Consider the following 57,671-nt stretch of genomic DNA (forward strand, 5'->3'; position numbering starts at 1 on the left):
GGCACCTCACGGGTGGCCATGCCCGCGATCTTGGCCACCACACCGTCCGCGATGGAGGTCCTGCCCCGGGTCTCCGCCGGAGCCCCGGCTCCGGTACGGCCCTTCAGCGTGCTCACGCCCGTACCCGGCCGGTCGCCCGAGCCGGTGCTGCTCGCTTGCTTGCTGGTGATGTTGTCTGTCATGACGATCGCCTCGGCCCTGTCCGATGTGCTGTGCGGCCCCCGAGTACCCGCGCCTCCCGAGCCACGAACGGGATCGGCATGATCGAAGGGACCGGTGGTCCTCCGTCGGCCCGATATCGGCCGACGGACCCGGGGACGCCGCCGACGGTGGCGCGAGACAGGCCCCGGCCCGAGGTGCCGGAGCGGGCCGCGTCACGGACCCGTGTCGACCCCCGTCCTTCCGGGGCGCGGGGGAGTAGCTTGGGGGAGCGAGGATCCTCCGTACACCGGCGTTCAGGCCGGTCTCGTCCTCCTGGTTCGACCACACCGGGTGCTTCGCGCTCGAGGCAGGTTCCGCCTTATGGCCGCCGAAGCCGCACACCTGTCCGATCGTTCCTCGGCCGCGCCGAGGGTGTCGTCGTACCCGGCAGTCGCCCGGCAGGCCGCCGACGCGCTTCGCTGGTTCTTCGCCTGTGACGAAACCGGCGGCTCTCCCCCCAGGCGCGAAGGCGGCGGCTCGCGCGGACAGCCGACCGCGGACGGCAGGAGCAGCTGACCGCTCCGCCCCCGCGACGACACTTCCGTCCCCACGCAGGGTCGACGTGTCCTGCGGGCCGCACCCTCGGCAGCCGACAGGAGCAGATATGACCACCGCACTTCAGCCCCCGCTCCCCTCCCACCCCCTCCTCCGCCTGAGCCTGGCGCCCCGCGGCACCATGCCACGCCCCATCGACGGCGCCTGGTGGCCCCGCTCCTACGACCTGCTCGCCGAGCTCCCCCGTCTCCTGGGCGGACTGCCGCCCGAGTGGGGCCAGATCACCAGCGTCACCTTCAGCGGGTCGAAGTGGTCCGCGACGCCCGGCCGGACACTCGTCTGCAACCAGGTCGTACGACTGCGCAGAACCGTGACGGCATCCGACCCGGACACCGTCGTCCTGCTCGCGCCCGGCCAAGGGCGCTGGGATCTGCTGGTCGTCCCTCCGGACACCACCGAGCATGCCGCACAGGTGTTCATGGCAGCTGCGGCAGACGATCACTCCTGACAGCGACCCGCGGACGGGCCGCGTGGGCACGCGGCGGAGGGCCGTGCGGCCGCACGGTCCGTTCGGCCGCACGGTCCGTTCGGCTTGACCGAGGAGTAGCCTGAAATCACCGAGGATATTTCGCGCACCGGCTTTCACGCTCGTGTCGTTTTCGGCGATTCACTATGCCGGGCCGGTCATCACCGGCCCGGGGCAGGGTTCGCGTCATGACTGCGACCATTACCCTCTCGCCGACACTCGAAGCCGAAGACCGGTCCTCCTCGTCCTCCCTCCGTCTGTCGCTCGCTCCCTCCGGTCCCGCGCCGGCTCTCCTGGACGGCGCCTGGTGGCCCCGTTCCCGCGATCTGGTGGCGGAACTCCCGTCTCTGACAGCCGCGCTGGAGCCGTTGTGGGGGCGGATCACCCGGGTCACGGTGAATCCCACCCACTGGCCGGCCGTGCCGCGCAAGGTGCCCGTCGCCGGGCATGTGGTGAAGGTGGGCTGGTTCCTGGCCGAGCAGGATCCGCACGAACTGCTGCTGCTCTCCTACCGCATGGGCCGCTGGAACCTCCTGGTGGTCCCGCCGCGCACGGATCCCGCCTCGGCCGCCTGGCTGATGGCCGCCGCGAGCGACCCCCTGGGCACCTCGACCGCGAGCCGGCTGATGGAGCAGGCCGCGCGTCTGCGGACGGTGTCCGAGTCCGACCGGGCCGTGGAAGCGGTCTGGGACTCCGAAGGGGGACATGAGGCCCGCGCCCGGGCCGCACGTCCACGCATCCCGGCCGTCACCGCCGCGCTGCCGTACCGACCGATGGCGAGGTGAGGACCATGCAGACGTTCGTGACCGTGATCGTGGTCCTGGCGATGATCGCCTTCGGGGTGCTCCTGATCCACCTGCTCAACTCGCAGCACAGCGACCGCATCGCGGCCTTCCACTACGGCCGCTCCGGGACGCCCGTCGAGGGACCGTCTCCACCGACTCCGCGCAAGACGCGCGGTCGGCCGGAGCCGAGCGCCACCGGCGGCCGCACGCGACGGTCACGACGGCGGACGCCGACGGCTCCACCCCCGGCGCCGCACCCCTGAGGTGTCGTCCCCGGAGGTGTGAGCGCGGACAGGCCGGGCCGCCCGTGTCGCTGGTGAGGCAGGGGTGACGCAGTGTGGTCAGTCCGCGGCCGCTGCCTCCGACCGTGGGCCGGAGCCCGGCAGAAGACGTGATCGGCTCACCGTGAAGCCGACCGCGGCGCCACCGCCGGGCCGCGTACCCGCCGACACGGATCCGCCGTGGGCCTCCGCGACGTCGTGGACGATGGCGAGGCCGAGTCCGGAGCCGGGCAGACCGCGTGCGCTGTCGGCCCGGTAGAAGCGGTCGAACACCCTGCTGGTGTCGGCGGCGGCGATGCCGGGCCCCCGGTCGTGGACGGTGACCGCTCCCTGGCGGATGCGCACCTCGATGGGCTCGCTGCCGTCGGCGTCGAACTTTGCGGCGTTCTCCAGCAGATTGCCCACCGCGCGTTCGAGGCCCTGGGAGCTGCCGCGCACCACGGAGTCGTCGGCGTCGACATGGACCAGGCGTCCGGTGCGCCGGTACACGCGTCGCGCCGCCCGGCGCGCCACCTCGGCCAGGGCCACGGGTTCTTCGGTCTCCCCGCGGCGGCCTGCCAGTGCCAGTTCGACGAGTTCGTCGACGAGGTGACCGAGTTCGCGCGTCTCGTGCTGGATGTCGTCGAGGAGCCGGTCGCGGGAGTCGGGGGACAGCTCGCTGACGCGGTGCAGCACGGTGGCGTTGGCCAGCAGGCTGGTCAGCGGGGTCCGCAGCTCGTGGGCGGCGTCGTGCACCAGCCGTTCCTGGGCCTCCCGGGCGGCGACCATGCGGCCGAGCATCCTGCTGAAGGACGCGGACAGCCGCCCGACCTCGTCGCGTCCGCCCACCGGTTCCGTGGCGTCGTGCGCGACCCGGCCGTCCGTGCTGACCTCCTCGGCGACTTCGGCCAGCCGGGCCAGCCGTCGGGTGACGCGTCCGGCGAGCAGCCGGCCCGCGGCCGCCGCGACGAGCATGACCGCCAGACTGACCGCCGCGATCTGTCGCGCCATGCCGGCCAGCACCTGGCGGGTCTGGTCGACCTGGACGGCCACCTGAAGGGCGCCGCGGCTCTCGCCGAGAGCGGTCGTCAGCAGGCGGTAGCTGTGGCCGCCCGCGTCGATCTCGGTGGTGTCCGACTGCCCGGCCTCGCCGGAGGCGGCGAGGGCGCGCGCGGCGTCGGACACCGGCAGCTTCTCCAGCGGGCCGCTCAGGCGGATGGGCGTACCGTCCCGGCCCACGGCCTGGAGGACCGGCTGCGGTGCCGCTTCACCCCCCGGGGCGGGCAGGTCCAGTCCGGGAAAGGGAGCGGGGCTCCGGCTGACGGGGCTCTGACTGACGGCGCTTTGGCCGGCGGGGCTCTGACCGACCGGGCCCTGGCCGGCGGGGCCTTGGCCGACCGTGTCGGCCGGAGTCTGCTCCTTGCGTTTCTCCATGCCACGGGTCAGGGCCACGGTGGTCGACCGCAGCGTCCGGTCGACCTCCGCGAACACGCGGTCGGAGGCGGCGAGGTAGCTCAGCGCACCGACCGTCACCGCCACCGCGGCCCCGACGGCGGCGAAGGCGAGCGCGAACCGCGAGCGCAGGCTCATGGCCGCCGCGCCGCGTAACCCACGCCGCGTACCGTGCGGATCAGGTCGGGTGCTCCGGCATCGGTGAGCTTGCGCCGCAGATAGCCGATGTATCCGGCGAGGTTCTTCGCGTCCACACCGGCGTCAGGACCCCAGACGCTTCGGTAGATCGCCGCATGGTCCAGTACGAGGCCCTCGTCGCGCACCAGAAGCTCCAGCAGGTCGAACTCGGTTCTGGTCAGCCGTAGTTCCGCCGCGCCCCACCATGCACGTCGCATGCCGGGGGAGACGCGCAACGACGCCATCCGCAGCACGTCACCGGGGCGCTCGCCCTCCCCGCCCTCCTCGGCCCCCTCGCTCTCCTCGGCCGGTGAGGCGGGCGATGCCGTCAGCACGGCCCGACGCAGAAGTGCCCTCAGCCGCGCGAGCAGTTCGGGCACCTCGAAGGGTTTGGGCAGGTAGTCGTCGGCGCCGGCGTCCAGACCGTTCGCCCGGTCCGGGATCCCGGCCCGTGCGGTGAGCAACAGCACGGGGACGCGGTCCCCGTCGGCGCGCAGCACACGGCACACGGCCACACCGTCGATGTGCGGCATCATCACATCGAGGACGAGCGCGCTGAAGGACTCCCTGCGGGCCAGGACCAGGGCCTCCACACCGTCACCTGCGGTGACGACGTCGTACCCCTCCAGCTCCAGCGCCCGCTCGACGGCTTCGCGGACGGCACGATCGTCGTCGGCGACGAGGACACGCTCCGGCATGCGCGCATGGTCGCACAGCGTTCTGTGAGCCGCTTCTCATCCAATTCCGGACTGGCTCCGGCCGCGCTCTGAGACCGCACTCCCACGATGGAGGCCCCCACCACCTCACGCCACAGGAGCCCCATGTCCTCCCACACCCGCCCCGTTCTGCGCCGGCCCGTGGTGCTCGCCGCGTGCCTCAGCGTCGCCCTCGGCACCGTCGGCTATCTCGCGTTCGACCCGGGGTCCGCCTCGGCGACCACGGTCGCCAAGCAGGCGGTCCCGGCCTCCGCGGCCCGCACCGGCGCCGGCGGCGCCAACACCGCCCAGGTCGTGAAGGCCGCCAACGCCTTCCTCGCGACGCTGTCCGACGAACAGAAGGACGCCGTCCTCTACGACTTCGACGACGCGGCGAAGAAGACCGGCTGGTCGAACTTCCCGACGCCCGTCGTCGAGCGCAACGGCCTCAAGCTGGGGGACCTCACCGACGCACAGGACGCGGCGGCCATGAAGGTCATGGAGGCGGCGCTCAGCAAGCAGGGTTACGAGGAGCTCGTCGAGATCCGCAAGGCGGACGACTACCTCGGCTCGCTGTCCGACACGGGGGACGGGTCGACGGCCACGCCCACCGCCACACCCACCGCCACGCGCACGCCGCCCTCCGGCGCACCGACCGACGGGACCGGCGGCGGGCCGGGCGGGCCGGGCGGTGGCGGCGGTGCCAACTTCGGCGCGGAGTGGTACTACATCTCCTTCTTCGGACAGCCCAGCAAGACCGGCGAGTTCACCGTCCAGTACGGCGGCCACCACGCGGCGTACAACATCACCTACGCCGGGAACAACGTGACCATGTCACCCACCCTGACCGCGGTCGAGCCGGAGGAGTTCGTCCTCGACGACAAGGCCTACGCCCCGCTCGCCGACAAGCGGGCCGCCACCATCGGCGCCGTCCAGGCGCTCACCGCCGACGAACTGGCCGCCGCCGAGATCGACGGCAGCTTCGACGACCTCTACCTCGGCCCGGGCAATGACGGCCCCTTCCCGACCGACCCCGAGGGCGTCCTCGTCAGCAGCCTCACCAAGAAGCAGCAGGCGAAGGTCACCGCGATGCTGCGCACCTGGGTCGACGACCTGGACGAGAAGGCCGCGGCACGGCTCCTGGCCAAGTACGTCTCCGAGTACGACGAGACGTACATCGGCTGGAGCGGCGGCACCACCATCGACAACGACCAGACGTACGTCCGCCTCGACGGCCCGTCCGCCTGGATCGAGTTCTCCAACCAGCCCGGCGCCTCGACCGACGAGATCCACCAGCACACGATCTTCCGGGACGAGACGTCCGACTACGGCTGGGAATGACATGACGTCCGTGCGCCGCCTCTTCTCCACTCTCCTGCTCGCGGCGTTCCTGCTGGTCGGCGGCCTCGCGTCGCCGGCCGGCGCCCACCCGATGAGCACCTCGGCCGTCCTGCTCGACATCCGTGACGACCGGGTCGAGGGAGAGATACAACTCCCCATCGACCGCCTGGCGATAGCCGTGGACCGCGACCTCACCCGCACGAGCGTGCTGGGCGAGGACCGGACCTTCCTCAAGAGCTACGCCACGCAGCACATCAGCGCCGTGGGCGAGGACGGCACCTCCTGGACCACGACGCTCGGCACCGGATCGGTCCGGACGATCGACGGGACGGCGCACCTCGTCTACCCGCTCACCATCCGTCCGCCGGACGGCCAGGTCACCGACTTCCGTCTTCGCTACGACGTCATCGTCGAGGAACTCCTCACCCACAAGGTCATCGCCACCGTCCGGTACGACTTCGACCGCGGCATCCTGAAGACGGACGACGCCGAGACACTCGGCGTCCTCGACTGGGACACCAAGAGCTTGCGGGTCCCGGCCGACGAGGGTTCCTGGCTGAAGGGCTTCGCCACCACAGCGGGGCTCGGCATCGAGCATGTCGGTGAGGGCGCCGACCACCTGCTGTTCCTGCTGATGCTGCTCATCCCCGCCCCGCTGGTGGCCGCCGGCGGCCGATGGCGCGCCGCGGACACATCGCCGCGCCGCGGTCTCGTACGCGTCGTGCACGTCGTGTCCGCGTTCGCCCTGGGCCACTCGCTCACCCTCGCCCTGGCGGCCTCGGGAGTGGTCCACGTACCGTCACGGCCGGTCGAGACGCTCATCGCCCTCTCGATCGCGGTGTCCGCGGTCCATGCGATACGGCCGCTGGTGGCACGCGGCGAAGTACTGATCGCGGCCGGTTTCGGACTGGTCCACGGCCTGGCCTTCGCCTCGCTCATCGGCGACCTCGGCCTCGACCGCGGCTCCCTCGTGACCACGCTGCTGGGCTTCAACCTGGGCATCGAACTGACCCAGTTGCTCGTCGTCGCCCTGATCATGCCGTCGCTGATCGTGCTGGCCCGCACGACCGTCTACCCCGCGTTCCGCATCGGGGTGGCCGTCATCGGGCTCGTGTTCTCGGTGTCCTGGATGCTCGAACGCGCGACGCTGACCGCAGGCGACCCGTTCGAGGGCGTTCAGACCTGGCTGGTCGGACACCCCCTGCTCGTCGCCGGCGCGGTCGCGACCCTCGCCGTCGCCGCCCGCCTCCGACACGAGGTGCCCTGGACGGCGACCGGAAAGTAGGCCCTGCCTGCGCGTTGCGTCGAAGCGCTTTGACAGCAATTCGAAGATCAGGGCCGGGCCCGGCTCGCCGCCACGCTCCACGTCAGTTCGCCGCGTCACCCTCCGCGTCACTCTCCGCGTCACTCTTCGACCCGCCCTTCGAGGTGGCAGCGTCCCAGATCCCCGCCGCCACGCTCCGTGCGAACTCTGTCGGCGAGGGCTCGTTCGGCAGCTGGGCGGGCACCGACGTGCCCTTTCTGCTGCCTGCCCGGTCGGCGAACAGCGCGACCGTCAGGGCGAGTCGGTCGTCGTACCCGGTGGTCCACACGGTCCGCCGGGTGATCCCGCCCCCCGCCCCGGCGATGGCGAAACCCTTGGCCTCCGCCGAGCCTGCGTCGACGTCGACGGCGGAGGGCGTCGGTCCGGCCCCCGATCGCACGCCCGCCACCAGCGCCTCCTTCTCGTCCAGGACCTGCCGCGCATCGGGACGCGCCCGGTAGACGGTGCGGCCCTCCCGTGTGATGCGTGCGACGGTGTACGGGGTGGCGTACCTGCCGTCCGCCGCCACCGTCGCGTACGCCGATGCCAGGTTCAGCGGGGTCGGCGCCGCCGTCTTCACCAGCTTGCCCAACGGCTCTCCCGCGTGCCCCACCTCGCTGAACGGTGCCAGGGCCGTCCCCGCCTCCACCGCCCCGCTCACCGCGTCGTTGAACGACTGCCGCGCATAGTCCGAGCCCCCGTACAGCAGCCGCACCGCTCCGTCGCCGGGCACCATGCCCACGACGGCGGTGTGCACCCGCACGCCCTTCTTGCCCCCCGGATGCTTCTGTACCAGTTGGGTGGCGCTGTCCTGTAGCGCCAGGTCGAAGGTGGTCGTCACGCTGTAGCCGCCGCTCGCGAGCCGGTCCTCGGTGATGCCGAGCCGGTCGGCGGCCTCCTTCGCGGCGACGTCGATCAGGTACTGCCGCTGCCCCTCGGTCTCGCCCGGCGGATAGAACCGGAACGCCGGGAAACGCGCCGCGGCCCGCTGTTTCGCCGTGATGCTTCCGCTCGCGGCCATCGCGTCGAGCACCCACTCCCAGCGGTTCTCCAGCTTCGCGGTCACCTTCGGATCGGAGCCCGCCTTCTCGTAGTACGAGGGGATGTTGAGGATGGACGCCAGCGCGGCGCCCTGCGCGACCGTCAGGCTCTTCGCGTCCACGCCGAAGTAGTTGCGCGCGGCGGACTGGATCCCGGCGGCACCCCGCCCGAAGTACACGGTGTCGAGATAGCCCTCGAGGATCTCGTCCTTGGAGCGGGTGCGGTCCAGCTTGATCGCGATGAGTGCCTCACGCGCCTTGCGGGCCAACGAGTGTTCCGGGCTCAGCAGCGCGTTCTTCACGTACTGCTGGGTGATGGTGGAGCCGCCCTGCGGGTCGCCGCCCGTCAGCGTCGCCAGCGTGGCCCGCGCGATGGCCCGCGGCGAGATCCCGCTGTCCGTACGGAAGGAACGGTTCTCCGCGGCGATCACCGCGTCCTGCACATGCCGGGGGACCGCGGACAACGGGATGTCCTGCCGGTCGACCGGTCCGCGCCGGCCCAGATAGGCGCCGTCCGAGTCGAGGAACACGGTGCTCTGGGTGACGGTCTCGGGGTGTGGCTTCGGAATCGACGTCAGGTGGTACGCCACGACGGCCGCCGCACACAGCGTCGCGAGCAGCGTGAGGAAGGCGTAGCACAGCCGGCGAAGCCGCCGACCCCGGTTGCGCCGGAACCGGATCCGCAACGGCGCGCGCTCACGGTGCCGGCGCCCCGACAGCATCCCCTTCCTCGGCCGCCGCGCCGCGCGCCCCGGCCGAGGCAGCCTGTCCGCCCCGTCCCCGTTTCCGTCCCCGCTTCCGTTCCCATTCCCGTCCCCGTTTCCGTTCCCATCGCCGTCCCTGTTCCCGTTTCCGTTCCCATCCCCGTCCCTGTTCCCGTCCCCGCTTCTGTTCCCATCGCCGTCCCTGTTCCCGTTCCCGTCCCTGTTCCCGATCACGTTCATATCCGCCACCACTCGCGGTCCGACCGTGCGGCGACCCTGCCCGAGGCGTCGTACACCGTGACGACCCGATCGTCCCCGCCCACGGAGAGGAGCGCCTCCGCGTTCTTCCTGGGCAGTGGCGTGCTCGCGTACCAGATGCCCCACCCCGGACTGCCCGCCAGGACGAGGACCTTCGCGGTGGTGCTGCCGCCGGCGCCGGTTCTCACCTCGACGCGGCCCGGCTCGCCGCTCAGGCCGTGGAAGAGGCCCGACAGGAAGAACCCGCCGTTCACGCTGTCCAGCCGGAGCGAGACACCCGGTTCGTCGAGCGGGCTGTCGCTGTCGTCACCGGGGAGGGGGACCGACCAGTGCCCACCGTCGGCCGTCAGCCAGATCCGTACCCCCGCCCCGGCGGTCACCCGCTCGCCCGGCGCCACGACCCGGATCGGGCTCGTGGCCTCATGACTGCCGTCCCCCGGCCGGGCTCCGGACGTCCCGTCCTGCGCACCGCCACCCCCGAGACGATCGGCGGCGAGGAGGGCGACGGGTGCGAGCAGCGCCGCGCAGGCGGCCGAGGCCACGGCAAGGCGGCGGCGTCGCCGGATACGGCCCCCTGCCCGGAGGTCGGCCAGCGGCACCTCGGACGGGACGGTGTCCCGGGCGGCACGGGTGAACACCTCGCGCAGCTGCCCGGGGTCGGTGCCGGCCTCCTTCAGACCGTGTCTGGCACGGGCACGCACCGCCCCCACCGAGCAGCCCAGCAACTGGGCGATCTCCGCGTCCGCCAGCCCCTCCCAGACCCGCAGCACCACAACGGCCCGTCGGCGCGCGGCCCGCCGTCCGCGCAGCCCGCGCAGGTGGATACGCACCAGACAGCGCCGCACATGGAAATCCACGTCGTTGCGCGGAACGCGTCGCCACCGAGCGCACATCCGCACCAGCGTTCTTCGCGCCAGTTCCTCCGCGGCACCGGGGTCGTCGGTGAGCAGCCGAGCGGTCACGACCAGCCGGGACCAGTGCGTCCGGGCGTACGTGGCGAAGTCGTGGCCGGCGGGGAGTACGGGGAGTACGGGAAGTACGTCGGGGGTCGGTGGCACGTGGGCGGTCCTTCGGCTCGGGAACTCGGTCGTGGCCGGACGCAGGGGGCCGTCCGACCTGGTCGGGCAACCGTTCGGTCGTGCAAGTAGGTTGAGCAGGCAGCGAGCCGACACCGTGAGGAAAGAGGGAGCCTGGAACCCGTGTGCGCCGTCTTCCCGGTGGGGTTGCGCTTCGCCGGCTGCGACCTACGCGACCTACGCGACCTGTACGCACGGCGGAGGTGGCCAGGTTGCAAGGAGAGGGCAGAGATTCCGGTGGGGGCATGACCGAGGACGAGTTCGACGCTTTCTACGCGACCGCGTTCCCCCGGCTGACCGGACAGCTCTACGCCTTCACCGGAGATCACTGCGAGGCCCAGGACGTCGTTCAGGAAGCGTTCGTACGGGCCTGGGACCGGCGACAGCATTTCCTGTCGGACAGCGCTCCCGAGGCGTGGATCCGTACGGTGGCCATGCGGCTGGCGGTGAGCCGCTGGCGGCGCGCGAGGCGCTGGCTGGAACTCGTACGGCGCACTCCACCGCCCGACTCCACCCCGGGACCGGGCCCTGAGCACACCGCGCTCGTGGCCGCCCTGCGCGAACTGCCCCAGGCTCAGCGGATGGCGATCGTGCTGCACCATTTGTGCGACCTGAGTGTGGAGCAGGTAGCCTCCGAGACCGGCGCGCCCGTGGGGACGGTCAAGGCGAGGCTGTTCCGGGGGCGGGCGGAGCTGGCGAAGCGACTCGCGGAGGACGAGGCCGACGGACGCGTGGACGAGGCTGACGGACGCGTGGACGAGGCCGACGGGCCGGTCCGAAAGGAGAGCCGCCGTGTCCGATGAACTGTCCGCCGCGCTACGTGAGTTGGCTGACGCCAGGGCGACCGCTCCGATCGTCGGCGGCCCCGCGACACGTGCCCGGGCGATGCGCCGCAGGCGCCGCCGCCGTGCCGCCGCGACCCTGGGTGCGGGGACCGTGGCCCTCGCGCTGCTGGGCTTCGCCCTGACCCTGCGTCTCGGCGAGGACCCGGACCACCAGGCCGGGCCCGGAACCTCCGCCGTGACACCTCCGGCTTCCGCCCCGCCGTCGGCGGTCACCCCGGTACCCGTCTCCGGCACGCTGGACCTGCCCGGGAGCGACCTCACGTTCGGCGGCCGGGTGATGCCGATCCTCTCGACTTTCGACCTCCAGCCCGGGCCCACGAGCACGACCCCGATGACGGTGGTCGCGAAGCCGGTCCGGATAGCGTTGGCCGCCGACGTGCCCCCCAAGGGCTCCACCGTGGTGAACGTCGCGTACACGGTCGAGCTGCGCGACGGGGAGGGCAGCCCGCTCTACGTCGGCACGTTCGCCCCGGACCTCGAGGCGCGGGGGGACTACGACGTCAGAGGCGGCGTGATCGCCCTCGGCGCCGAGGACGCACAGTGGTTCTACGCCCGGATCCACCTCGGCGACAGCATCGCGGTGACGACCGACACGACACCGACAACCACCCCCTCACCCGACCCCACAGCACCCGACCCCACAGCATCCCCACCCGCCCCCGCCCGCGACTCGGTGCCCGCCGGGGAAGCAGTGGGTTGAGGCAACGCCAGAGGGCCACGACCTCTTCGTCCTGAAGCAACTTGGGTGGGGGCGCTGCCTTGGGCTGGAGTGTTTCCTACCTGCGCTGATGGTTCGCAGTCGTTCGCGCTCGTCCGCCGTTGTCCGTCGGCGTTGTCACGCAGTGAGACACTCACGCATGCTGCCCGCAGCTCAGCAAGCGCAGGTCGTTCGAGACCATGACCTGAGCGAGACGTCCGGCGATGGACACGACTTCGGGCCAGGCTGATGCCTGAAGGTACTCAGCGTCGGTGTCGTGGGGTGCCTCCGCGGCGGCAGCGTTGAGCGCGACACCGAGGGCCCGCATGAGGGTTACCTCTTCCTCCGTTCTCAAGCTGATGCCGAGAAACCGCTCGGGCTCATCGGCGTCACAGAAGTCATCGAAGAGCGTGTGGAAGACGTGGTCGATGTTCTCGAACTCCGAAGGGTCGAGCCACACGTCCCGCTGCCACGGTGGATTGGCCAGAGCCAAGACCACAGGTACGACGTGGACACGGTGATTCGCCATGACTTGGACTTCTCCGCTCACGAGCCCGAGCCTATCGACCACACCTTCGGAAGGCGCTGGTGTTTTCAGGAGCACCACCTTAGGAGAGCTTCCCAAGCTGAGGGCTCAGGCACCGTCAGCACGTGCCGGCCGTGCCGGCCGTGCGGGCCGTGCCGGCCGTGCGGGCCGTGCGGGCCGTGCGGGCCGTGCGGGCCGTGCGGGCTTCTGAGGCCCGTTGCGGCGTTGACCTGGGCGAATGGCCGTGCTGTGGCCTACTCGGGCTCGGCTGCTCTCACCGTGACTCCCCGCTGTTCCCCGCTATATCTGGTGCGGTTGTGGTGCGGGGGACATGCTCGGCCGCTTGAAGTCGTGGGCCATGGTCGGCGTGAAGTTCTCACCCAGCGTCTTGTCCGGCGTTCCCGAGACCGCGTGGATCGGTGACCGGGCAAGTCGGGCGCGCACCACAGACGAAGACCAACCCGTGATCCGAGATACCCAAGACACGAGTGACGCTAGTCCGGAAGGATCGGCGTCGAGTCGGACACTTCATCGGTCCGAGGAGGGGCGACCGCGATGACAGGGACAGAGGCAAGCCCGCTGGCCGAGGGAGGCCCGCCGAAGCCACCGGGCATGTTCGACGGGTTCGCCGAGTATCGGACACCTTCCGTGGAGGACTACCAGCGGTTGTTCAGCTCCGGGCTGGTCGTCGTGGATACCAACGTGCTGCTGACCTTGTACCGGTCGAACCAGCGGACACGAGAAGACCTGCTGACTGTCCTGGACAGGTTGCGCGAGCGTCTTTGGGTGCCGCACCAGGTGCTTGCCGAGTTCTGGCGCAACCGCGAACAGACCTCCGTTCTTGGCCACCACCGCGCTCGAGCCAAGGAAGTCGGAGAGGCGTTGGCCAAGGCTGGGCGATCTGCCAGTGATGCACTCGACCGATGGTTGAAGCAGGTGCACGTCGGTGACGACGCTGAAATCAACAGCGCGATCGCCGGCCACCGAGAGCAACTTGACGAAGTGCTGCTCGCGCTTCAGTCCTTGATTGAACGTCAAGCAGACAAGGACGTGATCGCCGACGCAACCGATACGAATGCTGATCCCGTACTGGCCCGGTTGGAGCCCATCCTCGAGGGGCGAATCGGTCCGCCCTTCGCTGAGCAGGAGTACGCGGAGGCGTTGCAGGAGGCGAACCGCCGAGGGCAGGCCGAAGTGCCGCCGGGTTACGAAGACTTCAAGAGCAAGCCCGCTGAGCAGGCAGCCGGAGACTATCTGGTCTGGGAACAGACTCTGAAGGAAGCCGAGCGCGTTGGATCCGATGTGCTGTTCGTGACCGGGGACAGTAAAGAGGACTGGTGGAAGCAGAGGAACGGGGTCATCCCCGCGCGTCCCCGTCCCGAACTTGTCCGGGAGATGGTGCGTCGGACCGGGCGTCGACTCTTCATGCTTCAACCCAGTGGGCTGCTCGAACAGGCTCGACAGGTCCTGGAGCTTGAGGTGGAGACATCATCGGTTCTTGACCTGGAGCAATTGCAGACAGCGGATACCAGCGGCAAGGACGAGTGGACTTCCGAGGCACTCGAAGCACTTGTGGATCTGCTGCTCGGACAGGCGAGTGTGCAGGCGTACGCCATGCTGGATGCCGCTCAGAACGAGGGATTCGTCAGTCGCGCCACCGTGTACGAGATCGGCGGATACGACGAGACGCGCATGCTCCGCGGATTCACACGGCCGGTGAAGACCGCAGCCAGGAGACTCCAGGAGCAAGGCATTGCAACGGGGGACGCCGACACGTTGCTCGTAGCGGTCTACGATCCCGCATTCGATGCGGTTTCGGCGAGCGGCTTCCGCCTCGCCAAGGAGGCGGTTCCTTTGCTGCGCCCGATCGCCCAGCGCGTTTACGGTGAGGATGCCCGCATCACGTGAAGCGGCGCCTGAGCGGCCGCACCGCAGACGACGCACGTTGCTCGACAGGCTACCGACCGAGGCGTGGCGGGGCCCCGAACCGGTCGGACCGCCCTCGCAACGACCACGCTCCTGAGTGAGAAGCACGTCATTCCGTCGCTCGGTGCTCGCAAGCTTCGCGACCTCAGCGCGGAGGACGTTGACCGCCGGCTGGCCACCAAGGCGAAGACGCTCACCACGCGCACCCTCCAGTCGATCCACTCGTACCTGCACTGCGCGGTCAAGCGGGCCATGGCGCGGGACAAGGTGAAGCGGAACGTCGTCGAGCTGTGCTCGGTGCCCCAGGGCCAGGCCGGGCGCCCGTCCAAGGTGCTCACCCTTGCCCAGGCCGATGCCGTATTCAAGGGCGCTTACCTGGGACCACGCCTTCCTCAAGGGCAAGCCGGATGCCGACCCGCCGCAGCCTCCGCATATCGCGGTGTGGCGCTCGGTCCGAAAGAGCGGGGACACCAAGACCCGGAAGTCCCGGAAGTCCCGGAAGTCCCGGCGCACGCTCGCTCTGCCGGCGCGCTGCGTCGATGCTCTGTGGCAGCAATTCGAAGATCAGGGCTGGGATCGGCTCGCCGCTGACGAGAAGTGGGAGGAACACGGGCTCGTCTTCTCCTCTGCCGTGGGCAGGCCGCTTGACGCCGCCAACGTCCGCCGCGCCTTCCGCCAGGCGCTCAAGGACGTCGACGGGATCGACGCCGACGAGTGGACCCCGCGGGAGCTCCGGCACAGTTTCGTGTCTCTGCTCTCGGACCGGGGCGTCCCGCTGGAAGTGATTTCGCGGCTCGTCGGGCACTCTGGGACGGCTGTGACGGAGGAGGTCTACCGGAAGCAGATCCGGCCCGTCATCCAGACCGGGGCCGTCGCCATGGACGGCATCTTCGGCACCGATCCGCGGCGGCCGTAGCTGCCGAAGTCACGCAGTCGAGCACTCAGGAATCGATAGTCACGCAGTTGGACACGCAGCAACACCAGAGGGCCCTTACCGACTCGGTAAGGGCCCTCTGATCTGCTACTTCACTGTCGGGGTGGCGGGATTTGAACCCACGACCTCTTCGTCCCGAATGAGGGTCGATCAAGATCGACACCAGGTGGTTTGGTGTTTTGCCTGGTCAGGGTGTTGGCGTGCGGTGGTGTCGGGTGGTCTGGAAGGGGCTTGGGGAGCGGGTTGGCTCCCAGACGGCTCCCAGCGGGAAGCGGTCAGCGTGTGTCGTCGAGCTTGCGCATCAGCTCGGTGACCAGCACGTGATCGTGAGCGGCGTCGGAATGCGCGGACGGATCCCGCTGGATCTGGTGCTTCTGGAGCCACTTGTTCCGCTCTGCTTCCCGGAGCGCGAACACGCGCTCAGCTCTGCCGTACACGACGGCGAACTCCTGGGGCAGCTCGTCCTCGGCCCCCTGCTTCAGGAGGAAGTCCACGAGTTCCTCCAACAGTTCCAGGTAGGCGATACGTGGCTCGCGCTCGGGCTCTGCGGCGAGCCAGCGCAGCTCCGCCAAGGCGTTTCGGACCAGCCCCTCGGTCGCCTGTTCGCGGGACGCTCTGGACGGTGTCCGGCGCAGCTGGTGGTACAGCGCGATGGACCAGTACCAGTCGCCGGCCTCGACGTACTCCAGCATTTCGGCGTGGATGGCGTGGGTCACCTTTTCCCGGAACCGCTGGGCGTGTTCCTGCGGCACCAAGGGGCTGGCATCGAGAGAGTTGATCAGGCCCTCCAGGTGGGAGAAGGGTCCATAGGGGGTGAACGGGGAGAGCGTCTTCTGCATCACGTACGCGGCCAGCGTCGCCGAGTCCAGCAACTCGGCTGTCTCCAGTACCCACTCCAGGTGCGTCGACCGGCTTTCGTCCTCGTGCCACAACCTGGTCTCCACGTCGTCTCCCATCGCTTGGACGATGGTGCTGACGGTCGACTCGTGCTCCCGCAGCCGGGCCAGGATGGCCGCCCCGTCAGCTATACGAGCCGCAGCGACGAGCCGTTGCACCTGTTCTTCGTGGACGAGTGCCTTGAGCAGTTCCGAGAAGTGGGCCCGGCCGGCGTTGAGGTGGAAGCGGACGTAATCCTCGATCGATGGGTTGTGGAATGCCACCCGCCCCTGTCCGACCGAGATCATCGTGCCGTCCAGCAGCTGCAGTGCCCTCCGGAACGTTCGGCCGTCCGCCGTCCGGTCCATCTCTTTGCGGTATCGGTGCCAGGAATCCTCCAGATCGTCGAGACCGGCGGACCTAAAGGTGAACAGCACCTCCAGCATGTGGACGGCTTCGTCCGTCAGCTCGTTCTCCACGATGCGTTCCCACACGCGGCGCGGGTCGTCCAGGTTCTCGAGCATCGCCGCAGCGACGTCCTGGCCCTGGCGCGCGGACAGCCGGAGGGTCTCCTCGACCAGACGCGGATTGAAGTTCTTGTGCCGGACCACCGGACGCCACACCTTCGGATCGGCGAACCGGCGCTTGTCGTCCGGCGGCAGGGAGGAGTGGTGGACGTGGTTGTAGAGGATCTGGCCCCGCACCCGCCGATGCAGGTCGGTCAGCCGGATCACGCTGACCGCGTCCGACACGTCCGGCGCTGCCAGCCGGTCGTGTCGGAGACGGGCGTGCTCCAGCAGGTAGTCGCGGGTCGTCATCACCAGTGCCTTGCCAGGAGTCTCCTGGATCTCCCGGATCACCGACAACAGGCGGTTGTCCTCGTTCTTGTTCAGAGGTGCGTCCAGGGTCGTACGCCCCAGGAAGTCGTCGTAGAGGAACACCTGCCGAGTGCCCTCGCGCCACAGGGTGCCGATCTCGTCGACATCCTGGGTGATCTCGTGGACCTCGTAGCCGTTGCCCATCAGCCAGGCCGTGAGCATCAGTGCCACCGTCGTCTTGCCCACCCCGGGGATGCCGGCGATGACACAGACCCGCTGGGTGTCCAGGAGCTGCTGGGCTCGTTCGAAGCCCTCGTGCGGGACGAAGGTGTCGGCGACGCCCGGCAGTCGCTTCTGAAGCCACGACGAGCGCAGGTACTGGTCCTGGTTCAGCACGGTCTGAAGGACGGCGGTGCTGCTCAGCCAGAGCCGGAAGTGTCGTCGGACCAGGTCCGGGCGGCGCAGCAGCTCGGCGACGATCTCGTCCACGCCGTACAGGTCGCCAGTGCCGCGTACGTACGGGGAGAAGGCGCTGCGGAGCTCTTCCTTGCCGTCGACGGTCAGACCGACCGTCGTGGCGACGATGTAACGGTCGGGTGCCAGCGCGCGGACCTTGGGCAGTTCATCCTTGATCAGGCGTCTGATCAGAGTCTTCTGGGTCGCGCTCGGCCAGTGCTTGCACTGCACGACGGTCGTCCCGGCGGGGCCGGTGTGCCGCAGGTCGACGCCACGGTCTCGGCCGCGCGGGAAGATCTCCAGCGGTATGCCGAGGGCATCACTGAACAGATCACGGCAGACCACCTCGAAGTCATGGTCCGTCAACCGCCCCAACTCGAAAGAGTCCATGCTGTGTTCGCCCCGTGAATGCCGCCGCTGGCCTTGATTCTCCTGGTCCCCGGCAAGCTCTACTCCAGCACGGAGAGGAGTCCGCCCCACTTGCCCATATCTGGGGCGGGGAGCCCCCAGTCACGGTACGGGCACCCGTCGCCGTCGCACGTGCCCCCGAGGAGCGGTTGGACGCCAGCGGCAAGGAGATCGGCCGCCAAGCCCTGGGGCGGGAGCAGGGCCATCGGGGGTCCGGCGAGCTCCGCACGTTCCAAGACGAGCCGGTCACGGGTGAGGAAAACGTGAGCGCCAACGGCCTGAGCCTCAAGTACCAAGTCGCGGTCGGCGCCATCAGGAAGGCCGGTCACCTCACCGACGGGAGTGGGCGACGGTCCGTGCGACGGCGCAGGCACGGACCAGTTTCCTACCTGGAATGCCAAGCTGTCCGCTACCGCGTTGATCGACGGGAGCCTGCGTTCCAGGAAGCGCTCGGTGACCTTCTTGGCGTCGGCCTTTGAGCGGGGGGTCACCACGAATCGAATGTCGCGCAACAGCCACAGGTTGAGAAGGTCCACGAGGCCGGACAGCTCGTCGGCGTAGGCGACGTCCGCCGCAACTCGATCGGGCAGCGGCTCATCGTTCATGAGCGCAGCCCCATGCTGCTGGAGGTCGATCAGGACGTTCGAGTCGACGGCGACGACCAACGGACCGTGGTAGCCGGGCGGCAGCAGACCCGGAACGACGGGGTGGCAGAAGCCCAGCCCGCCATCCTCGGTGACTTCGTGGAGCACTCCCGCAGCCTACGCCGGAGTGGGGTAGCGATGTAGACCAGCCGACGCACCGACCTTGTTGGCCAGGCTCTACTACCATCTTGCGTACGCGGGGAGTTGGCCCGGGGGATAAGAGCGGAGCTGCTTAGGAGACGTCCAGAGAAACGTCTCGGTTCTCAGCTCCATGGATCGCTGGGACACCACGCGTCGGCAAGGGGTTGCAACGGGGAGCGGACTGGAACTGGGCATGAAATACGACATCGCAGCCCCTGAACCTGCAGGCATGGTCGCCTCGCTCAGCTCTCTCGGCTACTCACTGCCCGCGGCCATCGCGGATCTCGTGGACAACAGCATCTCCGCGAAGGCAGCCAACATCGACATCGAGTTCACATGGGCTGGACAGGACTCGTGGATCGCTGTTGTCGACAACGGCGAGGGGATGAGCGCGGACGAGCTCGTGACCGCCATGACCGTGGCTGCGCGCGGCCCTGCCATGCCGCGTACCGCCACGGACCTGGGGCGCTTCGGCGTCGGACTCAAGTCCGCGTCGTTCTCCCAGGCCCGCCAGCTCACCGTCGCGACCGCTGTCTCCGGAGAGTGGCACGTACGTACGTGGGATCTCGACGTCGTTGAGAAGTTCGGTGAGTGGAGGCTGTTGCACGGCGCGGACGAGGCGACGGTGGACCTGCTCGACAGGATCTGCGGTAGGGCCGACCACGGCACGGTCGTTTTGTGGCGGCGGCTCAACGGATACCACGTCGACGGCGTGACCGAGGACGACGAGCGGACCCAGAAGCAGTTCTACGCGGAGGCCGCCCACGCGGAGTCGCACTTGGGCATGGTCTTCGCCCGGTTCCTGACGGGCAGTCGACGCCGCACCATGCGTGTCTCCGGCAGCACGGTCGAGCCCTGGGACCCGTTCCTCTCGGGTCACCCTTCCGTTCAGCCCCTCCCGGTGGAGCAACTCCCGCTCGGCACTGGCTCTGTACGCGTGGAGGCGTTCGTCCTCCCCAGCGCGCAGCGGCTCACGCCCGCCGAGTACGAGAAGGCTGGCGGCCCACGCGGCTGGCTCGACCAGCAGGGGTTCTACGTGTACCGGCGGGACCGTCTGATCCTGGCCGGCGACTGGCTTGGCCAGCGCGGTGTACGCCGCGAGGAGAAGTACAACCTGGCACGGATCGCCGTGGACATCCCCGCCGAGACAGATGTTGAGTGGGGCGTCGACGTCCGGAAGTCCAGCGTTGTGCCACCCGTCGGCCTGCGTCCTCACCTTCGTCGCATCGCCCTGCAGGCTCGGAGGAGAGCCGCCGACGTGCTGCGCCACCGCGGGCAGATCGCGGCGCGAACGCATGGCGACCCGCTCCTGTACGCGTGGAACGTCCGCCGTGCGAGTGACCAGGTCACCTGCAGGATCAACCGTGGTCACCCCTTGGTGAAGGCGGCGCTACGCCCCGGCGGCGCCAGTACGGACGACGTGCGAGCGCTGATCCGCCTGTTGGAGGAGACCGTGCCGGTTACGGCCCTCCGCGTGCTGCATGAGACGGACACCAGTGACGACCCCGAGCCCTTCGGCGGTCCGGGACCTGCCGACGCCGGAGCGACGGAGGTCGCACAACGGATCTACGAGGCGATGGTCTCCGACGGTCGTTCGCCCGCTGCCGCCAGGGAGCGACTCCGGACCATGCCCCCCTTCGACCAGATGCAGGGCTTCTGGAGCGGATGAGCCCGTTGTCAGCAGTCGCCCCTACCCTGCCCGATACCGCTCCCCGTTCAGCCGGAGGTCAGCTGTGAGTTCCACCCCTGAGGACTCCTTCGAGTCCCTTGCCAAAGCCAGGCGCCTGGTTCTCGCCCTGCTGTCCCAGGACCGTCAGCCAACTCCTGAAGAGGTACAGAACGCGGTCACCGTCATCTTCGGGATGTTGGCCGGCCAAGGGGAGGTTCTCGACCGAGACCTGCTGGCCAAGGAGATCGAGGCCATAACCGCCGTGTTCCAGGAGGGTTCTTCCGGTCTGGAGAGCGACAGAGGACACGAGCCGTGGCTGCCGGAGGCGAAGAACGACCGCGAGTGGGACTTCTGGGAGCGCTACCGGCGCTACCTCGAGGACGTCCGCAGCCTGCCCCCGGTCGTCGTGCGTCGGCTGGACCAGAGCACGGACGAGGTCCTGAGCCAGTTGGAGGACCCGCGTCGCATCGGCTCCTGGCGCCGGACCGGCCTCGTGATCGGGCAGGTTCAGTCGGGCAAGACAGGGCAGTACATCGGGCTCGCCGCGAAGGCCGTGGACGCGGGATACCAGTTCGTGGTGATCCTGGCCGGAATCCACAACGACCTCCGCAGCCAGACGCAACTGCGTGTCGACGAGGGCCTTCTGGGTTTCGACACACAGCACCAGCAGCGGTCCAACCAGAACGGGAAGTCCCGTCTCATGGGTGCTGGGCGGATGCCCGGCGCCAAGAGGCTCGACATCGCGTCGCCCACCAACAGCTCCGAGAAGGGCGACTTCGGTCGTCAGGCGGCCAACGCGGTCAACTTCCCCCTCGGTCGGTTCCCGGTCGTCCTGGTAGTGAAGAAGCACTGGAAGATCCTCGAGTACCTGCGTACCTGGGTGACGGAGGTCCAAGGCACCGAGGACGAGACCGGCCGCAAGGTCGTGCGCGACATCCCGCTGTTCGTCATCGACGACGAGGCCGACAACGCCTCCATCAACACCAAGCGGGACCCTGACGCGGATCCGACGAAGACCAACGCCGCGATCCGAGACCTCATGCAGAGTTTCGAGAAGTCGGCCTACGTCGGGTACACCGCGACGCCCTACGCCAACATCTACATCGATCCCGATGTAGACCACGCCGACCTCGGCGCCGACCTCTTCCCCGACAGCTTCATCCGGACCCTGCCCTCACCGTCCAACTACCTCGGTCCGGAGCGGGTCTTCGGACTCCAGGTCGACAACGACGACGAGGACGACGTGCCCCCGTTGCCGCTCGTGCGTCCCGTGGACGACGCCGAGAGCTGGGTCCCGAGCAAGCACAAGTCCGCCTTCGTCCCGTCCGACGACCTACCCCAGTCCCTGCGTGAGGCGATCGCCTCGTTCGTGCTCTCGTGTGCCGCTCGCAGGGCGCGGGGGCAGACGAAGGTGCACAACTCCATGCTGGTGCACGTCACCCGCTTCACCGCGGTCCAGGGGATCGTTCGTGACCAAGTGGCCGACCATCTGGGCCTTCTCGTGGACTCGCTCCGTGACCGGTACGGGCAGGCTCCGGAGCGGATGGCAGAGCTCCAAGCCCTGTGGGAGCGCGACTTCGTCCCCACCACGGACCACTTCCCCGCGGACGAGGCCGAGCTCTTGACCTGGGAGGAGGTGGCCCCACAGGTCATGCCGGCCCTGCGCAAGATCGTGGTCAAGACGGTGAACGGCGCCTCACGTGACGCGCTCGACTACTACGAGCACCGTAGGACCGGTCTCTCCGTCATCGCCATCGGAGGTCAGAAACTCTCCCGAGGACTCACCCTGGAAGGGCTGACCGTCAGCTACTACCTGCGTACGTCCAACACCTACGACACCCTGCTGCAGATGGGCCGGTGGTTCGGATTCCGCCCGGGGTACGAGGACCTGTGCCGTCTCTACACGACGTCCGACCTCCAGGCCAAGTACGTCGAGGTGACCGCCGCGACCGACGAACTGCGCCGTGAGGTGGAGGAAATGGCCGCGCTCAACCTCACCCCGAGGAACTTCGGGCTGAAGGTACGTGCCTCCTCGCTCGGCCTCGCGATCACAGCCACCAACAAGATGCGCCAGGGTACGAAGGTCATGCTCAGTTACTCCGGCGAGGGCCCGGAGACCGTGATCTTCAACCTTGCTCAGAAGACCGTTGACCAAAACCTCAAGGCACTTGAGGACTTCGTCCAGCGGCTCGACGGCGTCGCGGCGGCCGAGTCGAAGGTTCCGGGCGGCAATGTTGCGTGGAAGTCGGTGCCTTCCGAGGTGATCGCCGACTTCCTCTCCAGCTATGAGACCGACCGCATGGCGCAGCGCGTCCGTCCCAGGTTCATCGCGAAGTACATCGACCAGTGCGTGGCGGTGGGCGAACTGCCTGAGTGGACGGTGCACCTGGTCGGCAAGGCCGCGGCACAGGATCCGCAGAACGTCGCCGGACACACCATCGGGCCGGTGACCCGCGCGGCGATCAACCCCGGTTTCAGGACGGAGGGGCGCTACACGATCCGCCGGGTACTCAGTCCGCCTGACGAGTACCTCGACCTCGAACCGGCCCAGGTGAAGGCCGCTCTCGACGCCACGCAGATGGCCGCGGCGATTAAGAAGAAGGAGAAGGTTCCCCAGACCCCCTCGGGCGAGCACCTGCGCTGGCAGAGGAGGCCCGACCAGGCCCTGCTGCTGATCTACCTGATCGAGCGGCCGGCGGCCTCTCCGGACGGTGAGGCAGAACCGCCTCTGGTGGGCTTCAAGGTGAGCTTCCCCCGCTCCGAGCACCAGTCCGACACGGAGTACGTCGTCAACACCATCTGGCAGCAGGAGGGCCTCGACGCCTTCGACGACGAGGAGGGCGGGGAGTGACCGTCACCGAGGCCGAGTGGCGTGACCTGGAGACCCCCCAGATCACGCCCGGTAGGTCCCGGCTTCGGCTGCACCCGAACGCTCCTCTGGACGTCTTCCTGTCCGTCACCCACCCTGGTCACCAACGCATGTTGGTCCTCAGGACCGACGCCCGCTCCGCGGACCACATCGTGCGCTCGGTGGGGCGGCTGCCGCGTGCGGCCGGACTGGAGATGAACCTGAGCGCGGTGTCGCGGCTCGAGTACGAACTCCAGGTGGTCCTGACCGCGAACGAACTGCGTGAGGTTTTCAACCCGCTCGTCACCGACGTTGCCGACACCGTCAGGGACGCCCCCGAGGCCGCTGCCGCCCTGACCGCCGCCGTGGACAGGTTTGAGCGGTGGCAGGACCTCCTACGCTCCGTAAGTAGGGACGGCCTGGCGCCCGAGGCGCGCCGCGGCCTCGTTGGCGAGCTCCTCGTACTCCGAGAGCACGTCCTGCCCGCCGTCGACCCGGCTGATGCAGTGGAGGCGTGGACTGGTCCGAGCGGAGCCAACCAGGACTTCCAGCTACCCGAGGTGGCGATCGAGGCGAAGGCCAGCACCGCCAAGCGTCCGCGGAGCATCCGTATCGCCAGCGAGCGGCAGCTGGACGGCACCGGCACGCCCGCGCTGCTGCTGGCACTGGCGATGCTCGACGAACGGCGTGGTGGATCGGGCGAGAGTCTGAACCGGCTGGTCGAACGCATACGCGAGCGGCTCACCAGCTCCGCTGACCGGGCTCAGTTCGATGGGCGTCTCGTCCAAGCCGGATACCTTCCCGGACAGCGAGACATGTACGACGAGCCCCGCTACACCCTCCGCGACCTGCACTTCTGGCATGTGCGGGGGGATTTTCCGAGAATCGTCGAAGCGGATCTCGTGGCAGGTGTCGGCGACTGCACTTACCACGTGAGTACCTCGGGGCTGGATCAGTACCGCGCCACGACCGACGAGGTGACCGAACTGATCGGGGGCTTGCATGCCTGAGCTCGACCTGTCCGAGTACTCCCGCGATCTCGTGGCAGACGTCCAGGCGACCGCCGACGCAGAGGGAACCAATCCCTCGGAGGCGTTCACCCGCCGGGTCTTCGAAGACCTGGAGCAGGCGGGCATCGCTTCCAACACCTTCACCGCTTACCACAAGGCACAAGGGCATCTGGTCCACGGATATGGCATTGGGGAGTCCGGGGAGTGCCTCGACCTGTTCGTCACGGACTTCACCCTGGACCCCTCGGAGTCCAAGCTCACGAAGAGCCAGACCGAGACGGCCTTCAAGCGGCTGCTGACGTTCGTAAAACGGTGCCGAGACGGGCTGCGTCAGCACATCGACGAGTCCTTCGACGTCTACGACATGTGCGCGGCGGTCGAGAAGGCCCTCACCGAGGTACAGAGGATCCGGCTCTTCCTCCTCAGCAACCGTGTCGGCACCAGCACCGTGGTTCCGCCCACCGACTTCGACGGTCTCCCCGTGACCCACGAGGTGTGGGACCTGGCGCGGCTGCACCGCCATGCGACGTCCGGCAGCATCAGCGAGCCCATCGTGGTCTCCTTCGAACCTCCGCTGCCGTGCGTCTCCGCGCCCAGCAGCGAGTCGGACCACTCGGTGGCCATGGCAGTCATCCCGGGGCGGAGACTGGCCGAGCTGTACGGGGAGTACGGCACCCGACTCCTCGAACTCAACGTCCGCTCGTTCCTGCAGGCCCGTGGCTCGGTGAACCGGGGAATCAGGGAGACGCTCCTGAGTGCGCCCGGCAGGTTCCTGGCGTACAACAACGGCATCACGGCGACCGCCTCGCAGGTCGACTTCGTGCACGGCCCGGACGGACAGCCGACAGGCATTTCCCGTGTTCACGGACTCCAAGTGGTGAACGGTGGCCAGACGACGGCGTCACTGCACTACGCGCAGAGCCGCGACAAGGCGGATCTCTCGCATGTGTCGGTACAGATGAAACTGACGGAGGTGTCCCCCGAGCGGCTCGCGGAGATCGTCCCGATGATCTCCGAGTACTCGAACACACAGAACCGGGTGACGCTGGTCGACTTCAGTTCGAACCACGAGTACCACGTGGCCGTCCAGCGGATCACGCGATCCCTTTGGGCGCCGGCGACCGACGGGAGCGGTCAGGAGACTCACTGGTTCTACGAGCGTGCACGCGGCCAGTACACCGACGAGGTGGCCAAGGCCCGGACCCCCGCGAAGCAGCGCACCTTCAAGAAGCTCAACCCTACGAGGCAGAAGTTCACGAAGGCGGACCTCGCCAAGTACGTCAACTCCTGGAACCACCTTCCGTTCCAGGTCAGTCGTGGAGCGCAGAAGAATTTCGCGGCGTTCATGGTCCGCATCGACGAGGCGCCCCCTCACGTCGACGTGCAGTACTGCCAACGCGTGATCGCGATGGCTGTTCTGTTCAAAGCGGTCGACCGCATCGCGGCGACCCACGAGGCAGGCAGTTACAAGAGCATGATCACGACCTACACGGTGGCACGCCTGTCCCTCGCCACGGACCGGCGCATCGACCTCGACCGGATCTGGCGTGAACAGCGGATCTCGCCGGCTCTCGAAGACGCGATCGACGACCTGTGTCCTCGGGTCATGGCGGTGGTGACCAATCCACGCGAGGGTAACCACGTCGGCGAATGGGCCAAGAAGCCCAGCTGCTGGGACGCGGTTTCCAGGGTTCGCTGGACCGTCCCCCGCGACCTGCAGTCGGAGCTCCGCGAGCACCCCTTGGACGAGGAGGCACTCGCGGGCGGCACCGATGGCGACGAGAGGGCCGGGGACGAGGTGACGATGGTCCCCGCGGAAGAGTGGTACGCGCTCGAGCGGTGGGCCAAGGAGACCCACAACCTCGAACCCGCGCAGCGTCAGCTGGCCCAGTACGTCGGAAGGCGTCTCGAACTCGACCAAGAGGTCCCCGAGCCGCAGGCGGTGCAGGCCCTGCACGCTCGCAACGAGGCCCTGTCCCTCGGGTTCACCCCGGGGGCGTAGACGACACCCCTCCGACGGTCAGAGCTGCCCCCGCTCGATCAGGTCCCTCATCGCGTCCTCGGCGCGGCGGAGCACGATCCGTCCGTCTCCGTCACTGAACGCGATGAGGGCGGCCTCCGGCGCGATGCCCGCCTCCGCTAGCAGGCTCATGGGGAGTTCGATCCGGCCCTGGCTGTCGATCCGGAGTTCAGATGGTTCCCTAAGCATGGGGAGAGTGTGGCACCCTCCGCACGCCCAGATCTGCCGACGGCGGGACAACGAGCATGGCAACGGGAGACGACACGGCGGGCACCGGTTGGGTCAGCACCGAGAAGAGCGGTCACCTGCGCGGGCGGCGCGTACGTGACACCGCTCCGGAGGTCGCTCTCCGACGCGCTGTGCACCGGCTCGGGCTGAGGTTCCGACTTCAGCGCCGGGTGGCTGCTCGCTGCAGAGCGGACTTCGTCCTGCCCAGGTACCGCGTCGCCGTCTTCGTCGACGGGTGCTTCTGGCACGGCTGCCCTGTACACGGGCCTGCGGACTTCCGGGGCCCGAACGCCCCGCTGTGGAGGGACAAGATCGAGACGAACAGAGCGCGGGACCGCCGCAACACCAAGGCGGCCGAGTCAGAGGACTGGACCGTGGTCCGCGTTTGGGAGTGCGAGATCCGCACCGATGTCGAGCAGGCCGCGCTCAGGGTGTACAAAGCTTGCACCGAGCAGCCCTCCTGATCGTCTCTTCCAGCGTGCTCCCCCTACGCCGATGTCTGCTTCCCATCTCCGCGCTTCTTGACCTCTGATTCCCCGTTGCCCTTTGTGGTCATTGAGACGTCTGAGGCGTCGGACTTCCGCTTGCAGTGTTTACTCAACGGGCATTCGGAGCAGATCGGTTCACGCGCGCTGCAGACGGTGTTGCTGATGAGACGCAACGCAGCCATGCGGAGCGGTGCGTCCTCGCCCCCGGCGCCCACGAGCCTCACCAGGTTGACCCGGCCGTCACTGAGTCTGTTCGTACGGTCTGCGTCGCTGTCGTTCAGGCGTGCGGCAACCCGTAGCGCCCCCTGGCCCACCCAGAGGAGGTCCTCGCCCACCAGCAGGCGATAGAGCGACGCTTCGGCCGGCTTGAGGGCGAGGCGCTTGGGAATCTCAAGACGCCTGTTCTCCTGCCAGGCGGCTACATCGTCGACGAGGGGAGCAAGCCGTTCCAGTCGTGTCCTGACCTTCTCGGAGGGGGCTGCTTCCAAGAGATTCTGGAAGGCTTTGGACGTGAGGGTCTTGCGCCATCTCACGTCCTTCAGGATTTCGTCCAGTTGGGCTGCCGACGGTTTGGCGCCGGAGAGAAGCGCAATCACGGCTGCCGCGAGCTGCGACATCTGCTCGCCGGGGAGGTGGCACCAGTCGTCGCCGTTCCGCCTCTCCCGGGCCCAGGCCACCAGCTCCTCCCTGACCTGCCGCCAATGCGGCTGTAGTCCTCCGAGCTGTGCCTGCACGCCTTCCATGGGTGCGAGTGCCTCGGCTGCTGCCTTGCCCAGCAGCGGTGGCACCGCATTTCCGATCTGCCGGAAGGCGTCGCTACGGGTGCCGGCGAACCGGAACCAGTCCGGGAACGTCTGCACCCGGGCCGCCTCACGCACAGTGAGTGTTCGGGGCTCGTCTGGGTGGATGTACCAGTAGCCGTCCTTGGCGATATGCGCAGTGATGGAACGGCTGCGCTCGCCCCAGGCCAGCTTCTTGTACTTGTCCGTGAAGTTCTCGGCACTGTAGCGACGGAACTCTTCCGGAATATCCGAGTACAGGGTCTTGGAGTCCATGTGCTCGGAGAAGATCTTCCAGTCGTCGTCTCGGACCCGGCGCGTCATGTGGTCCCAGACAAGCCCCTCCGGGGCGCCCTTACGCATCATCTCCACGAAGGCGGAGGGAGCCTCTGGCATGCGGTAGGGCATCTCTCGTTTGCCGACGCGTTCCGTGGGCTGCGGATTGAGGCCGGGAAGGTCGCCGATCGCCTCACGGAGGTTGGTGAAGCCGTCCTGCTTCGGCTGCCAGTCGAAGCGCTCGACGTCGTTCCTCGCGAGCAGGATCAGGCGCTTCCGGTGCTGCGGAACACCGTAGTGCCAGGCGTCGACAAGGCGGACCTGCGTGGCGTACCCAAGATCCTCCAGATGCTGCTCGATCGTGCGCACCACGAAGAAGTCGTCTCCGAGCCCCATGTCTGGCACGTTCTCCATGAGGATGGCCCGGGGCCTGACACGCGTCACAACGTCCATGTAGGCGCGCCACAGTTCCTTGCGAAGATCCTCCGGGTCCCGCTTGTGGTTCGTCACAAGATCCCGGATCTTGCTGCGTCCGGCGCGGCTGAAGGGCTGGCAGGGAGGCCCGCCTGCGATCAGGTCGATGTCAGCAGTCTTCAGGAGCTCAACCAAGCGGTCACGCTCGTCAGGGTTACCGAGGTCCATGTGGAGACTCATGCCGGGAAAGTTCGCCGCATGGGTCTCCAGAGCGCGCTCGTCGAAGTCGACGGCAGCCGCGACCGTCCAACCCGCCTGCTTCACGCCGTAGCTCAGACCACCGGCTCCGGAGAAAAGGTCGACGGCGAGCCGCTTGCCCTTACCGTGGGTCTTCAGCCATTTCCGGAAGTCCTCCGGAGAGCAGCTCTCCTCGTGCCGTTCGAGCGGAAGGTAGTCGCTCCGCTCCAGGGGTACGCCGTACTTCCCCTTCTCCACAGCACAACCTCCAACACGCACGAGACGAACGAGCACCAGGAGATCACGGACACACTCGCGGAAGCAACAATTCCGACGAGGTCGAGCCTCCCGAACACCCGGCATCCACCTGGCTCGATCCGCCAGTGGGCTTCATGATCGGTAAGGTTCGCCCACTGTGTCTTCGAGATGATGTTTCTGGCACACCCTTGAAATGATCGATCGTACGGGATGCCACCGACAGCTCGATCAGGGGCCTCGCGCACAACCGTCCCGTTCCACCCGTTACGCCCCAACGGATCCGCCCGCCAGAAGGCACGCCCGAGTGATTCATTTCCCTGGTTGGCGCCGCTCTAGAGCGGTTTTCAGCCACTCCTGAGCAAGGATGTCCTCAGCCGCACGGCTACGCACGGGCCGTCATCCGCAACGTCGATAGAATCTGCCTCCGTCCCGCCGCGCTGAGGGCTGGACCGGAACGGACCGAAAGTGGGGCCCAGTTGGATTCGGAGGGCACGGAAGCGTATCTCCGGCCGCGCGCGCGGTTGATGAGCACCTTGGGCGAGGAACTGATCAGCAACGAGCGTGTGGCGCTCACCGAACTGGTGAAGAACTCCTACGACGCTGATGCCAGCCTCGTACTGATCCGCTTCAACCCACCGCTCGAGGAGGGGCAAGGCTCGATCGAAGTGTGGGACGACGGGCACGGTATGTCCCCGGACACGGTGCGCGGTACCTGGATGGAGATCGCCACTCCGCACAGGCACCGGAACCACCGCAGCGAGTCGGGCGGGCGGCGTGTGCTCGGAGCCAAGGGCATCGGTCGGTTCGCAGCCGCCCGCTTGGCCCATGTCACTACCATCACCACGCGACGTGTCAACGAGCCAGAGGTCACCCTCCGGATCAACTGGGGCAACTTCACGCAGGGTGACGCCTACCTGGACGAGGTTCCGGTCACCTGGTCCACAGCCTCGCCGTCCGTCTTCGCCGTGGGCGGCGAGGCGGAGCGGAACTTCGCCGAGGTCGTCAGGGGGTTCCAGACAGCTTCGGCCGGCGCGTCGGTTGGTCACGGAACCGTAGCCCGACTCGAGAAGCTACGGATGCCCTGGGGGCCCGACGCCGTCGAGGCCCTCAAGCGCTCCCTGTCACGGCTCCTGCCCCCGCCGCCTCCCGCTGAGTTGTCGGTGCCGGACCAGCCGGAGTTCGCCATCTACGTAGACACCCCTGACGGTCCGCTCCGCCACCACGCCGGCTTCGTGGCCGCCAGCGAGACACTGGCCCACCCGCTCTACCGGCTCGTCGGCACTGTGGACGCCGTCGGGAACGCGCACCTGGCCGTCTACGCCAGCGGGGACGAGCCCGTGGAGGTCGTCGAGGAGAACCTCCGGAAGGACTCGGACAGGCCGTCCTGCGGACCACTGAAGCTGGACTTCCGCGTATGGGACCTGGAGAAGTCGGCGCTGGAGCCGCTCTTCCACATCGACACCGGGTCGAAGAACCTCACCGAGGTGCGGAAGCTCATCCGGGACAACAGCGGCGTGGCCCTGTACCGGGACGGGTTCCGTGTCCAGCCGTTCGGCGAACCGGGCTACGACTGGCTCGGGTTCGACCAGCGACGTGTCAACAACCCGACGATGCGACTGTCCAACAACCAGGTTGCCGGATTCGTCTACATCTCGGCGGACGAGAACCCGGGCCTCCAGGACCGGTCGCACCGGGAAGGGCTGATCGACAGTCCGGAGTACGAGGAACTGAAGACGGTCATACTGCAGGCGATCTCGAAACTCGAGATCCAGCGCTACAAGTTGCGCCGCCCGGAATCCGCGGTGAAGACGACGAGCCAACTCCTGGTCAGCCCGCCCCAAGCGGGAGGCCACGGAGTCTTCCAGAGCTTCAACTTGGATCCGCTACGGCAGGTCGCCACCGAACGGTATCCGAACGATGTCGTCCTGGGACGCGCCATCGAGGAAGCCACGGCGACGATCAACGAAGGTGTGCGCAAGGTCCAGGAGATCATCTCCCAGTTCTCCCGGCTCGCGACGCTGGGCACCCTCGTCGACGTCGTGCTCCACGACGGCCGGACCGCACTGGCCCGCATCGCATTCGACCTTCGTCGACTCAGGAAGATCACGGGGAAGGTCGAGGTCCACGACACGGACCTATCCGGCGCGCTCGGAGAGCTGCACACGGATTTCACCGCGCAGGAGAGGGCTCTCGACCGGCTGTTCACCCGCATCGAGCCCCTCAGCGGTCGGCAGCGTGGGCGTCCCCGCGAACTCTCGCTTCACCAGAGCATCTCCGAAGCTGTCTCCGTGCTGGAATCCGAGATCGCCAAGCACGGTGTGATCGTGACTATCGGCGGGGAGGACGTGACGGTCACGGCCGAGCCGGGTGACATCAGGACGCTCGTGCTCAATCTCGTGAACAACGCGGTGTATTGGCTGTCAACGACGCCCAGCGAGACGGAACGCGAGATCCTTATCGAGACCGAGCGCGCCCAAGAGGGCGAAGCCGACGTGGTGGACATCACGGTCAGCGACAGCGGGCCCGGGGTGCGCGAGGAGATCAAGGACCTGATCTTCGACACCTATTTCAGTGACAAGCCGGACGGTATCGGTCTCGGCCTCAGCATCGCGGGCAGCGTCGTGAAGGATTTCTACGACGGTGACCTGTGGCTGGTAAGCCCCGGCGCCCTCTCCGGCGCGAGTTTCCGGGCACGACTGCGAAGGAGAGTTGGGTGACGACGCCGGACGTTGCGTACCGCGTACTCATCGTCGATGACGACGCCAAGATGACCGAGGACCTCCGGGAACTCCTCGCCGACGAGCTCACGGACCTGGGGGGCATCGAGTTCGAGGTCGAGCAGGACTTCGCCAGCGCGGAGGAGCGACTGAACCACGAGGACTTCGACTTGGTCATCCTCGATGTCCGGGATGCCGCTGACGGCAGCCCGTCTGCGGATATAGAAGGACGCGGACGTGAGCTCTACAAGAAGATCGCCAGCGTCAGGTGGGTACCGGTGGTCTTCTTCACCGGCGTCCCTCAGCAGGTGCGTGCCTTGGAGGAGCCTCCTCTCATCCGTGTGGTGACGAAGAACGCTTTGGACGACATCGCCCCTGCGGTCCGAGAGGGGCTGCTTTCAGGCGTGCCGGCGTTGACGCGTCGCATCTCCGGTCTGGTCGAGCGCCAGGTCCGCGATTTCATGCGCGACGTCGTTGCACCGCACTGGAACGAGATGGCGGCCGCCGACCCGAACGAGATCGCTCCCGTCATCGTCAACCGCCTCGCGGCCTGGCTCAGGGAGAACGGTCTCCGCGAGCTGGATCGCGTCGTGGACGGCGACCTCGTCGCAATAACAGGGCGGTCCGCGGCAGCACGCGTCTATCTGATGCCTCCTGTGACCCACCACCTCACGGCGACCGACCTCCTCGTCGATCCCCAAGGCGGTTGGTGGCTGGTCATCACCCCAGCGTGTGACCTCTACGAGGACCATCCGGACGCGAAGGTTGAGAAGCCTCGCAAGGCGAAGGTCCAGTACGTACACCTGGCCAAGGCGGACCGCGTGTTCACCGACGACGGGGACGGCTCTGAGTCCCCGCCCATCACCGCCTGGCTGTCGAGCGCCAAGAGCAACAAGGATAAGGGCCCCGCTCAGCGTGCCTTCAGGGTCGATGACAACCGCTATCGTGCACTCCCTCGCTATCTCGACGTCCCGGACTTGGTGATCGACTTCGAGAACGTCAGATCGGTATCGCTTGATGAGGCACGGGATTGGAAGAGGGTCGCCACGCTGGACAGCCCCTTTTCTGAATCAATGCTGATTGCGTACAGCCGATCCGTTGGCCGCATCGGGACGCCGGACCTCAGTTTCGACGACGTACAGGTGCGGCTCGGGCTCGCGAAGCCGAAATCCGAGCCTGTTCCCATTCAACCGTCCTCCAGCCCGCCGAACGGCGCGGTGCTCAACCCCTGAGTTCCGCACCGTTTGGCCCTTAGGGCCCGGAACCGTCATCTCAGTGGTGCTGTGAGGATGGGATCGGGATTCACTCTGCCATCCACTGGTGCGCCGTCCACGGCACCCGCACAAGCACGGCTGCGCCGTCCCAGTGGCGATGTTCTGAAGCCTTAGGTGGCCGACGCGCGTCGGCTCCTCTGAACGTGCGGAGGAGTTCCTGGGGGTTCCCACTCCTGCGTGGGCGATCACCGGGTTGCTCTTCTGTGACGACGTCAACTGCGCCCCGTTGATGGTTGGTTGATGGAACCCAGGTAGCGGGCGAGAGGGAGCTGGGCTAGACCGAGCGCCCCGTTGCGACTGGCTTGGATATGTCGCCAGCTCCCGTCCGCTGTCAGTGCCGTGAGACATGATTGGAGGCATGATTCCTTCGGTCGGTTAGGAGCCTCCGTGATCCCAGTTGTGGACATAGAGATTGACCCCACGTTTCCCGCCAACGTGGCACTCGGTCTACCCCCCGAGGACGAGATCGATGAAGAGGGGTACGGTTTCTTTCGGGGCGTCTGGGACATCGGCGACGTGAGCCACGAGGAAGCCGTCATCATGGTCAAAGAGGAACGGCGCCTTGCCAGCCTGGTTGACCTTGCCGCGTCAACTCACGCTGACTTCGAGGCAATCGCCAGAGCCTTGGAGGCCAACGACCCGGACTGTCTGCCAGCAGGTTTTGCCGCCGAGCATCCCGAGAGCGAGATAGTCGAACTCGTTGGGGGCGGCTATGACGCCGAACCGCTTCTCGGCTCCTTGGAGCTTGGCGTGGCGGGTCTCTCGTACGCCCTCACATCCGTTGGTTGCTTCACTGCAGCAAGCTGCCGGAGTCACCTGTCCCATCACTCATGGTCTGAACGTCCCATCGTCTACTTCGCAGCGGAGCGCCCGACCGCCCACTGGCTGACACCGTTGGTTCGCGACACCGGGTGCGGATTCGGGGATGGCAGCGGCCACGGACGGTTGTTGTTCGTGGAAGCGCCGTCGATCGCGAACTTCATGGACTTGGCCGACCGGATAGTCGGTCAGGTGGAGCGACAGTCACCTCGTAGGTGAGTAGCTGTTGTTGTACCGGACCTGAGCTTGTTGTTTTGATCTCCGCGTACGAGCCTCGTTCGGAACGCGGAGGTCAAGAAACAAGCTAAGCCCCCCAACAAGCTCCAAGTCTTCGTCTGTGGGTGGAGGTATGCGGGAGGGGGTCTGACCTGCGGTGGGGCGGAGGCCGGTGAGCCCATTGAACGCGCCCGGATGCCCACGAACGAGACCACCGATCCGTGGGTTCTGCCTGGTTAACGGGCTCCCAGGGCCTCGGAGAAGGCTGCGATGATCGTTTCCCGTTGAATGGTGGTGCTGTGTACCCGTGCCACACGGTTGAGCGGGCAGCGTTCCCTGACTACTGTGCTGTTTCCGGCGCCGATCCGTGTTCCAGGTAGGCGGTTATGCCGTGGGCGCGGGCCTGGATCCCGGCGGTGATCCGGCGTACGAGGCGGGGGATACTGAGCTCTGGCAGTTGCTCGGCGTGGTGGAAGTCGTAGCTGCGGAGCTCGTCGGCTTGCAGCGCGATCTGCTGGCGTTGGTCCGCGCTGAGACGGCCGCCGTCGAAGAGGTAAAGGACCTTGTCTCCCTCTCCTGGATTCGGTGCCCAGTCCACGACGAGCAGGCGGCCGATGTGTGGCTTGATACCCAGCTCTTCGTGGACTTCGCGTACGCAGGCTTGTCGGGGAGACTCCCCATGCTCGACGTATCCGCCGGGGATGTCGCGGTAGTCCTTGTACGAGGGTTCGACGAGCAGGACTCGGTCGGCGTCGTCGAAGAAGAGTGCGCCGGCTGCCATGCGCGGGTGGGCCATCTTCGCTTCGTGCTCGTTCTCACTCACGGGACGGACTCTAACCGCCGACGACGCCGAGCCTGCGTGCCAGGTCTGCCACCGGCTGGGACGGGCGGCCTCGGGTACCTCGGATCCAGCCGATGACCAGTTCCCGGCTCAGGTAGTGGTGGCGCACCTGCTCGGGGGCAGCCTGTTCGGCGTCCAGCAGGGTGGCCAGGGCTTCGTCGGTCCGGTTCCAGGCGCTGAGTGCTCGGGCGACTTCCAGGTTGTGCCTCACGCGGCGTTCCACCGGCAAGCCGCTGGTGTCGATGCGTTGTCCGAGGTCCGCCGCTATCTGGATGTCTCCGAGCTCTCCGGCGGTGGCGACGCAGTGGATGGCCACGTTCGTCGGGCCGAAGGCCGTCCACAGGTGGTTGGCATCGGTGCCCAGCCGCTGTGCGGCTTCGTCGGCTTCTCGAAGGAAGGTCTGCGTCGTCGCCCGGTCCTCGGCTCGGGCGGCTGCCATGGCGCCGGCGAGGAAGAGGGTGCCGTAGACCGAGAGGTATTCGTCGTTCGCGGTGTCCAGGCCGGGCTGCATCACCGCCGCCGCATCGTTCACCAGCTGGACCGCCGGGGCGAAGCGCCCGGTGGCCAGCAGGCAGTGTGTGACCGCCCGGAAGAGCGAGCCCGTCACCGCGCTCTGGCCGCTGTGCTGCGCGGCCGCCAGGCCGCGGTCGGCGGCGATCCATGCCAGCTCCGACTCCCCGACCTTGCCCAACACCATGGCCGCGCCTTGGTAGGTCAGGGCGAGTAGGGCATGTGCCTCCTCCCTATTACGCCCCGAGTACCCGCGGGATGCGGCGAGGGCATCGGCCAGTACGAGGGGAAGTCGTCGCGTGGCGAAGCCGTAGCGAGACGCCTGATAGGCGTCGAGGATCTCCTTCACGTTGGCCCGAAGGTCCTTCAGGGCGGGCGGTTCGTCATCGGGCGGAGGTACGAGCAGCGGCGTGAGCTGCTTGTAGTCCATGAGCGCTTCGCGCAGGGCGGGGACCGTGCGGCGGCCGCTGTCGTTCGACCACTCCATGAGGGTCGGTTCGGCGAGCAGGTCTCCGAGGGAGACGTCGAGGGCCTCGGCGAGTGAGGTGATCACCGAGAGCCGGTCGAGCTCGATCCGATTGTTCTCCGCTTTGCTCAGCCAGTCCGTGGTCCGCCCGACAAGGCCGGCCAGGACTTCTTGGGAGAGGCCGCGTCGGCGCCGGTACCAAGCGACGCGCTCGCCGATGGTCAGGTTCTCTGTCATCCCTCGCATGTCCTGAGCATCACCTCGTGGCCGGAATCGACCCCGGAAGGATTTTCCGGGGTGCTGCGGGGTGCCGTACCTACTGTCGCAGTAGATCGAAAAGGCCGCCGGGCAATGTGGTCAACTCCCTTCGCTTCGGCTGGCTTTGGTGATCGGTCCTGCTTCTCACATGGGAGCAGGGCACGGCTCGCTGATACGGACTGGGGGTGTGGAGGGTGCGCAGCACGAATTCGGCGGAGCCGTGGACCGAGCAGGGTCTCGGCCCGTTCGGCCCGGCAGCTCTCAAGCCGTACTCCAGAACGCGGTTCGCCACGGACGGCAGTGCTTTGTTGAAGATCTACGTGGGCATCGACCCCGAAGGCCGGCGCCAGCGCGAGGTCGCGACGGTCGAGCGCGCTGCCCCGTTGGGTATCGCGGTCCCAGCCGTCCTGGCCACGGGAAACGATGAGGCAGGGTCTTGGACGGCATTCCGGGTGGTGGATGGGACGCCGTGCTCGGTAAGCACGCACTCAGCGATTGAGGAGTACATCGGTCACGTCGCGGCTGTGAGTCGCAGGCTGCACCGGCCTGTTGCCGACGCCACTCCCGGATCTGGCTGGGAAGCTCGACGAGCCGGTGTCGTTTCCTCGCACCAGTTCCTGCTCGATCAGTTCTCTCCTCGCTGCCGGTCGCTGCCCTGGTGGGCGGTGCTGAGTGAGGCCCTCCAACCGATCGATTCCCATCCGGTCGTTCGCCTGCATGGTGATCTCAAGCCCGAGCACCTCCTCATCGACGGTGAGCGCCTGCACGTCGTCGACTGGGAGGCGAGCGCCTGCGGACCGGCCGTACTCGACTACACCGACGTGGTCTTCCATCTCGTGCGCGACCTGCTGTACGGGGGCATGCCGCCCGCACGCGTCCCGGTCGATCTCCTGATCCGGTTGCCGTTTGGCGGGCCGGTCCTGGCCTGGCGCCTGCTCCTCTGGCTCGATCGCCGTCGGACGCAGGACATCGACCTCATCACCGCCCACGACGTCTATCGACTCGCTGCCGAGGAACAGGTGGCCTCCGCGTACCGGTCACTCGCTCAGACGGTCGCGCTTCTCCGCGCTGCCGGCGTCCCTCGCTGAATCCTCCGCTCCACCGCTCGTCCAGGCGTGCTGACGCCTGCGCTCATTCCCTTCTATCCACCCCTGAAAGGGAGTTCGTGATGCCTCGTACGAGCACGACCATCGACAACAGCCACATCGTCATCGACACCGGCATGGCCCAGCCGGACGCGACGACCATCGTGGAACGCAAGGGCCTCGGCCATCCGGACACCCTGGCCGACCATCTCGCCGAGCGGTTGTCCCGCGCCTACAGCCGTTACACCGTTCAGCACTTCGGCGCCGTACTGCACCACAACTTCGACAAGCTCGCCCTCCTCGGGGGAGCCAGCGAAGTGCGGTACGGGGCCGGCCGGATGACATCGCCGGTGCGGGTCCTGGTCAATGGGAGGGCCGCGCCGTTGTGCGGCGGCGAGCCGATTCCGGTCGAGGACATCGTGGAGGCCGAGGTCCGGGCGTTCTTCGCCGAGCGACTGCCCGAGGTCTCGGCCCACCTCGACATCGTCTTCAACATCACCAGCAATTCGAGCCCGGGCGCTGTCCTCACCGGCGACGGGGTGCCCGACCGCACCCGCTGGTTCAACCCGCGCTCCGTCGAGGATCTCCGCGAGCGGCGGGTACGGCTCTCCAACGACACGTCCCTCGGCACCGGCTGGGCGCCGGAGAACCCGTTCGAGTCGTTCGTACGGGAACTGGTGGACCACTTCTCCGGGAAGAGCGAGTTCACGCTCGCCCACGCCTGGTGCGGCTCTGACGTCAAACTCATGGGCTACTGGGACGGAGCCCAGGCCGACATCGTGTTGTGCGTCCCCCAGAAGTCGCGTCACGTCGCCAGCCGAGCGGAGTACGTCCGCAACGCGGAGACCGTCCTCGCCGAGTGCCACCGCCTCGCCGGCCTCCGGCTGCCTGGAGCGGAGGCGCGCTTCCGGCTGAATGCTCGCGACGTTCCGGAGAAGGACGAGCTGTACCTCACCTACACCGGCAGTTCGATCGAGTCCGGTGACGAAGGCATTGTGGGGCGAGGAAACCGGGTCAACGGGCTGATCACACCCTTGAGGCCGATGAACCTTGAGGGCGCCAACGGCAAGAACCCCGTCTACCACGTCGGCAAGCTGTACAACGTCGCTGCGCAGCGACTCGCCAACCGGCTCCACGAGGCGACCGAGGGGCACGCCGAGGTTCACCTGGTGAGCACGACCGGGCAGCGACTCGACCAGCCCTGGCGCATCCTCGTCCGCCTGTCCTCTCCCCACGCCGAGGTGGACAAGGTGCAGGCCCTGGTCACCGAGGCTCTCGGCGAGTTCCCGGCCCTGACGGACGAGCTGGTCTCCGACGGGATCGTGCTGAGCTGATGGCGACGCGGACGCTCGGAAAGGTTCCCGCAGGGTGCCAGCAGCGGCTACTCGCGCACTACGGGCCGGAAGCCCAGGCGTGGCTGGACACAGCACCGGACCTGCTGGAACAGGCCGCCGAACGCTGGAAGTTGTCCCTCGGCGACTACCACGACGCCGGACACGCCTCGGTGATCGCGACAGCGACCGCCCTCGACGGGCGTCCGCTACTCCTCAAGGCATGGACCGACCCCACCCGGTATCGCCACGAAGTGAGTGCACTGCGGCTGTGGGCCGGCGGACCGACGGCGGACGTCATCGAGGCCGCTGACGACCTGGCGGTGGCCGCCCTGGAGCTGGTGGGAGGGCGCCCTGGTGGCGCCGAGCGGCCCGAGCGCGAGGTTCAGATGGTGGCGGCTGCCCTTCAGGGGCTGCACACCCTCGGCCAGCGCCGAAGGCGACCGAACAGCTTCCCGCTGCTCACCGACCACCTCGGCACGGAGATGCTGCCGCGGATCCGGCGACGGATGGAGACGCTCGACCTCGACGCATGGCATCTCCTCCTCGACGCCGCCCTCCCGGCGCTCGCAGGACTGCAGGAAGACCCAGGCAGGACGACTGTCCTGCACGCGGACTTGTATCGGGAGAACGTGCCATTCGACTGGCTGGGGCACCCTCGCCTACTCGATCCGCTGCCCATGCTGGGCGACGCGGCATTCGACTGGGCCTTCTGGACCGTCTACTACAACCTTGGGCACGGGACCGACGGGCGACTGGCCGCTGCCGCCCGGATCTCGCGGATCCCCATTCCCGTACTCGCGCCGTGGTGCAGAGCGCTGGCCCTCGACGGACTCCTCTACTACCTGGAGGCCGGGGACCCGAGAGCACCGCAGATGGCGGAAGTGCTCGCCGGCCTTTCCGCGTCGACCCCGAGGAAGGGCTCGTGACCACCTACGTCCTCCGCCACGGACAGGCGAACTACAGCAAGCGGTACCTGGTCAACGGCGACCCGTCCCAACCCATCCACCTGACCGAGGAGGGTCGACAATCGCTGAGCCTGGGCTGGTCCACCCTCCCCCTCCACACCGTGCGGACGTGGCTGACCAGCGAGTTCCCGCGTGCCCAGCAGACGGCTTCTCTGCTGATGGGCGTGCCGGCGGCGGAACTGGTCATCGACCCTCGCCTGAATGAACTCGACTACGGAGAGTTCGAGGGCCGCCCGTTCCTGGAGTACGCGGTCTGGCTTGACGGCCTGGGTCCGAACGAGCGGCCTGTGGGTGGCACCGAGTCCCAGCGCGCCGGCATCCGGAGGATGCTCACCGGATTGCTCGCCACCCTGGAGCGACCCGGACCCCGCGTTCTCGTAGGCCACGGCCTTTTGGCCTCCGTGCTCCTCTGGCATCAGAATCGATCTCCGAAGGAGGCTATGCCGCTCTTCTTCCCGGAGGCGCCGTACGTCGAGCCGATCGCCATACCTGACGACGAGCTGCCGGACTGGATCACGGCGCTGATGAGTGATCTCGACAGGGACGTTCCCGGAGGTCGTGCTGACCGCGGTGGCGCGGACATATTCCGGATCGGTGAGGGCTCGGCGGTTGCTACGGTCGATTCCGTATCCCACCAGCCGGATCAAAAGGATCTTCCTCATGCATGATGCCCGCGCCCTAATCGAAATGGGTGCCGAAGCGGTTCGTCGGCTCGCTCGTCGTGGTTACTCTCTGGACCTGTCCGAGCTGGAGTCCCTCCAGTCTCGGCGCAACCAGAACATCCGCTCGGCCGACGAGCTGCGGGCTGAGTCCAAGCGGGTGGCGAGTGAGGTCCAGCAGACGGCCAAGCAGGGCGGCGACATCTCCAAGCTGAAGGAGCGCGCCCGCGAGCTGAAGGACCAGATCCGGGACATCGAGGCCGGGCAGGTGCAGGTCGAGGAGCAGCTCCGCGACCTCCTCCTCAGCATCCCGAACCTGCCGGACGACGCGGCCCCGGACGGCGACTCCGAGGACTTCGCGGTCGAGATCCGGCGGGTCGGCACTCCGCCGGCCTTCCCGTTCGAGCCGAAGGACCACGTCGACCTCGGTGAAGCCATCGGCATCCTCGACTTCGCTCGGGCGACGAAGCTGTCCGGCCCGCGCTTCGCGGTCTCGCGCGGCGCCGGAGCAGCGCTGGAGCGTGCCCTGGCCACACTCTTCCTCGACCTGCACACCCGTCGGCACGGGTACGTCGAGCACGCGGTCCCGTACCTGGTCACCCGAAAGACCATGACCGGCACGGGGCAGCTGCCGAAGTTCGAGGAGGACCTGTTCAAGACCGGCGTCGCCGACCGCGAGCTGTTCCTGATCCCGACGGCCGAGGTGCCGCTGACCAACCTCTACGCGGACGAGATCATCCCTCCGGCTGAGCTGCCGCTGGCGCTCACCGCGCACACGCCGTGCTTCCGGTCCGAAGCCGGGTCGTACGGCCGCGACACCCGGGGCCTGATCCGTCAGCACCAGTTCGCCAAGGTGGAGATCGTCCAGATGGTCGACCCGGCGGACGCGGACGCCACGCTGGAGACGATGGTCGGCCACGCCGAGGCATGCCTGAAGGAACTCGGCCTCGCCTACCGCGTCGTCAAGCTGGCCGCCGGCGACACGGGCTTCTCGGCCCAGCTCACCTACGACATCGAGGTCTGGATCCCGAGCCAGAACACGTACCGCGAGATCTCCTCGGTCTCCAACTTCGGCACATTCCAGGCCCGCCGGGCCAACATCCGGACCCGCGGCGAGGACGGCAAGCCCAAGCTCGTCGCCACGCTCAATGGCTCGGGCCTGCCCGTCGGCCGCACCCTGGCCGCCCTCCTTGAGCAGTGCCAGCAGCAGGACGGCTCCATCGTCCTGCCCGAATCGCTCGTCCCGTACCTCGGCTTCCGCCGGATCTCGGCGGACGGAACACCGGAGGCATAACGTGATCGTCGGCGTCTGCGACTTCCCTGGTAGCTACGCCTTTCCACCCGCCGGCTACGGCGGGATCGAACGATGGCTGTGGGCGGTCGCCGTAGGCGCCCGAGCCGCAGGCGCCGACGTACACCTTCTTGGGCCGGGCTGGCTCACGGACCTGGAGAACGATTGGGTTCGTCGGCCGGTCCGCCTGGAGGACATCACCGCCGGATCGCTCGCCGAGCGCGAGCTTCGCGACACTGGATACGACCTCCTGGTCGTGGGGCACGAATACCCGTCCCTGCCGGCCTGGACGCGCAAGTGGAACGAGCTGGACTGTGACGTCGCCACCTTCCAGCACTCGCCCGTCTTCCAGCACGCCGACGCGGCCTTCGATGGCAGGCGGTCACGGCTCTACTGCTATTCGCCCGAGATGATCGAGCGGTACGCGGAGCACCAGCCGATCACCGAACTCGCCGTTCACCTCGGCCTGGATGAGGAGGAGCCGTCGGCCGTTGCTGGCAGCGACCTTGTGTGGCTTGGCCGAATCGACGAGGAGAAGGCACCGCACCTTGCTGTCCGAGCAGCCCAGATCCTTGGCCGCCGGATACGGGTAGTCGGCCCCGTCTTCGACGAGGCATACGTACGACGCCATGAACGTCTCTTCGGTGCGGACCACGTGAAGTGGATCGGCGAACTCGGCGGCCCGGCCAAGACCGCCGCCATCCGTGACGCATCCGTCTTCGTCTACACCTACGCCCGTACGTACGTGGAAGCCGGCGCAGCCGTCTTCGGTGAGTCCCTCCGCGCCGGTACTCCCATAGCCGCGCTCACTTGGCGCGAAGGGACCTGCGCCGAGGCGGCCCTGTGCGATCGGACGGGCGTGGTCACGGTGGCTGATCCCGCAGAGGACGACGAGACAGCAGCGGAGCTTCTCGCCGTCGCGATCGAGCAGGCCCAGGATCTCAACCACAAAGAGGTCCAGGAGACCGGGATGCATCGCTTCGATCCAGCCCGCCACTTCACGGCGATGTCGACCCGGTCATGCTGAGTAGCCCCGGGGAACTCGTGCTCGGGACTTCGTCCCATTCGGAAGCCCGCTTACTTGCAGCCCTCCGTCAAGCCATTGGATCCCACTGGGAGTTCACTGTTTCCGAGGGGAGGGTCGCGATCGAGCATCCCCACAGGGCGTCGCCGTACTCTCCGCCTCGTCGGTCCCCGTCCTGGGAGGAACTGCTGGTGGGGCTCAAGGTGGGTTTCGCGGCCCAAGGCGCCCCACAGGAGCCCTGCCTGCCAGTTCGGTGGGGCCGTGAGACCGAGCTGACGATCTCGGCCGTCCAAGCCCTTGACCCCTTCGTCAAGGACGGGCGTCCGGTGACCTACCGCAGTGGCTTCCTGCCCCAGCCTGTTGTCCGTTTCACCGGGCAACGTGACGCAACGGGCGATCTCCGGGAAGGGTTTCTGACCTCGTTCGTCAACGTCTCCCGCGTCCAGCCGATTCAGTGCATCGACGAGTACGGGGGGATCCTGGACGGCTGGCTCAGCGTGCTGTCGCGACTGGGTTTCCACGCGCGCCACATCAGCATCAACGGCAAGCTGGCAGCATGGCGGCGCCGCCAAGTCGAAGGCATCAACCTTCGCTTCAACCACCTCGATCTGCCTCTCGGCGACATCGTCCTTCTTTGGAATGCCGACAACCCCGCGCGCATGGCCGTAGACCTCGGCACCGGGCTGGAACGGCTGGCCTGGGCGAGGACGAGGCTGAGGTGGAGGGAGCTCGTCTTCGGCCAGTTCGCGTCCCTGGCGCCCCCGCCGACCCTGGACGCCGTCCGCACGGCCACTCTCCTCCTTGCACACGGTGTCCGTCCCGCAGCGCGCGGAGCCGGCGGGATCACCCGCCGGGTGATCGGAACGATCGATCCGGGTGCGGCGAGGCTGGGCGTCAGCTCCCTGGTTCGCGCGTCGTACCGCTATTGGCGACTGTTCGGTGAACCGAAGGTCCCATGGCCAGCCGTGACCATGGCGATCGAGGAGGAACTGGGCATCTGAAGGAAGACCTCCAGTGAGTCGAGTCCGCTTACCGGGGCAAATCTGTCCTTCGCCAGTTGTTCCCGGACAGCGGTCAGTCCAGCGGAACGCCGTGACCTGCGCGGACTCACTTCACTGGCAACGCGGTTGCGTGACACCGCCCGCCTTGCGAGTGCTGCGACCTGCGGCGACTGGATTGGATGGCAAGGAGAGCCGCGGACTGAGTTCGCTGTCGACGGACACCAGTTGTCCGTTGACATCGAACCCAGTCGTTTTGCCATCGAACCGAGTCGTGCCGCATCCGGCGTGCCCAGAACCACGAAACGAACGAGGGCCGACGGCAAGCCGTCGGTCCTCTGGTCAGCTATCCCACAGCACAGCACGCCCTGCAGCTCATCAGCCGCCGAGAGTCCCCATGCACGTCATGCACCGGCTCGTCGCCCGCAGCTGCGCGTTCCCCTCAGTGGCGATGGCTGGGCTGCTTTCGCTGATACGGACCCAATCTCCGGGGGACGGATCGAGAATCCAACCCCACTTCGGAGGCCGCACCTCGTCTTCTGTCATGTGATCGCAGGCGCCTGGAACGTGCGCCTTACCATTCTGTTTGATCAAGATGGCGTTGCCGGGGAACCGCCGCCACTCCTGTCGAACACACCTTTCCTCCGGGTGCGCCTTGGGCACGCTGCCATCAGGAGGGCAGGCGCACCCCATGCCGATGATGTTGTCGCATCGCTCGCAGCGCACCTCTTTCATGTGACCAAGTGTCCCATCCGAGAGCGTGCAGCTCACGCGTAACGGCATGGCGGCGGTGTCCATTGCGGCGACACCGAGAGATCACCGCGATTCGGCTGGGTTGGATGGCAAAGCGGCTGGCTTCGTTGATGTAGGGTCTCGCCGCCCATGGCCAGCGGCGGTTCCGTGACCTGGTAGTTGTCGTCGTGTCTCACGGCTTGGCCAGCCGTCCAGTCTCACGATCGTGTCCGAATCCTCGGGGCGGCTGGCTTGCTGGCTCGTCAGCTCGCTGGCTAACCACCAGCTGACGGAGTGCAGAACGCAAGCGGGGCGCCGGCCGGAGTGGCTGGCGCCCCGCTGCCGTGCCGTCAGGCCGGTTCGGGTGTGGGCGTCTCGGTCCGGCTGCCGCTCAAGACGTCCACGATGCGGAAGTCGTCGCGCTCCAGGGCCTCGACGATCGCCACGGCCATGTCCTCAAGGCCGTCCGTGTCGGCAGGTAGGCCGCCGTGCGCCTTCCGGTAGGCGACCATGGTGTCCACGATCTTGAGCACAACATCGATGTTCTCCGCACTGCTCTGCATCACGCCTCCTGTTCGTCGTCGCTGCCGCCGTTGACCGCGCGGAGCCGCCGGTGAGCCTTGAACGCCTCCCCGGGTTCCGGCCAGTCGTCGGCGCAGATTCCGTAGCGGGGCGGCATCAGACCCCGCTCACTCATATGAGTGAAGGGCCTGACCTGCCAAATCTCAAACTCGTGTCAGATCTGCCATCGCTTGGCCATCGACCGTGAGATTTGGCCACGAAATCTGAGACCCTACAGTTGACAACAGACACCAGTTCGCCGGGGGCAGACAGGAAAGATCCCGAAAGGACTGGTGCGCTGCGGCACAGCATGCCAACGTACAACGCCTGCCGGAAGAACTGACGTCCGAGCCCACGGAGGCGCCCCTGCACCCGCACCACCCTGGTGACCCTTCTCATTCCGACTTGCCAGACCCGATGTACTGGGTTACTCCGCGCCACCTGGCCGGTGACGACGGCGCGCTCGCCGAGCGGATCGGCGACACCCTGACCGGCCTCGGCTGGCATATGTGGCCCACCTCCCGCCACACCCTGCTGTATGTGAGCCCGGACGGGCTGCGCGGCGCCGAGTGGATCCTCGCGGCCTACCCGTTCGAGCTGGGCGGACTGTCCGTAGCTTGGCAGCTGAGTGCCCGCCCGCATGCTGCCTCCGCGATGACGGAGTGGAACGCGTACTTCACTGCCGGCGTCCCGTACGAGGCGCTCGCTGATCTCGTCGTCACGCTCGACGCCCGTGAAGTGCCGGACGCTGGCTTCGAAGGGCCCGAGACGGTCCTCAACGCAGTCGGTGCCCAAGGCTGGATCCGTGACGTGGACTGCCCCCACACCACCGCCATGGACCCCGGGTTCTCCGCCACCGTCTCCCTGGGACTGCAGCCGCCGCTTGTCCAGGACGCGGATGCGCACCCTGACTTGATGGGGTGGCAGGCGTGGGCGGAACCCGTTCTCGGCGCCCCATATCTGTGGTGCGCCAGCTTCAGTGCCAGCGTCCCCCATGACCTGGTCGCGGCATTCGCCTCCTCGCTCGCCTCACCGGTCCCGGTGCCCCGCCGCACCGTGCCCAAGAGCGCAGAGGGCCGGCTCAACGTCGTCCGCCGCAGCTGACGATCCGCCCCCTGCAGTGCTTGTTGTGGTGTCGCCAATTGCCTTGAGCTGCAAGTTCGTTCCCCTGTGCCCGTCAGATGACAGAGATGGAGACCGTATGTTCCGACGACGTGCTCGCGCGGACCGCGAGTTCCGTGAGGCCCAACGTGAGGCGTTCGCGCTGCTGCAGATGCATGCACATGAGCTTCTGCCGTTCGACTCTGTCCGGGCCGACGCGTCAACGCCGACCGGATCGGCCTCGGAGACCATCGGGCCGGACTTCCCGCCAGCCGATCTGCGGGCACCGTCCCGGCAGGACGTCGAGGGAATGATGATGCGCTGGATGCATCCGCTCGTCATCGACGACGCGGTCCGCGCGTGCGCGACGTGTGGCGTGTACCGGGACTGGATCGTCTTCTGCATGCGCGACGACTCGGTGTGGCTGCGCTGCCGAGCCGGCCACCAGGTGTACGAGCCTCGTCTGGACGCTGCCTGGTACAACCGCAACTCAGGTCCGGTCGACCACTGGCACCCCACCCTTGAGGACGGGCTGCGTCACCTCGGCCACTGACCCCCGAAACCCCACTCCCTACTCCTACATACCGCCGGTGCCGGAGGCCCGGCTGGTCAGACCGTCTGTTCCGCAGCCAATTTGGGGTTCCGCATGCGCCTTCACACCACGACCGTCACCAGCCTGACTACCCTCGCCATCCTGGCCTTGGCGGGCTGCACCAGCAGCAGCACGCCCGCCGACGATCCGGTCTTCTCCGCCTCCGCGCCCACGCAGCAGGAGGGCAAGCACTCCCCGGTTCCCGAGCTGTTGTCCTCGGCCGCGCTGGGCAAGCGCCTCTTGGCCGAGAGCGATCTTGGTGAGGGCTACACCCGCAAGCCGCAGCAGCCCAGGCCGCAGGACGATGTCGTCGTTTCCGGTTGCCCGGCGCTGGAGGAGCTCGGCGGTGACGCCGCTGTCGGCGACAGCCTCGACTTCCCCCGCAAGGCGAAGGCGTCCTTCACCTATACGGGCGGCAGCGACTCGGAGGTGGCCGAGGAGCTGTACAGCGACACCGCCGCGAAGCTCTCGAGGGGCGTGAGCCGGATCTTCGACGCGATGATCTCCTGCCCCACGTACCAGGTCTTCGTCGGCAGCACTTCCGTCGACATGGGCACGGAGCAGATGGCCGCGCCGCCTCTCGGCGACGAGCAGTGGAGCCAGCTGCTCACCTACTCCGTCGGCCCGCAGCGCAGCGTTGTCCAGCAGACGGCGATCCGCATCGCCAACGTGCTGGTGATCGTTTCCGGCCCGCCGGGCCTTGTTGACGCGCACCTGGCGCAGGCCGTTGACAAAGTACAGCGCACACGGTGACTCCGGGAGACGTGAAGGGGGCCGGTGACCGGGATGTTTTCCCGGTCACCGGCCCCCTTCCTCATCTGGGGATGCGGTCGGTGCCGCCGTTTGTCAGAAGGTGTACGGGGTGAACGGACGGACGGGTTCGGCCGCCGCGTTGACCAGCCGCTGGAGCTTCAACCGCTCGTTCTTGTTCATGATGTCGATGGCGTTGCCAAAGGACTTCTCGTCGAGCTGGTCCAGGAAGGGGGTGAGGAAGCGGTCCAGGACCTCGGGGGCTTCGAGCCAGGTCTGCAGGTACTCGTGGTACCGATCTATCTGCTCCTTCGCCTCTTTGACCTCGTCGGTGGTGGGCGCGAGGGCGGCGGCCTGTTCCGCCTTGGTGAAGGGGCCTCCATCGTGGTGGGACCAGGTCTTGGTGCCGAAGTGGTACTTGAAGTACGCGCCGCACAGCTGGGCGACGACGTGCCGGCGGGGTTCGATGAGGGGGATGCGGGTGCTCCTTGTTGAGGGGTTGGGCGGTTGGGCAACACATAGGGTCCGGAGAATCCCCGGTTTCGGTAACCGGGGATGTACAGCGACGATCCGTCGCTGCGTATCGGTCCGTGGCTGCGCGTGGTGTCGTTCCTCGTCGCCTCCGCTTCAGGGGGTCCTGCTCAGCGGGACTGTCCGGGGCGGGATGTGGGCGGCGTGTAGGCGCCCGGGAGACCAGAATCGGTCTGAATGTGAAGGCGGCGGGCCTGCGCGGTTCGTGCGCCGGGGCCGGGTGCGCGCCGGTCGCCGAGGCGTTGGATGCGCCACACGAGGACTTCGGATGCTGACTTGGCGTCGTCCAAGGGGCGGTGCTGGGCTGCCTGCTGGAGGACGGTGGCCGGGTTGTGGCCAGCGGCTTCGGCGGCGGCGAGGGTGGCGGTGAGGGCGGGCCAGGCGTTTTCGGTGAGGATCTGTTCGGCATGGCGGGGCAGGATCTCGTGCAGGGTGCGGGCGTACCGGTGCACCGTGTTGTCGGAGGGACTGTGCCTGCCGAGTGCGGCGAGGCTGGTGGAGGCTATCTGGGCGTAGGCGGCTTGCAGGTGCGTGAGCGCCTGACGGGCGGCGGCCACCTGCCGGTCGTGGTGGTGCAGCGCGCTGTGGCGCTGGACTGCGAGGACGACGAGGATCGCGGCGTCCAAGAGTATGGCGAGCCCGGTGTGGTCCGCGGGCTGGTAGCGCATGGCCTTCAGCGCGCCACGCAGTGCGCGGGCGTGCTGGTGGTCGGCGCGGGCGCGGGTATGGGCGGCGTGTTCGAAGGCGGCAGCCGCACGGTGGAGTTCGGCCTGGAGTCGGACAGGAGCATGGGCGGGTAGCGCGTAGAGGACTTCGCCGAAGACGGTCAGGTGGGCCTGGACGGCGCCGTCGTCGGCGCGGGCGAGGTGGTGGGGGATGCGTTCGGCGGCAGCGGTGGCCACGTGCCACGGGCTGGGGCGGTGAGGGCGAGCTGATGAGGCTGCGGTGGGCTGTGCCTCGGCGGCGGCAAGGCGCTGTCGGACCTGGGGGAGGGACAGGTCGGTGGCGAGGCTGGAGCCGGAGAACCAGATGGGCGTGCCGTCGTCGGGCAGGGCGACCTTGTAGCCCTGAAGGTCACCGGAGGGCAGGGTGCGGGTCTCGACCTGAAGGCCCGCATCGGCGAGCAGGTTGAAGAACTCATCCAGATCCTTCGCGTGGGACAGCGCGGTACGCACGGCGTGCCGCAGCCGCTCACGCGCGGTCTTGTCGTGGCCCAGTCGCTTGGCCTTCTCCTCCTCGGCCCGGGTGGAGCGCTTCACCGCCGAGGTGCCAGCAGCAGCTTCGGGACCACGTGCAACCCGGGTGAGGCCGAAGTCTTCCTCGACGGCTGTGAGTTCGTTCATGGCGCGGCGGTAGTCGTTCCAGTTCCGCGGCGGGCGCAGATCACCGCGCACCTTGGTGGCGACGATGTGGATGTGGTCCTCCGCGTGACGCACAGCAACCCAGCGGCAGCCGTCCGGATCGCCGTCGGGCGCGATGCCGGTCGCGTGCACCATGCGCCGGGCGATGGTGGCCCACTCGGCGTCGGTGAGGATGCGGTCCTCGGGCGCAGCGCGGATCGAGCAGTGCCACACGTGCCCCTCAGGCGCCTTGTCGCCGGCTTGCTTGACTCGCAGATCCAGGGCCTGAGCGAGCTGGCCGAGCCGTTGCTTGTGGCCAGGGCTGTCCCAGGGGCCGGGGTCGGGGATGAAGTCGTCCCAGGAGGCGACGATGTGCTGGTCGGTGTGTTCGTTGGCGCGGCCTTTGTCGAAGAGGTAGGCCAGCACGCCGTAGGTCCTGTTGCCCGGCTTGACGATGTTCGCGATCACCTCACACCGCCCACTTCTGCCCGGCTGCCCGGAAGGCGGCGTCGTCGATCGCCCGGACCGTGTCGCGGGCGGTGGTGAGCAGACGGTCCGCCCGGTGGAGGATCGCGGCGTCCACAGCGTGTGGATCGCCGTCCGCATTGAGGCGGCGGGCGATCTGGTTGACGTTGTTGCCGATCCGGGCGATCTGCGCCCGCATAGCGGCGAGCTCGTCGACCGCATCGTCGTAGACCGTGCGCTCGGCAGCGACGGTGATCTCACCGCGGACGCGGGCCATGGTGGCGTCGGCAATGTAGCGGGCCATGGTCACGTGAGCGGTCTTCGCCGACGCCTGGATGTCGTGCTTCTCGTGCGGCGCGAAGCGCGCGGTGACGTGCTCGGAGCGCTGCGCATCGAGGTTCGCGCGGCGGTACGGCGCACGCTGCGTGGCCCCAGCGGAGGGATCGCGCGGCTGCTCGCCGGCGACCACTCGCTCCTGTTCCGGCACGCCCTCGTGCCGGAGCTGCTCCTCCGCCACCCCCGGGGCGGAGGGGTCCGCGATGGACCGGCCTATGGACGGTCCATCGCCATTGCTTGCTGCGCTGTCGAGGCCGGTGATCATCTCCTCCTGGGGAGTGGGGAGTTCGTTGTGCGAGTCGTGCATTGAGTGGTTTTCCTTGGGAGTTGAGGGTGGTCTCAGTGCGGGTGGTCGACGGGCGCCGTCGGCAGCTCGGCCTTGACGGTGCGGACCACCTCGCCGGCGGTGTCGCTGGCCACGCTGTAGCCGTCCTTGCGCGCGGCTTCCTCCAGCAGGTCACGGGAGAGACGGCCGTGCTCGCGGTAGAGGTCACGGGCGTACTTGTTGAGGAGGTCCTGTGTCGCGCGGGGTTTGGAGGCCGGGCGCTTCGACTCCGCCCGCCGGGCTGGGCTTTGGTCGCTGCCCGGCAGTTCATCGCCCGGTTCTCGTTCCGGGCCGACGGTGGTGTGGACGGGCTGTCGCGGGCGGTTTTCGGGCTGGGGACGGGCTGCCCGGTCGGCGGCGTCATCGCCCGCGACCTTGGAGGGCGGACGGCCCGAAATTTCTGTCCGCTCTCTTGCCGTGGCCCGCGGGCGGGCCGTCGCGGAGCCGCCCCTCGTACGCGCGGCGGGTTCGGGCCACCGCGCGGGCAATGGCTTGGAGGCCAGGGCAGAGACCTGTTGGCGGGTGGCGAGCTTGCGCAGCAGCAGCTCGTCCTGGCGTTCATCGCGGTCGACATCGGCCTGCTCCAGCGCCTGGTGCAGGCGGCGGGTGAGGCGCCGGCCTCGCCACTTGGTGCGCTTGTCGGGCGGCATGATCTCTGCCCGGAGGATCAGGGTGACGACCCGGTCGAGGGCGCGGTCGCGGATGATCCGGGCGGCATCCGCATCCCGGTCGGTAATCCCCAGACGAGCCAGCAGCCGTTCGCGTGCCTGTCGGGCGATGACGGAGGTCAGGCTGCGGGAGTCGGCGTGCGGGCTGCGGTTGCGCAGTTCGACACCCATGGCCAGGTGCCACAGCACGGCCGCTAGGACCGGGCCGACGAAGGCCCGCACGGTTCCGCCGACCAGCCCGGACTCGGCGTAGGCAGGCACGATCTGCACGCCGGTGATTACCCAGGTGAGGGTGCCGGGCGCCCCAGGTGCCTGCTTCGGGCCGTTGAGGTTCTGCCGGGCCATGAGCGCGGTGGCGAACAGGGCGAGTTCAGCGGCGGCGAACATTTCGGCGCGCTCGATGGTGCTGCCCATGTCGAGGTAGTCCGCGGCGAAGCGCCAGCTGGTGTCCGCGCTGTAGGCGGTGCAGCCGATCGCGGCGATGGCGGCGACCGGGATCGCCGCGGTGCTACGGCGCTGTCCAGCGCTCGGCTTCCGTAGGCACCGCTGCAGGGACCATGCGGCGGACAGTGCGACGACGAGCAGGGCCGCGGTGGCCGCAGGCGCAGGGAGCCAGTGCGGCAAGGCAGGTATGCCGATGCCGTTGGCGTTGATGAGTGTGGTGGTGCCAGGTGTCATGCAGAGGCTCTCCAAGGGGTCCGCGCGTTCGAGGGCATGCGGAAGCGCGGACGGGCGGGGCGGTGAGGAGGGAGCGCGCGTCGTTCAGGCGGCGGGCGCGGTGCGGCGTCGATCGGGCCCGGTGAGGATGACCCGCTCGGTCATCTCTGCGAGGCGGGAGGCGACGCGGTCGCCGAGCGCTGTGCGGAGCTCGGCGGTGGGGAGGTTGGTGGTGATGAGGGTGGGGAGCATGTGCTCATACCGGTGGTTGATGAGCCGGTAGGTCAGCTCCTCGGTCCATTCGCTGGTCTTGGCCGCGCCGAGGTCGTCCAGGAGCAGCAGTGGGCAGCGGGCCAGCGTCTGCAGTTCCCGTTCGCCGTCGTGGCCGGCGCGGGGGCGGAGCCGCGCGTGGAGGTCGGCGGAGGTGATGGCCTCCCAGCGCAGGCGGACGCCTCGGGTGAGGAGGGCGCGGACGGCACCGTATGCCTGGTGGGTCTTGCCGGTGCCGGTGGGGCCGGCGATCAGCAGCGACGGGCCCTCGGCGATGCCGGGTCCGGTCGGGCCGGGGCGTCCGGCGCGGGCGATCTGGTCGGCCCAAGCGGTGGGCCAGGGCACGGCGGTAGCGGGCGGGGATGCGGGCGTCGGCGAGTTCCAGGGCGGTGACCGTCTCGGGCGCCGGCGCGTGTGCGGCAGCGGTGGTGGGGTCGATGCCGCGGTTGGCGAGGATCGTGTTGAGCCTGTCGGTGATCGCGCCGACGGGCTGAGGTGCGCGGGTGAGGGTGGCGGTCAGAGCTCATCTCCGTAGGCGGCGACGACGTCGGTGGGGTTCGTCCACGCCCGGTGGGCGGCGGGCGGGGCAGAGGATGCGGCGTTCATGACCTCGTGGACCAGGCTGGGCAGGACGCCCGGGGACAGGCCCTTGACCCGATGGCGTTCGAGGGCGGCCCGGAGATGGGCGGGAGCGATGCCCTCGTTGAGCAGCTTGCGCACCTGACCGCCGAGATGGTTCAGGAAGGCGCCCGGCGGGCGGTGATTGCAAGCGGCGACGTACTCGCCAAGGAGCTGCTTGGCCGAGACGGTGTCGGGCGCGTGGGCGCTTGCGCCCCCCGAAGGGATATCTCCTAGATCCACGGTCCTAGGTCCTAGATCCGGACGGTGAGATGCCACTGCTGCTTCATGGAGCGCTCCCTGATCCGTCACGGAGGACTTCGTGACGCGCTCCTCACCTGCGGTTTCGCTATCACGCCTCGGATTCAGGGCGGACTCACGGGACTCGCCGGAGCCCTCACCGAAGACTCCGTGAGACGGCAGTGAGGACTCCGTGACACCGGCGCTAATGGCGGGAGCGGCAGCGACCGAAGCGTCATGGATCGGGCAGGCAGGGAGGCGGCTCTTGCTGGGCCGGTTGATCTTCTGATGCTGGTGCCAGGTCAGGACGTGCAGGTACCGCTTGTGATCCGGCCCCTTGTAGCGGCAGATCAGTCCGGCGTCGGCGAGCTGGGCGAGGTCCGTCTCGACATCGGACGGCGTGTGCTCGGGGCGCAGCACCCACAACTGTCCGGCGATGATCGCGGCGTGGTCGCGGTGGCGGCCCTGGTCGTCAGCCTGGGTGAGCAGGCCGAGGAAGGTGCGCTCGGCGGTCAGGGAGACGGCGGCCAGGGACTCGGAGACGAAGGCTTCGGGCTTGATGGTGCGGATTCGTGCCAAGTGCGGGGCGGTCCTCACTCGGTGGCCTGTGCCTGGACATCACGGCTCACCGTCGGTCGGGGCGAGATTCGGGGGGTGTTGGCGCGGACGCGCGCCAAGAAGTGATTGTGTTTCCAGGGGTGTCGTCAACATAGCCACACCCCAGTCGCGCAAGTCCAGCCCTATCCGGCGCAATCTCTCACGGCAGAAAGGTCGCGAGAAATGGGGCTCAGTGGCGGGCGGGAGCAAAACCGTAAGGCACGATCCGCTGTTGACCAAATAGTTGCCCGGACTGCAGAGGCAGAAGCATCACATCGGCAAGCCGTTGACGAGCCGCAGGCGGGGAAGCTACAACACAACACCCCACGTCAGAGTCATGATCGACGCACTGTTCCGCGCTCCTTCCCGGCCCCCGGGAAACGCATCTCGGCGAACGATGCGAGCGCAACATAGACCACGATCGCCGGTTACCCAAACCGGCGAATGGACCTTTCAATTGGAGCCATGCCCCCACGCTCACTGGAAGTCGGAGCCGCTGGAATACAGGCGGCCCACACCATCGAAATCCTCCGAACCGAACGCGGCCTGTCACAACGCCAGTTGGCTGGCCACGTGACCGCCCTCGGCCACCCGATGTCCAACACCATGCTGTCCCGCATCGAACGCGCCCAACGCCGATGTGATGCCGACGACCTCGTCGCGATCGCTGAAGCCCTCCTCGTCTCGCCTCTCGTGCTGCTGCATGGGCCGACCGCCACGTGACGAGGGACGCTCAGCACCGCTGACCGAGCACGCCCCCACCCAGTAAGGACCCGCCCTTCTTGCACCACTCCGACATACCCCCTGCCCCCGTGCGACGCCTTCCTGGCGGCGAGGGCGGAGCCCCCTTGCCCCGCCTCTACCGTCCTGAAGAAATCGCCGAAGCCCTCGGCTGTTCCGCCTGGTGGGTCAAGGACCGGGCCCGACGCGGACTCATCCCGCACACCCGCGTCGGCCGCGCCTACCGCTTCACCGCCGCGCACCTCGCCGAGATCGTCCGCCTCCACGAAGAGCGCCCGAAGCGATCCGACAGCAGCGTGTCGGCGAGTCGGGCAGCGACAAGTCCTCCCGCGGTACGAACTCGTGCCGCCCGGCCTCCTGGGCCGACTACGGCCTCGACGCCGGGGCGTCTGCGGGCTCGACCGCCGCGCCGTACCCAGTACGAGACCGTCGCGTAGCGCGCCCGCGCCCAGTCACAAGCCGAGAGCAGGGGAGGAAGACGGAAGTTGGGTTTCGCGGAGAAGCGCGGAAACTACTGGCGCGGCCGGTACAAGACCGAGCCCGGCAAGCACCTCACGGTGGTCGACGGCAACGGCAAGGCGATCCGGTTCGCCACCAAGGGCGAGGCCCAGCGCGCCGCGAGCGAGGCCGAGAACAAGTACCGGCGCGGCGACTGGCGCGACCCGGCACTCGGCCAGGAGACCTTCGGCGAGTACGCGAACCGCTGGTACGAAACCCAGGACCTGGCCGCCTCGACCATGCAGAACTACAAGCGCCACATCGAGGAGCACCTGCTCCCCGACTTCGAGGACAAGGCGCTCGCCGGCATCCTGCGCGCGGACGTCGACCTGTGGGAGAAGAAGGAGAAGGCCGTCTACGCGGCCTCCAGCGTCAAGACCTGGCGCTCGACGCTCCACCTGATCTTCGAGGACGCCATCGACGAGGGCCTGATCACCTCGAACCCGGCCGCCAGACGGCGCGGACGCGGCAAGCGCGCCGGCCGTTCCCGTGACCGTGGCCCGGAGAAGGTCGTCACCGACCCGCTCGGCATCCTGCTGACCGCCGAGCGCGCCGCCCTGCTCTCCGGCCGCGACGACGAGTTCGTCGCAGTCGTCCTCAAGGGCTACACCGGCATGCGCTGGGGCGAAATCGTCGGCCTGGAGACGGAGTTCGCCCGCCCCGGCTCCGTCCGCGTCGAGTGGCAGCTGTACGAACTCGACACCGGCGAGCTGGTGCGCTGCCCACCCAAGGACGACAGCTACCGCACCATCGACGCGATGGACTGGCTGTCGGCCCTGGTCGCCAACCACGTCGCCCGCACGAAGCCGAAACCCTGCCAGTGTCACGGCAAGACCTACGTCTTCCGGGGGCAGGGCACCGCCCGCACCGGCGGCCACCAGGGCGCGAAGCTTGTCGACGTCGCACGCCGTGCCGAAGTCTCCACGGGCACGGTGTCGAACGTCCTCAACCACCCCGATCGCGTCACCGAGGCCAAGCGGATGAGGGTGGAGCAGGCCATCGCGGACCTTGGGTTCGTGCGGGGCGGCGCGGTGTCGCAGCAAGCAGCCCACTGGCGCCGAAACGGCTTCGCGACGTGGCTGTTCACCCCGGCTGTCTCCGGCTGGTACCCGAAGAAGGCACCGCAGGAGGCCCGTCCAGTACCGCTGCTCGGCGAGCCCTGGCCCGGCGTCCCGGCCCGAGGACGCGGAGCCAGCGACCGAGCCGACGCCTGCTGGCTCCCGATCGCCAAGGGCCTCACACCTCACGGTCTCCGCCACACACACCGGACCGTGATGGAGGACCTCGGCACCGCGAAGGTCCTCATGGATCAGCGCATGGGTCACATCGACGGCTCCGTCTCCGCGTCCCCGGGACCGTGGTTGGTGATCTCGACCGCGTCGATCTTGCCGCGCCCATTGTCGATGTACCGGGCCTTCAGCTGGGGTGTGCCGGACGCCTGCGATGACGGCAGTTTCCGGCCCATCGGGAGCCCGCCGCCTGGTGGGACGGGCGGGGTCAGATTCCCAGCATCGTGCCAGTCCGTCCCGTTCGTTCTCGTCCTACATCCTGCGGTTTGCAGCCGGGTCGCGAGCTCCTGCCGCTTCCTGAGGCTGTTGCCGAGGCGCACGACATGGCGACCATGGATGTCGCTGAATACCTTCACCTGTCCGAGTTCCACGATGATCGTGCGATCCTCGTGACGGCCCATGGCCATGCCCGCCTCGAAGAGCACGTTTGGACGCGGCTGCATCTGGGGGCTGCATTCTGGGTCGCCTGGATACGTAAGGCTCTCGTGCAGGTACGTGACATCGTCGGGCGTTTGGAGGACCACGACCGCCTGGGCGCTCGCGAACGCTGTGTCGAGAACCTCGCCGATGTAGGGGGAGCCCTTCCCGGTCATCTGGATGGCTTCCGACCACTCGATTGGATCGAGCCCGATGGCCCGCAGGAACTCGAACAGCCCCTTACGGGCCGGTTCGTTGCGTCCGTGGATCACGAACACCTTGCGAGGGTCTACGCCGCCCTCGGCCGCATTGTCTGTCATGTCTACCTCACCGCTTAGGGTCGAGGGTGGAACCTGTTGCCAAAGAGGCTAGCGATAGGCACTGACAGTCGGGGGAAACGTCCGCGTTTGGGGGCCCAGCTCCCCGAAGTCGGCTCCCTAAAGGGTCCGCCCCTGCTGCCGGACGGGGTGAGTCCGGCAGCAGGGGCCGCGACCGCGCCCTACTTCCGGGCGCTAATCCCTCCTCCCAGGACCCCGGCGCCGGCGGTGATGAGGGCGCCGCCTGCTGCCTCGTAGCCGGTCAAGGAGAGGACCACACCGGTGATGCAGAACGCTGCGGACAGCCCGACCACAGTCCAGGCGAGGGCGTTCTGTGGCCGCGGGTGTTCCGAGGGGACCTGGCCTGTCGTCTGCGGCTCGCTCGGTGGCGTTCCATGCGGTTGCAGGTCATCCGGATGGTCGTTTGTGGTGGGCATGGCAAACCTTCGCTTCCGATGTGTGCGGCAGCACGCGATGAATGGATGAACAGACCTTGGATCGGCGGGGAGTTAGATGCGCAAGTCCACTGGTCGCCCCCGGTGGTGCCCCGAACACGGAGGAGACCGCACCGCGCGGGGAGCCGATTCGAGTTCTCGCGAATCGGCGGGCAGACGCTGGCTTGTCTCCCTCGGCGGGCACTGCTCGTCGCGCTCATTCATGGCTTCTGACCTGCGACTTTGCGGGAACCAGATCTTGAATCAGTGGCGCGATGCCGCTATGGACCCAGGCTTTCGTGGCTACTTGAATCAGATCGGCCTTTGCTGCCACGGCTGTCGGCCGTAGACCACCGCCCTAGCCGTGCGAGCCCTTCTCTCTCGCGCCCTACAGGCTCGGGGCGTAAGCCGCGCAACCAGATGATCAGCCACTGGGCGCAGTCGTCTTCTTCCGGCGCCTTGCCGGGACAGAACGAGTCTGGCGCAGTCATTTCTTCGAGGTGATTGCGCGAGTGCCACGCCATGGCGCCAACTGACCTGGCTCAATAGGCATATGGAGATGGGTGAGCACTGGGCATATCGCGCACAGCCGAAGGAGCTGGGTGGCGCGGTACGCCAGGTGGAGATCGTTCGAGTGGGCGGCCCGCGCAGGTCTGGCTGGATCCATGTTCGATTCCTCGAAGGCGACGACGCCGATCTGCAGGAATGGGTCAGTCCCGGCTCGCTCGTAGCGCCGTGGGCGGAGGTCGATACGTTCCGCGCGGACGACGTGGCGGAGTTGGCACTGGTCGAGGCATCCCGCCACGTTCGGGGCAGCACGGATTTCGAGGCAGCCCGCATGATCCTCGGGTTCGTCCGCCCGAAGAACAGGGTGCGCCTGCGCCGCACGGTGGCGGATGCAGGTGTTCTGGAACTGAGCCGCCT

49 protein-coding genes and 3 pseudogenes (2 of these 52 cut by a window edge) are annotated in these 57,671 nt (G+C 67.9%); 32 read left to right on the top strand and 20 right to left on the bottom strand.

Going from position 1 to position 57,671, the window contains the following annotated elements; all coding sequences use genetic code 11:
* A protein-coding gene (locus tag G9272_RS24535) for an Asp23/Gls24 family envelope stress response protein (protein ID WP_171398562.1) crosses the window boundary here: on the bottom strand, positions 1–182 show its 5' end (the start). It extends 328 nt beyond the left edge of the window; 182 of the gene's 510 nt are visible here — the first part of the coding sequence; its start codon is at positions 180–182; the stop codon falls past the left edge of the window.
* Positions 183–805: 623 nt separating this feature from the next.
* On the opposite strand from G9272_RS24535, the gene G9272_RS24540 reads away from it, so the two are divergent.
* The 3 genes from G9272_RS24540 (at position 806) to G9272_RS24550 (ending at position 2,270) form a co-directional block, all read left to right on the top strand.
* Positions 806–1,204: a DUF5994 family protein gene (locus G9272_RS24540; protein WP_171398563.1), complete on the top strand. Its 399-nt coding sequence runs from the start codon at positions 806–808 to the stop codon at positions 1,202–1,204.
* A 206-nt stretch (positions 1,205–1,410) separates the two neighbouring features.
* On the top strand, positions 1,411–2,007 hold the full coding sequence (locus tag G9272_RS24545) for a DUF5994 family protein (protein WP_171398564.1): 597 nt from the start codon (positions 1,411–1,413) through the stop codon (positions 2,005–2,007).
* A 5-nt stretch (positions 2,008–2,012) separates the two neighbouring features.
* Positions 2,013–2,270: a hypothetical protein gene (locus G9272_RS24550; RefSeq protein ID WP_253267927.1), complete on the top strand. Its 258-nt coding sequence runs from the start codon at positions 2,013–2,015 to the stop codon at positions 2,268–2,270.
* 78 nt (positions 2,271–2,348) lie between these two features.
* Here the strand turns inward: G9272_RS24550 and G9272_RS24555 are convergent, their stop codons facing one another.
* Together G9272_RS24555 and G9272_RS24560 are read right to left on the bottom strand one after the other, a co-directional pair.
* Complete coding sequence (locus G9272_RS24555; RefSeq protein ID WP_171398565.1) at positions 2,349–3,857, bottom strand: ATP-binding protein; 1,509 nt, start codon at positions 3,855–3,857, stop codon at positions 2,349–2,351.
* On the bottom strand, positions 3,854–4,594 hold the full coding sequence (locus G9272_RS24560; RefSeq protein ID WP_171398566.1) for a response regulator transcription factor: 741 nt from the start codon (positions 4,592–4,594) through the stop codon (positions 3,854–3,856). The genes G9272_RS24555 and G9272_RS24560 overlap by 4 nt, the downstream gene beginning before the upstream one ends.
* A 123-nt stretch (positions 4,595–4,717) precedes the next feature.
* Between G9272_RS24560 and G9272_RS24565 the strand changes: the two genes are divergently transcribed.
* The gene (locus tag G9272_RS24565; RefSeq protein WP_171398567.1) at positions 4,718–5,932 is read left to right on the top strand and encodes a DUF3500 domain-containing protein; all 1,215 of its coding nucleotides are present in this window, start codon (positions 4,718–4,720) and stop codon (positions 5,930–5,932) included.
* Position 5,933: 1 nt separating this feature from the next.
* On the top strand, positions 5,934–7,217 hold the full coding sequence (locus G9272_RS24570; protein ID WP_171398568.1) for a HupE/UreJ family protein: 1,284 nt from the start codon (positions 5,934–5,936) through the stop codon (positions 7,215–7,217).
* Between the two features lie 82 nt (positions 7,218–7,299).
* On the opposite strand, the gene G9272_RS24575 is transcribed toward G9272_RS24570, so the two are convergent.
* Positions 7,300–8,997 (bottom strand): transglycosylase domain-containing protein, encoded by a 1,698-nt coding sequence (locus G9272_RS24575; protein ID WP_171398569.1) that lies wholly within the window; start codon positions 8,995–8,997, stop codon positions 7,300–7,302.
* A 218-nt stretch (positions 8,998–9,215) separates the two neighbouring features.
* Positions 9,216–10,295, bottom strand: coding sequence for a sigma factor-like helix-turn-helix DNA-binding protein (locus tag G9272_RS24580; protein WP_253267928.1), 1,080 nt, complete (start codon positions 10,293–10,295; stop codon positions 9,216–9,218).
* Between the two features lie 263 nt (positions 10,296–10,558).
* Here G9272_RS24580 and G9272_RS24585 point away from each other — a divergent pair, with 263 nt between their 5' ends.
* The gene (locus tag G9272_RS24585) at positions 10,559–11,116 is read left to right on the top strand and encodes a SigE family RNA polymerase sigma factor (RefSeq protein ID WP_171398570.1); all 558 of its coding nucleotides are present in this window, start codon (positions 10,559–10,561) and stop codon (positions 11,114–11,116) included.
* Positions 11,106–11,858: a hypothetical protein gene (locus tag G9272_RS24590; protein ID WP_171398571.1), complete on the top strand. Its 753-nt coding sequence runs from the start codon at positions 11,106–11,108 to the stop codon at positions 11,856–11,858. Before G9272_RS24585 ends, G9272_RS24590 begins: the two co-directional genes overlap by 11 nt.
* A gap of 151 nt (positions 11,859–12,009) precedes the next feature.
* On the opposite strand, the gene G9272_RS24595 is transcribed toward G9272_RS24590, so the two are convergent.
* Positions 12,010–12,405, bottom strand: a complete 396-nt coding sequence (locus G9272_RS24595; RefSeq protein WP_253267929.1) for an SCO4402 family protein — start codon at positions 12,403–12,405, stop codon at positions 12,010–12,012.
* Positions 12,406–12,936: 531 nt separating this feature from the next.
* On the opposite strand from G9272_RS24595, the gene G9272_RS24600 reads away from it, so the two are divergent.
* The gene (locus G9272_RS24600) at positions 12,937–14,289 is read left to right on the top strand and encodes a PIN-like domain-containing protein (RefSeq protein ID WP_171398572.1); all 1,353 of its coding nucleotides are present in this window, start codon (positions 12,937–12,939) and stop codon (positions 14,287–14,289) included.
* Between the two features lie 63 nt (positions 14,290–14,352).
* Positions 14,353–15,223 (top strand): annotated as a pseudogene (locus G9272_RS24605) (site-specific integrase).
* A gap of 293 nt (positions 15,224–15,516) precedes the next feature.
* On the opposite strand, the gene G9272_RS24610 reads toward G9272_RS24605, so the two are convergent.
* Both G9272_RS24610 and G9272_RS24615 read right to left on the bottom strand, forming a co-directional pair.
* Positions 15,517–17,781 (bottom strand): restriction endonuclease, encoded by a 2,265-nt coding sequence (locus tag G9272_RS24610; RefSeq protein WP_253267930.1) that lies wholly within the window; start codon positions 17,779–17,781, stop codon positions 15,517–15,519.
* Between the two features lie 59 nt (positions 17,782–17,840).
* Complete coding sequence (locus tag G9272_RS24615) at positions 17,841–18,551, bottom strand: hypothetical protein (protein WP_171398573.1); 711 nt, start codon at positions 18,549–18,551, stop codon at positions 17,841–17,843.
* A 226-nt stretch (positions 18,552–18,777) separates the two neighbouring features.
* Here G9272_RS24615 and G9272_RS24620 point away from each other — a divergent pair, with 226 nt between their 5' ends.
* The 4 genes from G9272_RS24620 to G9272_RS24635 all read left to right on the top strand — a co-directional run bounded on the left by G9272_RS24620 (position 18,778) and on the right by G9272_RS24635 (position 26,113).
* Positions 18,778–20,253 carry an ATP-binding protein gene (locus G9272_RS24620; RefSeq protein WP_171398574.1) on the top strand — a complete coding sequence of 492 codons (1,476 nt, stop codon included), beginning with the start codon at positions 18,778–18,780 and terminating at the stop codon, positions 20,251–20,253.
* 64 nt (positions 20,254–20,317) lie between these two features.
* Positions 20,318–23,104 carry a Z1 domain-containing protein gene (locus G9272_RS24625; RefSeq protein WP_171398575.1) on the top strand — a complete coding sequence of 929 codons (2,787 nt, stop codon included), beginning with the start codon at positions 20,318–20,320 and terminating at the stop codon, positions 23,102–23,104.
* A complete protein-coding gene (locus G9272_RS24630; protein ID WP_171398576.1) occupies positions 23,101–24,111 on the top strand; it encodes a PD-(D/E)XK motif protein in 1,011 nt (336 codons plus the stop codon). Before G9272_RS24625 ends, G9272_RS24630 begins: the two co-directional genes overlap by 4 nt.
* Positions 24,104–26,113: an AIPR family protein gene (locus G9272_RS24635; protein WP_171398577.1), complete on the top strand. Its 2,010-nt coding sequence runs from the start codon at positions 24,104–24,106 to the stop codon at positions 26,111–26,113. The genes G9272_RS24630 and G9272_RS24635 overlap by 8 nt, the downstream gene beginning before the upstream one ends.
* Before the next feature lie 18 nt (positions 26,114–26,131).
* Here G9272_RS24635 and G9272_RS24640 read toward each other — a convergent pair whose 3' ends face one another.
* Positions 26,132–26,320, bottom strand: coding sequence for a hypothetical protein (locus tag G9272_RS24640; protein ID WP_145809442.1), 189 nt, complete (start codon positions 26,318–26,320; stop codon positions 26,132–26,134).
* Positions 26,321–26,376: 56 nt separating this feature from the next.
* On the opposite strand from G9272_RS24640, the gene G9272_RS24645 reads away from it, so the two are divergent.
* Entirely contained in the window at positions 26,377–26,823 is a 447-nt protein-coding gene (locus G9272_RS24645) for a very short patch repair endonuclease (protein ID WP_171398578.1), read from the top strand.
* A 23-nt stretch (positions 26,824–26,846) separates the two neighbouring features.
* Here the strand turns inward: G9272_RS24645 and dcm are convergent, their stop codons facing one another.
* Entirely contained in the window at positions 26,847–28,811 is a 1,965-nt protein-coding gene (gene dcm / locus G9272_RS24650) for a DNA (cytosine-5-)-methyltransferase (protein WP_253267931.1), read from the bottom strand.
* A gap of 524 nt (positions 28,812–29,335) precedes the next feature.
* On the opposite strand from dcm, the gene G9272_RS24655 reads away from it, so the two are divergent.
* From G9272_RS24655 to G9272_RS24665, 3 genes are all read left to right on the top strand, one after another.
* On the top strand, positions 29,336–31,528 hold the full coding sequence (locus G9272_RS24655; protein WP_253267932.1) for a sensor histidine kinase: 2,193 nt from the start codon (positions 29,336–29,338) through the stop codon (positions 31,526–31,528).
* A complete protein-coding gene (locus tag G9272_RS24660) occupies positions 31,525–32,760 on the top strand; it encodes a hypothetical protein (RefSeq protein ID WP_171398581.1) in 1,236 nt (411 codons plus the stop codon). The genes G9272_RS24655 and G9272_RS24660 overlap by 4 nt, the downstream gene beginning before the upstream one ends.
* 429 nt (positions 32,761–33,189) lie before the next feature.
* Positions 33,190–33,840, top strand: coding sequence for a hypothetical protein (locus tag G9272_RS24665; RefSeq protein WP_171398582.1), 651 nt, complete (start codon positions 33,190–33,192; stop codon positions 33,838–33,840).
* Positions 33,841–34,177: 337 nt separating this feature from the next.
* On the opposite strand, the gene G9272_RS24670 is transcribed toward G9272_RS24665, so the two are convergent.
* The gene (locus G9272_RS24670; RefSeq protein WP_253267933.1) at positions 34,178–34,660 is read right to left on the bottom strand and encodes an NUDIX domain-containing protein; all 483 of its coding nucleotides are present in this window, start codon (positions 34,658–34,660) and stop codon (positions 34,178–34,180) included.
* 10 nt (positions 34,661–34,670) lie between these two features.
* Positions 34,671–35,891 carry a helix-turn-helix domain-containing protein gene (locus G9272_RS24675; RefSeq protein WP_171398583.1) on the bottom strand — a complete coding sequence of 407 codons (1,221 nt, stop codon included), beginning with the start codon at positions 35,889–35,891 and terminating at the stop codon, positions 34,671–34,673.
* Positions 35,892–36,106: 215 nt separating this feature from the next.
* Between G9272_RS24675 and G9272_RS24680 the strand changes: the two genes are divergently transcribed.
* The 7 genes from G9272_RS24680 to G9272_RS24710 all read left to right on the top strand — a co-directional run bounded on the left by G9272_RS24680 (position 36,107) and on the right by G9272_RS24710 (position 43,271).
* Positions 36,107–37,000 carry an aminoglycoside phosphotransferase family protein gene (locus G9272_RS24680; protein WP_171398584.1) on the top strand — a complete coding sequence of 298 codons (894 nt, stop codon included), beginning with the start codon at positions 36,107–36,109 and terminating at the stop codon, positions 36,998–37,000.
* 80 nt (positions 37,001–37,080) lie between these two features.
* On the top strand, positions 37,081–38,331 hold the full coding sequence (locus tag G9272_RS24685; protein WP_171398585.1) for a methionine adenosyltransferase: 1,251 nt from the start codon (positions 37,081–37,083) through the stop codon (positions 38,329–38,331).
* Complete coding sequence (locus G9272_RS24690) at positions 38,331–39,257, top strand: aminoglycoside phosphotransferase family protein (protein WP_171398586.1); 927 nt, start codon at positions 38,331–38,333, stop codon at positions 39,255–39,257. The genes G9272_RS24685 and G9272_RS24690 overlap by 1 nt, the downstream gene beginning before the upstream one ends.
* On the top strand, positions 39,254–39,964 hold the full coding sequence (locus tag G9272_RS24695; protein ID WP_171398587.1) for a histidine phosphatase family protein: 711 nt from the start codon (positions 39,254–39,256) through the stop codon (positions 39,962–39,964). Before G9272_RS24690 ends, G9272_RS24695 begins: the two co-directional genes overlap by 4 nt.
* On the top strand, positions 39,957–41,249 hold the full coding sequence (gene serS, locus G9272_RS24700) for a serine--tRNA ligase (protein ID WP_171398588.1): 1,293 nt from the start codon (positions 39,957–39,959) through the stop codon (positions 41,247–41,249). The genes G9272_RS24695 and serS overlap by 8 nt, the downstream gene beginning before the upstream one ends.
* Before the next feature lies 1 nt (position 41,250).
* Entirely contained in the window at positions 41,251–42,273 is a 1,023-nt protein-coding gene (locus tag G9272_RS24705) for a glycosyltransferase (RefSeq protein WP_171398589.1), read from the top strand.
* A 188-nt stretch (positions 42,274–42,461) separates the two neighbouring features.
* Positions 42,462–43,271 (top strand): hypothetical protein, encoded by an 810-nt coding sequence (locus G9272_RS24710; protein ID WP_253267934.1) that lies wholly within the window; start codon positions 42,462–42,464, stop codon positions 43,269–43,271.
* 1,079 nt (positions 43,272–44,350) lie between these two features.
* On the opposite strand, the gene G9272_RS24715 is transcribed toward G9272_RS24710, so the two are convergent.
* A complete protein-coding gene (locus G9272_RS24715; RefSeq protein WP_171398590.1) occupies positions 44,351–44,563 on the bottom strand; it encodes a hypothetical protein in 213 nt (70 codons plus the stop codon).
* Positions 44,563–44,697 (bottom strand): hypothetical protein, encoded by a 135-nt coding sequence (locus G9272_RS45970; protein WP_301272146.1) that lies wholly within the window; start codon positions 44,695–44,697, stop codon positions 44,563–44,565. The genes G9272_RS24715 and G9272_RS45970 overlap by 1 nt, the downstream gene beginning before the upstream one ends.
* A 281-nt stretch (positions 44,698–44,978) precedes the next feature.
* Between G9272_RS45970 and G9272_RS24720 the strand changes: the two genes are divergently transcribed.
* The 4 genes from G9272_RS24720 (at position 44,979) to G9272_RS24735 (ending at position 47,499) form a co-directional block, all read left to right on the top strand.
* Complete coding sequence (locus G9272_RS24720) at positions 44,979–45,665, top strand: DUF317 domain-containing protein (RefSeq protein ID WP_171402158.1); 687 nt, start codon at positions 44,979–44,981, stop codon at positions 45,663–45,665.
* Between the two features lie 97 nt (positions 45,666–45,762).
* Positions 45,763–46,215, top strand: coding sequence for a hypothetical protein (locus G9272_RS24725; protein ID WP_171398591.1), 453 nt, complete (start codon positions 45,763–45,765; stop codon positions 46,213–46,215).
* Positions 46,216–46,308: 93 nt separating this feature from the next.
* Positions 46,309–47,007 carry a hypothetical protein gene (locus tag G9272_RS24730; protein WP_171398592.1) on the top strand — a complete coding sequence of 233 codons (699 nt, stop codon included), beginning with the start codon at positions 46,309–46,311 and terminating at the stop codon, positions 47,005–47,007.
* A gap of 90 nt (positions 47,008–47,097) precedes the next feature.
* Positions 47,098–47,499 (top strand): hypothetical protein, encoded by a 402-nt coding sequence (locus tag G9272_RS24735; protein WP_171398593.1) that lies wholly within the window; start codon positions 47,098–47,100, stop codon positions 47,497–47,499.
* 146 nt (positions 47,500–47,645) lie between these two features.
* On the opposite strand, the gene G9272_RS24740 is transcribed toward G9272_RS24735, so the two are convergent.
* The 5 genes and pseudogenes from G9272_RS24740 to G9272_RS24760 all read right to left on the bottom strand — a co-directional run bounded on the left by G9272_RS24740 (position 47,646) and on the right by G9272_RS24760 (position 53,033).
* On the bottom strand, positions 47,646–49,343 hold the full coding sequence (locus G9272_RS24740) for a relaxase/mobilization nuclease domain-containing protein (RefSeq protein ID WP_171398594.1): 1,698 nt from the start codon (positions 49,341–49,343) through the stop codon (positions 47,646–47,648).
* Position 49,344: 1 nt separating this feature from the next.
* A complete protein-coding gene (locus G9272_RS24745) occupies positions 49,345–49,983 on the bottom strand; it encodes a MobC family plasmid mobilization relaxosome protein (protein ID WP_171398595.1) in 639 nt (212 codons plus the stop codon).
* A gap of 32 nt (positions 49,984–50,015) precedes the next feature.
* The gene (locus tag G9272_RS24750) at positions 50,016–51,347 is read right to left on the bottom strand and encodes a hypothetical protein (protein WP_171398596.1); all 1,332 of its coding nucleotides are present in this window, start codon (positions 51,345–51,347) and stop codon (positions 50,016–50,018) included.
* A gap of 84 nt (positions 51,348–51,431) precedes the next feature.
* Positions 51,432–52,116, bottom strand: a pseudogene (locus tag G9272_RS24755) (ATP-binding protein).
* Positions 52,113–53,033 carry a hypothetical protein gene (locus G9272_RS24760; RefSeq protein WP_171398597.1) on the bottom strand — a complete coding sequence of 307 codons (921 nt, stop codon included), beginning with the start codon at positions 53,031–53,033 and terminating at the stop codon, positions 52,113–52,115. The pseudogene G9272_RS24755 and the gene G9272_RS24760 overlap by 4 nt, the downstream one beginning before the upstream one ends.
* Before the next feature lie 483 nt (positions 53,034–53,516).
* Here G9272_RS24760 and G9272_RS24765 point away from each other — a divergent pair, with 483 nt between their 5' ends.
* From G9272_RS24765 to G9272_RS24775, 3 genes are all read left to right on the top strand, one after another.
* Positions 53,517–53,774: a helix-turn-helix domain-containing protein gene (locus tag G9272_RS24765; protein WP_171398598.1), complete on the top strand. Its 258-nt coding sequence runs from the start codon at positions 53,517–53,519 to the stop codon at positions 53,772–53,774.
* A gap of 89 nt (positions 53,775–53,863) precedes the next feature.
* Entirely contained in the window at positions 53,864–54,229 is a 366-nt protein-coding gene (locus tag G9272_RS24770; protein ID WP_253267935.1) for a helix-turn-helix domain-containing protein, read from the top strand.
* Positions 54,230–54,277: 48 nt separating this feature from the next.
* Positions 54,278–55,972 carry a LacI family DNA-binding transcriptional regulator gene (locus tag G9272_RS24775; protein ID WP_253267936.1) on the top strand — a complete coding sequence of 565 codons (1,695 nt, stop codon included), beginning with the start codon at positions 54,278–54,280 and terminating at the stop codon, positions 55,970–55,972.
* Here G9272_RS24775 and G9272_RS45440 read toward each other — a convergent pair.
* A pseudogene (locus tag G9272_RS45440) lies at positions 55,951–56,316 on the bottom strand (nucleotide-binding protein); the annotation flags it as partial. The gene G9272_RS24775 and the pseudogene G9272_RS45440 overlap by 22 nt on opposite strands.
* 984 nt (positions 56,317–57,300) lie before the next feature.
* On the opposite strand from G9272_RS45440, the gene G9272_RS24785 reads away from it, so the two are divergent.
* Positions 57,301–57,671, top strand: partial view of a PE-PGRS family protein gene (locus G9272_RS24785; protein ID WP_171398600.1) — the beginning only. Its footprint extends 472 nt past the window's final position; 371 of the gene's 843 nt are visible here — the first part of the coding sequence; its start codon is at positions 57,301–57,303; its stop codon lies off the right edge, out of view.

The organism is Streptomyces asoensis, from assembly GCF_013085465.1.
Lineage (GTDB): Bacteria > Actinomycetota > Actinomycetes > Streptomycetales > Streptomycetaceae > Streptomyces > Streptomyces cacaoi_A.

What these genes read in the sequence shown, in the direction of transcription:
- G9272_RS24540 (WP_171398563.1), top strand. Translation starts at nt 806, where the DNA reads ATGACCACCGCACTTCAGCCCCCGCTCCCCTCCCACCCCCTCCTCCGC.
- G9272_RS24545 (WP_171398564.1), top strand. Translation starts at nt 1,411, where the DNA reads ATGACTGCGACCATTACCCTCTCGCCGACACTCGAAGCCGAAGACCGG.
- G9272_RS24550 (WP_253267927.1), top strand. Translation starts at nt 2,013, where the DNA reads ATGCAGACGTTCGTGACCGTGATCGTGGTCCTGGCGATGATCGCCTTC.
- G9272_RS24555 (WP_171398565.1), bottom strand. Translation starts at nt 3,857, where the DNA reads ATGAGCCTGCGCTCGCGGTTCGCGCTCGCCTTCGCCGCCGTCGGGGCC.
- G9272_RS24560 (WP_171398566.1), bottom strand. Translation starts at nt 4,594, where the DNA reads ATGCCGGAGCGTGTCCTCGTCGCCGACGACGATCGTGCCGTCCGCGAA.
- G9272_RS24565 (WP_171398567.1), top strand. Translation starts at nt 4,718, where the DNA reads ATGTCCTCCCACACCCGCCCCGTTCTGCGCCGGCCCGTGGTGCTCGCC.
- G9272_RS24570 (WP_171398568.1), top strand. Translation starts at nt 5,934, where the DNA reads ATGACGTCCGTGCGCCGCCTCTTCTCCACTCTCCTGCTCGCGGCGTTC.
- G9272_RS24575 (WP_171398569.1), bottom strand. Translation starts at nt 8,997, where the DNA reads ATGCTGTCGGGGCGCCGGCACCGTGAGCGCGCGCCGTTGCGGATCCGG.
- G9272_RS24585 (WP_171398570.1), top strand. Translation starts at nt 10,559, where the DNA reads ATGACCGAGGACGAGTTCGACGCTTTCTACGCGACCGCGTTCCCCCGG.
- G9272_RS24600 (WP_171398572.1), top strand. Translation starts at nt 12,937, where the DNA reads ATGACAGGGACAGAGGCAAGCCCGCTGGCCGAGGGAGGCCCGCCGAAG.
- G9272_RS24610 (WP_253267930.1), bottom strand. Translation starts at nt 17,781, where the DNA reads ATGGACTCTTTCGAGTTGGGGCGGTTGACGGACCATGACTTCGAGGTG.
- G9272_RS24620 (WP_171398574.1), top strand. Translation starts at nt 18,778, where the DNA reads ATGAAATACGACATCGCAGCCCCTGAACCTGCAGGCATGGTCGCCTCG.
- G9272_RS24635 (WP_171398577.1), top strand. Translation starts at nt 24,104, where the DNA reads ATGCCTGAGCTCGACCTGTCCGAGTACTCCCGCGATCTCGTGGCAGAC.
- G9272_RS24640 (WP_145809442.1), bottom strand. Translation starts at nt 26,320, where the DNA reads ATGCTTAGGGAACCATCTGAACTCCGGATCGACAGCCAGGGCCGGATC.
- G9272_RS24645 (WP_171398578.1), top strand. Translation starts at nt 26,377, where the DNA reads ATGGCAACGGGAGACGACACGGCGGGCACCGGTTGGGTCAGCACCGAG.
- G9272_RS24655 (WP_253267932.1), top strand. Translation starts at nt 29,336, where the DNA reads ATGAGCACCTTGGGCGAGGAACTGATCAGCAACGAGCGTGTGGCGCTC.
- G9272_RS24675 (WP_171398583.1), bottom strand. Translation starts at nt 35,891, where the DNA reads ATGACAGAGAACCTGACCATCGGCGAGCGCGTCGCTTGGTACCGGCGC.
- G9272_RS24685 (WP_171398585.1), top strand. Translation starts at nt 37,081, where the DNA reads ATGCCTCGTACGAGCACGACCATCGACAACAGCCACATCGTCATCGAC.
- G9272_RS24690 (WP_171398586.1), top strand. Translation starts at nt 38,331, where the DNA reads ATGGCGACGCGGACGCTCGGAAAGGTTCCCGCAGGGTGCCAGCAGCGG.
- serS (WP_171398588.1), top strand. Translation starts at nt 39,957, where the DNA reads ATGCATGATGCCCGCGCCCTAATCGAAATGGGTGCCGAAGCGGTTCGT.
- G9272_RS24715 (WP_171398590.1), bottom strand. Translation starts at nt 44,563, where the DNA reads ATGCAGAGCAGTGCGGAGAACATCGATGTTGTGCTCAAGATCGTGGAC.
- G9272_RS45970 (WP_301272146.1), bottom strand. Translation starts at nt 44,697, where the DNA reads ATGAGTGAGCGGGGTCTGATGCCGCCCCGCTACGGAATCTGCGCCGAC.
- G9272_RS24720 (WP_171402158.1), top strand. Translation starts at nt 44,979, where the DNA reads ATGTACTGGGTTACTCCGCGCCACCTGGCCGGTGACGACGGCGCGCTC.
- G9272_RS24725 (WP_171398591.1), top strand. Translation starts at nt 45,763, where the DNA reads ATGTTCCGACGACGTGCTCGCGCGGACCGCGAGTTCCGTGAGGCCCAA.
- G9272_RS24730 (WP_171398592.1), top strand. Translation starts at nt 46,309, where the DNA reads ATGCGCCTTCACACCACGACCGTCACCAGCCTGACTACCCTCGCCATC.
- G9272_RS24745 (WP_171398595.1), bottom strand. Translation starts at nt 49,983, where the DNA reads ATGCACGACTCGCACAACGAACTCCCCACTCCCCAGGAGGAGATGATC.
- G9272_RS24750 (WP_171398596.1), bottom strand. Translation starts at nt 51,347, where the DNA reads ATGACACCTGGCACCACCACACTCATCAACGCCAACGGCATCGGCATA.
- G9272_RS24765 (WP_171398598.1), top strand. Translation starts at nt 53,517, where the DNA reads ATGCCCCCACGCTCACTGGAAGTCGGAGCCGCTGGAATACAGGCGGCC.